This is a genomic window from Ancylomarina subtilis (assembly GCF_004217115.1).
Taxonomy (GTDB): Bacteria; Bacteroidota; Bacteroidia; order Bacteroidales; family Marinifilaceae; genus Ancylomarina; species Ancylomarina subtilis.
Map to the genome: position 1 here is coordinate 1826225 of NZ_SHKN01000001.1, position 57671 is coordinate 1883895.

37 protein-coding genes and 5 tRNA genes (2 of these 42 running past the window's edge) are annotated in these 57671 nt (G+C 37.1%); 17 read left to right on the plus strand and 25 right to left on the minus strand.

All coding sequences use genetic code 11. The features are described from left to right. The 5 genes from EV201_RS07405 to EV201_RS07425 form a co-directional block, all read left to right on the plus strand. Window positions 1-3 carry the final stretch of a PorP/SprF family type IX secretion system membrane protein gene (locus tag EV201_RS07405; protein ID WP_130306967.1) on the plus strand. 963 nt of this gene lie to the left of the window's left edge, so only the last 3 of its 966 coding nucleotides appear in the window; its start codon lies beyond the left edge, outside the window; its stop codon occupies window positions 1-3. Window positions 4-99: 96 nt separating this feature from the next. Beyond that, window positions 100-2172, plus strand: coding sequence for a carboxypeptidase regulatory-like domain-containing protein (locus EV201_RS07410; protein ID WP_130306968.1), 2073 nt, complete (start codon window positions 100-102; stop codon window positions 2170-2172). Between the two features lie 48 nt (window positions 2173-2220). Further along, complete coding sequence (locus EV201_RS07415; RefSeq protein ID WP_130306969.1) at window positions 2221-2817, plus strand: rhomboid family intramembrane serine protease; 597 nt, start codon at window positions 2221-2223, stop codon at window positions 2815-2817. A gap of 9 nt (window positions 2818-2826) precedes the next feature. Then, the gene (locus EV201_RS07420) at window positions 2827-3324 is read left to right on the plus strand and encodes a D-glycero-alpha-D-manno-heptose-1,7-bisphosphate 7-phosphatase (RefSeq protein WP_130306970.1); all 498 of its coding nucleotides are present in this window, start codon (window positions 2827-2829) and stop codon (window positions 3322-3324) included. Window positions 3325-3326: 2 nt separating this feature from the next. Continuing rightward, a complete protein-coding gene (locus tag EV201_RS07425; protein WP_130306971.1) occupies window positions 3327-4181 on the plus strand; it encodes an aminotransferase class IV in 855 nt (284 codons plus the stop codon). On the opposite strand, the gene EV201_RS07430 is transcribed toward EV201_RS07425, so the two are convergent. Then, window positions 4178-4768 (minus strand): YqgE/AlgH family protein, encoded by a 591-nt coding sequence (locus EV201_RS07430; RefSeq protein WP_130306972.1) that lies wholly within the window; start codon window positions 4766-4768, stop codon window positions 4178-4180. The genes EV201_RS07425 and EV201_RS07430 overlap by 4 nt on opposite strands. 270 nt (window positions 4769-5038) lie before the next feature. Here EV201_RS07430 and EV201_RS07435 point away from each other — a divergent pair, with 270 nt between their 5' ends. Together EV201_RS07435 and EV201_RS07440 are read left to right on the plus strand one after the other, a co-directional pair. After that, window positions 5039-5944: a phosphatidylserine decarboxylase gene (locus EV201_RS07435; RefSeq protein WP_130306973.1), complete on the plus strand. Its 906-nt coding sequence runs from the start codon at window positions 5039-5041 to the stop codon at window positions 5942-5944. Between the two features lie 116 nt (window positions 5945-6060). Continuing rightward, a complete protein-coding gene (locus EV201_RS07440; RefSeq protein WP_207224414.1) occupies window positions 6061-7983 on the plus strand; it encodes a Na+/H+ antiporter NhaC family protein in 1923 nt (640 codons plus the stop codon). A 494-nt stretch (window positions 7984-8477) separates the two neighbouring features. Here the strand turns inward: EV201_RS07440 and pruA are convergent, their stop codons facing one another. Then, window positions 8478-10109, minus strand: coding sequence for an L-glutamate gamma-semialdehyde dehydrogenase (gene pruA, locus EV201_RS07445; RefSeq protein ID WP_130306974.1), 1632 nt, complete (start codon window positions 10107-10109; stop codon window positions 8478-8480). A 397-nt stretch (window positions 10110-10506) separates the two neighbouring features. Between pruA and EV201_RS07450 the strand changes: the two genes are divergently transcribed. After that, window positions 10507-10701 (plus strand): DUF1289 domain-containing protein, encoded by a 195-nt coding sequence (locus EV201_RS07450; RefSeq protein WP_130306975.1) that lies wholly within the window; start codon window positions 10507-10509, stop codon window positions 10699-10701. A 96-nt stretch (window positions 10702-10797) separates the two neighbouring features. Here the strand turns inward: EV201_RS07450 and bioB are convergent, their stop codons facing one another. Together bioB and EV201_RS07460 are read right to left on the minus strand one after the other, a co-directional pair. Then, the gene (gene bioB / locus EV201_RS07455) at window positions 10798-11772 is read right to left on the minus strand and encodes a biotin synthase BioB (protein ID WP_130306976.1); all 975 of its coding nucleotides are present in this window, start codon (window positions 11770-11772) and stop codon (window positions 10798-10800) included. 3 nt (window positions 11773-11775) lie between these two features. Continuing rightward, window positions 11776-12153, minus strand: a complete 378-nt coding sequence (locus EV201_RS07460) for a hypothetical protein (RefSeq protein ID WP_130306977.1) — start codon at window positions 12151-12153, stop codon at window positions 11776-11778. A 262-nt stretch (window positions 12154-12415) separates the two neighbouring features. Between EV201_RS07460 and EV201_RS07465 the strand changes: the two genes are divergently transcribed. Then, window positions 12416-13882 carry a cobyric acid synthase gene (locus EV201_RS07465; protein ID WP_130306978.1) on the plus strand — a complete coding sequence of 489 codons (1467 nt, stop codon included), beginning with the start codon at window positions 12416-12418 and terminating at the stop codon, window positions 13880-13882. 63 nt (window positions 13883-13945) lie between these two features. Next, window positions 13946-14482 carry an AAA family ATPase gene (locus EV201_RS07470; protein ID WP_130306979.1) on the plus strand — a complete coding sequence of 179 codons (537 nt, stop codon included), beginning with the start codon at window positions 13946-13948 and terminating at the stop codon, window positions 14480-14482. 20 nt (window positions 14483-14502) lie between these two features. On the opposite strand, the gene EV201_RS07475 is transcribed toward EV201_RS07470, so the two are convergent. The 16 genes from EV201_RS07475 to bcp form a co-directional block, all read right to left on the minus strand. Then, window positions 14503-15165 carry an adenosylcobinamide amidohydrolase gene (locus EV201_RS07475; RefSeq protein WP_130306980.1) on the minus strand — a complete coding sequence of 221 codons (663 nt, stop codon included), beginning with the start codon at window positions 15163-15165 and terminating at the stop codon, window positions 14503-14505. Between the two features lie 8 nt (window positions 15166-15173). Then, window positions 15174-16112, minus strand: a complete 939-nt coding sequence (locus EV201_RS07480) for a tRNA-dihydrouridine synthase family protein (RefSeq protein WP_130306981.1) — start codon at window positions 16110-16112, stop codon at window positions 15174-15176. Window positions 16113-16224: 112 nt separating this feature from the next. Then, complete coding sequence (locus EV201_RS07485) at window positions 16225-16851, minus strand: hypothetical protein (protein WP_130306982.1); 627 nt, start codon at window positions 16849-16851, stop codon at window positions 16225-16227. Window positions 16852-17160: 309 nt separating this feature from the next. Then, window positions 17161-17685 carry a TlpA family protein disulfide reductase gene (locus EV201_RS07490; RefSeq protein ID WP_130306983.1) on the minus strand — a complete coding sequence of 175 codons (525 nt, stop codon included), beginning with the start codon at window positions 17683-17685 and terminating at the stop codon, window positions 17161-17163. A gap of 204 nt (window positions 17686-17889) precedes the next feature. Further along, a tRNA-Pro gene (locus EV201_RS07495) sits at window positions 17890-17964 on the minus strand. 82 nt (window positions 17965-18046) lie between these two features. Beyond that, window positions 18047-18121: transfer RNA gene (locus tag EV201_RS07500), tRNA-Pro, on the minus strand. Window positions 18122-18182: 61 nt separating this feature from the next. Next, window positions 18183-18257, minus strand: a tRNA-Pro gene (locus EV201_RS07505). Window positions 18258-18323: 66 nt separating this feature from the next. Continuing rightward, window positions 18324-18398 (minus strand) — tRNA-Pro (locus tag EV201_RS07510). Window positions 18399-18431: 33 nt separating this feature from the next. After that, a tRNA-Ser gene (locus EV201_RS07515) sits at window positions 18432-18520 on the minus strand. Between the two features lie 201 nt (window positions 18521-18721). Next, window positions 18722-19699: a flotillin-like protein FloA gene (gene floA / locus EV201_RS07520; RefSeq protein ID WP_129253168.1), complete on the minus strand. Its 978-nt coding sequence runs from the start codon at window positions 19697-19699 to the stop codon at window positions 18722-18724. 5 nt (window positions 19700-19704) lie between these two features. Beyond that, window positions 19705-20172: an NfeD family protein gene (locus EV201_RS07525; protein WP_130306984.1), complete on the minus strand. Its 468-nt coding sequence runs from the start codon at window positions 20170-20172 to the stop codon at window positions 19705-19707. Further along, window positions 20173-20421: an ATP-dependent Clp protease adaptor ClpS gene (locus tag EV201_RS07530; RefSeq protein WP_130306985.1), complete on the minus strand. Its 249-nt coding sequence runs from the start codon at window positions 20419-20421 to the stop codon at window positions 20173-20175. It abuts the gene before it with no gap. Window positions 20422-20427: 6 nt separating this feature from the next. After that, window positions 20428-22125: an SPOR domain-containing protein gene (locus EV201_RS07535; protein WP_130306986.1), complete on the minus strand. Its 1698-nt coding sequence runs from the start codon at window positions 22123-22125 to the stop codon at window positions 20428-20430. 261 nt (window positions 22126-22386) lie between these two features. Beyond that, the gene (dpp5, locus tag EV201_RS07540) at window positions 22387-24492 is read right to left on the minus strand and encodes a dipeptidyl-peptidase Dpp5 (protein ID WP_130306987.1); all 2106 of its coding nucleotides are present in this window, start codon (window positions 24490-24492) and stop codon (window positions 22387-22389) included. Window positions 24493-24672: 180 nt separating this feature from the next. After that, entirely contained in the window at window positions 24673-25695 is a 1023-nt protein-coding gene (recA, locus tag EV201_RS07545) for a recombinase RecA (RefSeq protein WP_130306988.1), read from the minus strand. 53 nt (window positions 25696-25748) lie between these two features. Next, a complete protein-coding gene (gene bcp, locus EV201_RS07550) occupies window positions 25749-26219 on the minus strand; it encodes a thioredoxin-dependent thiol peroxidase (protein ID WP_130306989.1) in 471 nt (156 codons plus the stop codon). Between the two features lie 338 nt (window positions 26220-26557). On the opposite strand from bcp, the gene gcvP reads away from it, so the two are divergent. The 3 genes from gcvP to pnp all read left to right on the plus strand — a co-directional run bounded on the left by gcvP (window position 26558) and on the right by pnp (window position 32161). Continuing rightward, complete coding sequence (gene gcvP / locus EV201_RS07555) at window positions 26558-29449, plus strand: aminomethyl-transferring glycine dehydrogenase (protein ID WP_130306990.1); 2892 nt, start codon at window positions 26558-26560, stop codon at window positions 29447-29449. A 210-nt stretch (window positions 29450-29659) separates the two neighbouring features. After that, window positions 29660-29929 (plus strand): 30S ribosomal protein S15, encoded by a 270-nt coding sequence (rpsO, locus tag EV201_RS07560; RefSeq protein WP_130306991.1) that lies wholly within the window; start codon window positions 29660-29662, stop codon window positions 29927-29929. Window positions 29930-30034: 105 nt separating this feature from the next. Beyond that, entirely contained in the window at window positions 30035-32161 is a 2127-nt protein-coding gene (pnp, locus tag EV201_RS07565; RefSeq protein WP_130306992.1) for a polyribonucleotide nucleotidyltransferase, read from the plus strand. Window positions 32162-32256: 95 nt separating this feature from the next. Here pnp and EV201_RS07570 read toward each other — a convergent pair whose 3' ends face one another. Further along, window positions 32257-34197 carry an ABC-F family ATP-binding cassette domain-containing protein gene (locus EV201_RS07570; protein ID WP_130306993.1) on the minus strand — a complete coding sequence of 647 codons (1941 nt, stop codon included), beginning with the start codon at window positions 34195-34197 and terminating at the stop codon, window positions 32257-32259. 155 nt (window positions 34198-34352) lie between these two features. Here EV201_RS07570 and rlmD point away from each other — a divergent pair, with 155 nt between their 5' ends. Beyond that, window positions 34353-35762: a 23S rRNA (uracil(1939)-C(5))-methyltransferase RlmD gene (gene rlmD / locus EV201_RS07575; RefSeq protein ID WP_130306994.1), complete on the plus strand. Its 1410-nt coding sequence runs from the start codon at window positions 34353-34355 to the stop codon at window positions 35760-35762. A 41-nt stretch (window positions 35763-35803) separates the two neighbouring features. Here rlmD and EV201_RS07580 read toward each other — a convergent pair whose 3' ends face one another. After that, on the minus strand, window positions 35804-38257 hold the full coding sequence (locus EV201_RS07580) for a sensor histidine kinase (protein ID WP_130306995.1): 2454 nt from the start codon (window positions 38255-38257) through the stop codon (window positions 35804-35806). A gap of 213 nt (window positions 38258-38470) precedes the next feature. On the opposite strand from EV201_RS07580, the gene EV201_RS07585 reads away from it, so the two are divergent. The 3 genes from EV201_RS07585 to EV201_RS07595 all read left to right on the plus strand — a co-directional run bounded on the left by EV201_RS07585 (window position 38471) and on the right by EV201_RS07595 (window position 42824). Further along, window positions 38471-41056 (plus strand): S9 family peptidase, encoded by a 2586-nt coding sequence (locus EV201_RS07585; RefSeq protein WP_130306996.1) that lies wholly within the window; start codon window positions 38471-38473, stop codon window positions 41054-41056. Window positions 41057-41225: 169 nt separating this feature from the next. Then, window positions 41226-41996, plus strand: coding sequence for a peroxide stress protein YaaA (gene yaaA / locus EV201_RS07590; RefSeq protein ID WP_130306997.1), 771 nt, complete (start codon window positions 41226-41228; stop codon window positions 41994-41996). 117 nt (window positions 41997-42113) lie between these two features. After that, the gene (locus tag EV201_RS07595) at window positions 42114-42824 is read left to right on the plus strand and encodes a hypothetical protein (protein WP_130306998.1); all 711 of its coding nucleotides are present in this window, start codon (window positions 42114-42116) and stop codon (window positions 42822-42824) included. 60 nt (window positions 42825-42884) lie between these two features. On the opposite strand, the gene EV201_RS07600 is transcribed toward EV201_RS07595, so the two are convergent. The 3 genes from EV201_RS07600 to EV201_RS07610 form a co-directional block, all read right to left on the minus strand. Beyond that, window positions 42885-43874, minus strand: a complete 990-nt coding sequence (locus EV201_RS07600) for a PorP/SprF family type IX secretion system membrane protein (RefSeq protein WP_130306999.1) — start codon at window positions 43872-43874, stop codon at window positions 42885-42887. A gap of 147 nt (window positions 43875-44021) precedes the next feature. Next, a complete protein-coding gene (locus EV201_RS07605; protein WP_130307000.1) occupies window positions 44022-53963 on the minus strand; it encodes a T9SS type B sorting domain-containing protein in 9942 nt (3313 codons plus the stop codon). Window positions 53964-54533: 570 nt separating this feature from the next. Beyond that, a protein-coding gene (locus EV201_RS07610; RefSeq protein WP_130307001.1) for a T9SS type B sorting domain-containing protein crosses the window boundary here: on the minus strand, window positions 54534-57671 show its 3' portion. It continues 6879 nt past the right edge of the window; 3138 of the gene's 10017 nt are visible here — the last part of the coding sequence; the start codon falls outside the window, past its right edge; its stop codon occupies window positions 54534-54536.

Sequence of the window (57671 nt, forward strand, 5' to 3'; positions counted from 1 at the left end):
TAAAGTTGTGTATTTTGCATTCTGTTCAGCTTAAAAACCTGTCTTATCCAGAATCATAGACACTTAAGCTTCAATTTTAATCGACTATATATTTAAGTTATGAATATAAAATTGCTAACAACAATTTTTGTTGCCATTGTATTTTCCTTATCCTCAAGCCTTGTTTCTGCCCAAAACAGAGATTTGTCAAGAGGTCAACATCTCTTTGCAAAGAAAGAATACAAGCTGGCCATCCCCTACCTAAAAAAATATACTCAAAATCATAATGATAAATCAGTCAAAAGAAATCTCATTTTTTGTTATATTGAAACCAATCAGGATAATAAAGCTTTGATTCTTGCCCAAAGAATGGCTAATGCGTCAAAAGCAGAGGCTGAAGACTTTTTAAACTATGCCAATCTACTGAAAAAAGTACATAAGTATGTCGAAGCTAAAGAATGGTATCTAAAATACAGCAAGCTTAAACCTTCTGATAATATTGTACTTCAACATATCCAGGCCTGTAATCTGATCAACGAAATTATCGACGACAGCCTGTATATTGCCAAACCAATAAATATTAATACGCAACAAACTGACTATTCAACTTCTTTGTATAACGATGGTTTAATTTTCGTTTCAGGTCGTCCCAATAAATATTCGAAACAAATTAATAAAGATAAAAAGGATCACTACTTCAACCTTTATTTCACAAAGAAAATAGGATCGAAATACGCAATTCCCAAGCTCTTATCTGAAGATTTAAGCACAAAATATAACGAAGGCTCTGCTTCATTTTCAGCCAATGAAAAATTTATCTATTTTACCAGAAACAAGGGGACAGTGGACATAAATGGACAAGCCCAACTGAATATCTATATGTCTCGATTTGCTAAAGGAAAGTGGGACAAACCCGAATTATTTCAATATGCAGGAGATGACTATTCGACCGGACACCCTTCCATTTCGAAAGATGGAAAACTATTGTTCTTTATCTCGAATATGCCAGGTGGATATGGTGGGACGGATATTTATTATTGTCGCAAACAAGGCTTTTCATGGGGACCTCCAATCAACTTAGGCCCCGCTATAAACACGACAAGTGACGAAATGTTTCCTTATATCTGCGAGGATGGTTATTTGTATTTTGCCTCAAGCGGACATATTGGTTTTGGTGGCTTAGACATATTCAAAACAACTTTTGAAAAAAACCATTGGAAATACCCTGTAAATATTGGTTTCCCATTTAATTCCTCAAAAGATGACTTTGCTTATATATTCGATTTCAAAAACAAAATCGGCTATTTTTCATCAAATAGAAATGGGAATGATGATATCTTCGAATTTGAGAAAAACATTGCCAAACTAAATACACTTAAAGGTGTCATTTCAAAAATTGGCTCCACGAATCCAATCGACAGTGTTGAGGTCTTTCTTGTCGATCGGAATATCATCTTAGACAGAACCTATAATAAGCCTGACGGAAGTTTTAAATTCAATGTTTTTAAAGATCAAAAATACAGTCTGATTATTCAGAAAAAAGGATTTAAAACCAAACGTGTTTTATATTTCCCACAAAATTTGTCAAAAAACAAAAACATCAAAATTCGACTAGAAGAATCGCCCTGGGCCAACATCAAAGCATTTGTTAAAAACCAGTTTTCTTCGAAACCAATAAAGAATGCAAACGTTGAGGTTGTAAATAAAACATATAGGCTCTCAACATATTGCAATACCGATTCAAATGGCAATTTTTCGGCAGACGTTGATCCTGGTAATTATTACGATCTGATTGTTTCGAAACCAGGTTATTATACGACCGTTTTAAGCAATTATACATATGATGAAATTCTGTCCGTAGACCTCATTAAAACAAAGGGAAATCAAACAATTGAATTACACACGTCTACATTTCACAATGGAGGTTGGCTATTGACTGAGATAACAAAAGGAGAACTAAATAATGTTATCGAAATACTAAACCATAACCCAGATATTCTTATCGAAGTTAGAGCAAGTACAAAGGTCGATAGTGGTAACCGAGAAAATAAAGAATTGTGTTTAAAAAGAGCAACAGAGGCTAAAAACTATATGATTTCTCAAGGCATTCCCGCAAATCGAATCAAAACAAAAGCGATTGGATTCAATACAAGGAGTTCGTGTATTGTTGTGAAGTTGGTTGAATCATTCTAAATCGCACAGGCCTTTTATCATTATTAATATCAATCTATTCTATCAAACATGACAACTTTAATTATAGCTATTACAGCAATTATTTCAATTACGGCTTTTAATAAAACTGAATGGCTTTACCGCTACCAGTTTAACGCCTATCAGATTTTAAAACGAGGCCAGTGGTACAGAATATTCACTCATGGATTTTTACACGCCAATTGGAATCACCTACTGGTGAATATGATTGTTCTATTTTTCTTTGGCAAAGCGCTGGAAAATTATTTTCAATACTATCTGGGAACAAGTACCTTTTATTTTATAGCCCTCTATATTTGCAGCATAATTTTCTCAAGTCTTTATGATTTAAAACGATATGCAAATGACTATAACTATAATGCCTTAGGTGCATCGGGTGCCACATCAGCCATCGTGTTTGCAACCATTTTCTTCGATCCATGGCAACTCCTATATTTCTTTTTTGTAATACCAATTCCAGGTATCGTATTTGGGGTTTTGTATCTCGCATATTCCTATTATATGAGTAAAAAACAAATAGATAACATTGGACATAATAGCCATTTTTACGGTGCTCTGTTTGGTTTTCTATTTCCTATTCTTGTAAAACCAGAATTATTCTCTTTATTTTTGCAGAAGTTATTTTAAAGATTCAAAATGCAAAAGGCTATTTTTCTTGATCGTGATGGGGTCATCAATTCTGATATTGGACACTATTATATTTACAAAGTTAAGGACTTTATTATCAATAAAGGTATTGTGAATTCCCTCAAACGCTTTCAGGAAGCGGGTTATATGCTTTTCATAGTCAGTAATCAGGGGGGTGTTGCAAAGGGGATTTATTCCAGCGACGATGTTGATCAGATTCATGCTCACCTTAAAGCAAAGTTGCTGGAGAATGATATTCGTCTTCAAGAAATCTACTACTGTCCTCATCATGAAAGTGTAGCGAGCTGTGAATGCAGAAAACCAAGCCCCTACATGATTAATCAGGCAATCAGAAAATACAATATTGATATTAAGACATCCTATCTTATTGGTGACAGCAAACGCGATATTGAGGCTGCTGAAGCCGTAGGGATTAAGGGAATAAAAATAGAAGCAAACGAAGATATTTCAATCTATTGCGACAAAATACTAAAGGGAGAAATATAATTATGAACTCACATCAACTTTGCTACAACGGGACATTCTATCCAGAAACTGCAGCTCTGTTCACAGCTGATAACAGAGCATTTCGTTATGGTGATTCATTGTTTGAAACCATCCATTGCAATGGCACACAGATTCAACTCTTCGGTGAACATATGGAACGTCTGCAACTGGGGATGTCGCATTTACGAATGGAAATACCCGATAATTTTTCGCAAACAATTGAAACGAATATCAAAAGTCTGATCACAAAAAATAAATCCTTTTTGGGCACGCGTATCCGCTTGAGTGTGTTTCGAAATTCAGGAGGTCTCTACACACCCAAAACCAATCGCATTTCATTTTTAATAGAGAGTTCAAAGTTAGATTCACCATACTATTATTTGAATAAAAAAGGATTGACAATTGGTCTATTCGATTCTTATAAAAAAGCATCCAATTCCATGTCTGGATTTAAAACGGGTAACTCACTCCCTTTTATTTTAGCAGGCTTGCACAAGGATGAGATGAAATGGGATGATTGCTTATTGCTAAATGAAAGACAAAATTTGGTCGAAAGCGTAAGCTCAAACCTGTTTATCGTTAAGGATGGAATTCTTTATACCCCCTCGCTTGAAAGTGGCGCCATGAATGGCATTATGAGGGAACAAATTATTCAGATAGCATTAAACCTGGGTATCACGGTCTATGATGACTGCATTATGAAACCCGATCAGTTAATGGACGCTGATGAAATTTTCTTAACCAATGCAATTGTCGGAATACGATGGGTCGTGGCCTATGAAGAAAGACGCTATTTTAATCGAAGTTCAAAAATATTAATTGAGGAATTGAATAAGAAGCTTTTTCCCAGTGACTAATTCATATTTTGATCTTTGGGAAAATTGGCCCAGACCTTATAATTCCCACCCAACTGAATCAAAGCCTTTTGCCAAATATCAACATTATCCAGAGCCATAATTTCTTTCATTTCGAGAGAGCTTACCAACCATGAATTTTCCTTGATCTCGTCTTCGAGTTGACCAGCGTTCCATCCTGAATAACCTGCAAAAAAACGAATTTGATCATGTTCAACTTTTTTATTGCTAATAAGTTCTTTTAAAATGGCGAAATCACCGCCCCAATAAAGATTATTGAAAATCTGAAATGAATTGGGAATAAGTTCAGGTATTGTATGCAAATAGTAAATCTGATTATTTTGAACGGGACCTCCCACAAACACTTCACTCTCGAAAACATCCAAATCAGTCAAAAGTTCGTTTATGTTCAAATGAATCGGTTTGTTTAACACAAAACCCACGGCCCCCTCTTTGGAAAATTCAGTTAATAAAACCACTGATCGCTTAAAGTACCGACCTTCTAAAAAAGGTTCAGCAATTAACACCTTCCCCTTCTCGGGTTTTATATTATTCGAACCCAATCGAAATATGTTCTCTAATCCATCCACACCACATCTGTTTTATAAATTCAAAATAAACAAATTCACTTAAGATTCAAAAAAAGAGACCTGCTCTTTGATACAAAATAATCCCCCAAAACAAAATTGCCTTGGGAATAAATGAAAAACCGTGTTTAAAATAGAATTTTAAGTGCTCTAAATCTAAGATTATGCTCAGAATGATCTTTTTTTTTCACTTATACATGTAAAAGTTGCATCTTTGTTGATTATTGTAATTAATATGATGCGTTAGTCTATCATCTTTCAGAAACGGAGGTGATGATGACAAATAGATTCGAATTTATGGAACCAATCTTTTTTAAAAATAGAAGAAATAACGAAATAGAGGAAGAGTATGTGCCTAGTGGTAAAATACTGAGTTGGTTCTACAATAAGCCGCTTGGTAAAGTATCTCTTCACCTATTGATGAAAAGAAAACTTGTTTCTTCTCTGGGTGGCTGGTACATGAACAGTCGCTTATCTAAAGGGCTAATCTCAAAATTCATTGAACGAAATAAAATCGATCTATCCATCTATCAAATAAAAGATAGCAGTGCATATAAAAACTTCAATGATTTCTTCTACAGAAAAATTGAAATATCAAAAAGACCTGTGGGAGATGCTTTCGTTTCCCCTGCCGATGGTAAGATTTTAGCATTTCAATCGATGAGCGATGTCGCTTCATTTTTTATAAAAGGCTCGCAATTTACGATCTCCAGCTTCTTAAAAAACGATCAATTGGCAAAAAGATATGCCGATGGTGCAATGATGATTGTCCGTTTGGCACCTGCCGATTATCACCGATTCCATTTTCCTGCTGATGGTGTCATCTCTGCATCTAAGCTGATTAAAGGCAAATACTTCTCTGTTTCACCACTGGCTTTAAGAAAGAGTTTACAGATTTTTTGTCAGAATACAAGGGTTTACAGCACATTACAAACGGAAGATTATGGCGATGTCATTATCTCTGAGGTTGGAGCGAGTATGGTTGGAAGTATCTTTCAAACCTATCAGCCCAACACGAATATTAAAAAAGGAAGTGAGAAAGGTTATTTTGCTTTTGGAGGCTCAACCATTGTTTTATTTTTCGAGAAAGACAAAATTAAAATCGATCAGGATTTACTGGATAATACCCGAAGTGGCTTAGAAACAACAGTTCATATGGGAGAAAATATTGCCGGTTAAGTTTTATATTCTTCAAAATAAAAGATGTTATCTCTTCGGATAAAACTGTAAAAATCATAAAATCAAACTGATTATAATTTATATATTTAGGGCTACTAACCTAAATATATCCCCGTATGATTCAATTTTTAAGAAAGATAGTTCTTCCCTTACTTCTTCTGATATCATTTAACAGTTTTGCTAATCAAACAAATCCCTTTTCAGTTGAATATCCTTCGATTATAATCTCAAAGGTTAAGCAAACCATTACGATTAAAACTCAAGGCGATTTAATTGAGCAAATAAAATCCGATTCAATTCAAGTTCTCATCAATGGGAAACAAACAGCATATACGATTGAAGGCTCAGATCTCAAACTTCAACATAAATTCACTCATAAAGAGATCGTTCAGGTTCAAATTCGAGAATTTAATGACACAAAAGAGATAACTCCAATTCCTCTTTGGCTCTCAATCCTCCCTCCTCTTATCGCCATTTTAATGGCCTTATTTTTTAAGGAAGTTTTATCAGCCCTGTTCATTGGCCTCTTTTCAGGAACTCTTATCATCTATTCGTATAAGGGAACCTCCATCTTCATCGCATTTTTCAAAGCCATATTTGCTATATCAGACACCTATATCATCAACTCGTTGCATGATTCCGGGCACATCTCAATTATTGTATTTTCCATGCTAATTGGCTCTATGGTCACTCTCATTTCGAAAAATGGTGGCATGCAGGGGATCGTCAATATTTTATCTCGTTTTGCAAACAATGCAAGGTCGGGACAGCTGGTCACCTGGCTGCTGGGCGTTCTAATATTTTTCGATGATTATGCCAATACTCTTGTTGTTGGAAATACCATGCGCCCTGTGACTGATAGGTTAAAAGTCTCCAGAGAGAAGCTTGCATATATTGTAGACTCAACGGCTGCTCCTGTGGCTTCTGTAGCTATGATAACAACCTGGATCGGGATCGAATTGAGTTATATTCAGTCAGCAACCGTACAGATTGGCGTAAGCGAAAGTCCTTACAGTATTTTCTTAAATTCGTTACCTAGTCGATTTTATCCTTTTTTCACCTTGGCATTTATGCTCTTTCTTATATTTAAAGGTAAAGACTTTGGCCCGATGTATAAAGCTGAGAAATTAGCCAGACAAAATCATATCAGCAGTCAGGACCCCAATATTCAAAGCTCTAATGGTGATAATGATTTAGAAATGGCAGCTCATATCACCCCCAAATGGTACAATGCTGGAATTCCGATTTTGATTGTCATATTCGGAACACTGGCTGGCTTATTATACACAGGCTGGGATGCCAGTGTATGGGCAGATACCAGTTTAAGTTTTAGTAAGAAACTTTCACACGTGATCGGTGCATCTGACTCCTACTCTGCTCTGCTTTGGTCGTCTTTATCAGCTGTACTGGCTTCAGTTGCCTTAACCGTTGGTCAGAAAATATTAAGTTTGCACGAAACCAGTGATAGCTTGCTTAAAGGGTTTAAAACCATGCTCACCGCTATTCTTATCTTGGTTCTAGCCTGGGCTTTAGCCGATATTACCAAAGACTTGCACACAGCCGATTTTATATCGAATGCCCTTATCTCTATTAATGTGGCTCCCCAGATTCTACCAGCATTAACCTTTATTCTTTCAGCATTAATCGCCTTTTCAACAGGCTCATCATGGGGAACGATGGCTATTCTCTATCCACTTATTTTACCTGCTTCCTGGTATTTAAGTCATAGTGCCGGAATGAATGATGGTGCATCGATGAATCTCTTTTATATTACAGTTTCCGCCATTCTTGCAGGTTCGGTTCTTGGTGATCATTGCTCCCCGATATCCGATACAACTATTCTCAGTTCTTTAGCCAGTTCCTGTAACCATATCGAGCACGTCAGAACTCAGTTACCCTATGCCTTAACCGTTGGTAGCATTTCCATATTTATTGGGCTAATTCCTGCGGCTTATGGTGTCCCCTATTGGATTATTTTCCCTGCTGGAATTCTAAGCCTCTATCTTATTGTCCATTTCTTTGGTAAAAAGGTTGAATGATATGGTGATTTGAGAATTAATAGATGTGGAGAGTTACACATCTACAGTTTTTATTATGCTGGATTTCTAAAATAAACAAGCTGGCAAGCTTTAAAGTAATCTATTGCTCAAAACGATATTATTGATTTTTCAAATTATTGTTTTCTGCTTTACCTAAATAGGTATTGAGTAAAAAACTAATTTTCCGTGCTTTGTACTTTATACATTGAGTAAAAAAACGATTTTCCGTGTTTTGTACTTTGTACATTGAGCAAAAAAACGATTTTTCGTGTTTTGTACTTTGTACATTGGGCAAAAAAATGATTTTTCGTGCTTTGTACTTTGTACATTGGGCAAAAAAATGATTTTTCGTGCTTTGTACTTTGTACATTGAGCAAAAACCATTTTTCAGCTTTCACTAAATAGTTAGTAAGCGAATATCAATTCGAGTAAATAAAAAAACGATCGAAGCAAAAGCTCCGATCGTTTTTTATATCTAACAATTATCCTAAGTTTTAGTCTTTCTGGAAATTTGGATACATATAATCTGTAGCCGGTACAAAAGTTTCCTTAATTGTACGTGGAGAAACCCAACGCAATAGGTTGATCATAGAACCCGCTTTATCATTGGTTCCTGAACCTCTACCACCACCGAATGGCTGCTGACCAACAACAGCACCAGTTGGTTTGTCGTTGATATAGAAGTTACCTGCAGTGTGAGTTAAACGCTTCACTAACTTCTCAATAGCATAACGACAGTCAGCAAAGATAGCACCTGTAAGCGCGTACATTGATCCTTTATCAAGGATATCAAGTGTTTCGTCTACCTTATCATCTTCGTAAACATAGATAGTCAAAACAGGACCGAATAGCTCTTCTTCCATGGTAATGTAATCTGGTTTCAATGCACGAATAATAGTCGGTGCAATAAAGTATCCAACAGATTTGTCATAAGTTCCACCAGCTACAATTTCAGCATCAGGAGAAACCTTGGCAGCCTCAATTGCTAAAGCCAACTTGTCGAATGATGTTTCGTCGATTACAGCATTTACGAAGTTTGTGAAATCTTCAGTTCCACCCATCTTAATTTTCTTAAGATCTTCGTGTACATAAGCCATCACCTCATCATATTTGCTTGCTGGAATAAAAGCACGTGAAGCAGCAGAACATTTCTGTCCCTGATATTCGAAAGCACCACGAGTAATAGCAGTTGCTACTTCTTTTGTTGATGCTGTTGGATGCATAAAGATATAGTCCTTACCACCTGTTTCACCTACGATACGTGGGTACGACTTGAATTTATGAATATTCTCACCAATGTTCTTCCAGATATCCTGGAATACGCCTGTTGATCCTGTAAAGTGGATACCTGCGAAATCAGGAGAAGAGAATAATACTTCAGAAGCTGCAGGACCTGATACATATACCAAGTTGATAACACCAGCAGGAACACCCGCTTTCTGGAAAACTTCCATAAGAACCTGAGCTGAATAAACAGCCGTTTTAGATGGCTTCCAAACGATACAGTTACCCATCATAGCAGGAGCTGTTGGTAAGTTACCAGCAATTGCAGTAAAGTTGAATGGCGTCAATGCGAATACAAATCCTTCTAGTGGACGTTGCTCTACACGATTCCAAATTCCTTTTGAAGATACAGGCTGTTGCTTGTAAATCTCAGTCATATATTGTACGTTGAAACGCAAGAAGTCAGCAATTTCACAAGCCGAATCAATCTCAGCCTGGAAGGCATTCTTCGATTGGCCCAACATAGTAGCCGCATTCAATTTCTGACGGTAAGGACCTGAAATCAATTCAGCAGCTTTCAAGAAAATAGAAGCACGATGCTCCCAAGCCATAGCTTCCCAAGCTGGTTTTGCAGCCAAAGCAGCATCTATAGCCATTTGGATATGCTCTTTACTACCTTGGTGATAGTGACCTAATACATGCTGATGATCGTGTGGAGGCGTCATCGCAAATAAGTTTCCTGTGCGAACCTCTTCGCCACCGATGTACATAGGCACATCAATTTGCTTCGAACGCATCTCTTTGATGGTTGCTTGCAATTCCGCTCTTTCTGGAGAACCTGGAGCATATGATAAAATGGGTTCGTTTACTGCGGTTGGAACGTTGTATATACCTTTTGGCATGATAATTTAATTTTAGGGTTATTGTCTAATCTTTTTCACTCTGAACAAATGTAAAAAAATTGATATGCGATTAATATGAGTTATGTCATGTAAATGTTATGCTTTTGGATACTTTGGCCCCAAAATTTCATTTCAAAACAGAATCACAGCATCCAATTTATAATTGAATCGTTAATCAACCATTTTCAATTTCGGATTAGAAGTTAAATTATTTTCATGACTTCCTAAAATTTAAATTTTAAAATGGAAAATTACACACAGGCTTGGCTCTCCTTCAAGAAGAATTCTATCAGCGTATAGAAAAGAATGAACACCTTTAAGCGCTTTCAATTTTGAGAAGCGAATCCTTTTTGTTTAATTTGATTATTATTTAAAATCAATCTAGTTAGAAAACAATATGGAAGACGTGAAATCACCTTGTATACAAATATGTCGTGCCGACTCGAATGGCGTTTGTTTTGGTTGCAGAAGAACCAATGAAGAAGTTGGCGATTGGTCCCTATATACCAATGAGCAAAAAAAAGAAGTTTTAGAAAAAGCAAGCAAACGAAGAAATGCGCCTGACACGCAATCAGGCGGGTTTTTCAGATAAATAAATGGAAACGAAATCCTTTTTTACAAAAAGTAAAGGCTACTCACTGATTGAGTAGCCTTTGTATTTCTATCAGATCTGATTGATCCAACCTATCTAATTTTCTAAAGTCGTGAGCTCGTGATATTTGGTCGATTGCATTCCCAAGCTTTCAAGTAATGCCTGATCTTTGTTTACCTTAACATTTCCCACAGTTAGAAGTTTGTCTCCAAAAAAGATTGAATTCGCTCCTGCCAAAAAACAAAGCGCTTGTCCTTCTCTACTATAATGGGTACGACCGGCAGCAAAGGCAACTACTGTTTTAGGCATTAAAATACGCGCTGTCGCAACAGCACGCACCATTTCGAAAATATCGATCACCTCTTTGCCATAGAATGGGGTTCCTTCAACAGGTACTAGTGAGTTTAGAGGGACATTATAAGGATGTTGATCCTGATTAGCAAGTGTTCTAAGCATCTCAATTCGATCCTCATCATCCTCTCCCATTCCAAGAATTCCACCTGAACAATACGAAATGCCGGCTTCTTGCAAGTTGGCAAGTGTTTCCAACCGCTCAGCATAAGTTCGGGTCGTCGTAATGCTTGGGTAATGGCGCTCCGAAGTATCTAAATTGTGATTCACGGCAGTGATACCCAAATCAGCTAATTTCTTGGCCTTTTCCTTATTGATCATCCCCATGGTACAACACACTTCCAAGCCTAGTTTTTTTACCTCAGTAATCATTTCAGCCATTTCATTAAATCGATCATCGCGATTTCCATCACGGCCTGCTGAACTTAGACACACGCGTTTTACACCATTAGCCTTAGCCACTTTTGCATCTGCTATCACTTGTTCCAAGCTCAGTTTCTCTGGCTTAACATGGGTATTATATCGAGCTGATTGTGCACAATACTTACAATCCTGAGAACAGGCTCCGGTGCGAACCGATATCAGGGTATTCATATTCATCTTTGATGAATCGTGGTATTTGCGGTGAATGTTAGAGGCACGGTTGACCAAATCTAACAAAGGAAGGTTGTAAATTTCTTTGACCTCTTCGTGGGTCCAATTATTTCTAATATCAGTCATGATTCAATTCTTTTTTCGGTTAGTAATTAAATTTATGGTGGGATTTACAGACGAAGAAAAGAACTGAACAGACTGTCTCTGATATTTCTTTCGTTCACCAATTGATTTGCTTTCCGTATTACAGATCAAATTCTGTAGTAATACCAAAGCGTCACCATCCGGATCATCTTCATCACATTTATCTCCACCTTTCTGAGGTTCATACATAAAACCCAAAACTCCGGCTTCCTGACTGGGAGTCATCAAATTGTAGCTTGCAGACAAACAGGCGATTTTAATCTCCTGATTCATACTTGCAAATGCTGCATACGATTTCCTGCTCCAGTGTTTAAAAACCTGTAGTTCCTGATTTCGACCTCGTTGTAGGTTGTCAGTAAACATGGATTAAAATTTATTTAGATGTAAAATTTATACTTAAACCTCTGAACAAACTCATTCAGAAGCTTTAGTAAGCAGCCAAAGGTATTATTTTTTCGATTCTTTTCCCAACTCAAAAAAACAGATAAAGACAAAAAACAAAATCATAAAAGACTCCTCTCCTATTTGTTATATTTTAAACACATATATTGCTATTTTTGCCAACTGAACTTGTGAGCTCAATAAGAACATTTACACTCAGCTCACATCATTATATCTCAAAGCAATGAAAAAGTTAAAGTCGATCATGTTTGTAGGTACCGGTTCCGATGTGGGTAAAAGCATCGTCAACACTGGTTTTTGTCGAATTTTCAAACAAGATGGTTACACGCCAGCTCCTTTTAAGGCTCAAAATATGTCTTTAAATAGCTTTGCTACACCTGAAGGTTTCGAAATAGGACGAGCACAAGCTGTACAAGCCGAGGCATGCCAACTGGCTTGTCACACCGACATGAATCCGATTTTACTAAAGCCTACAAATGACAAAAGCTCTCAGGTCGTTTTAAACGGAAAACCTGTCGGCACACAAACGGCTACAGAATATTTCATGGGCAATAACAAAGCCGCTTTATTTAACGAAGCCATTAGTGCATTCCGTCGCCTTGAACAGAAATATAACCCTATAGTCTTAGAAGGTGCGGGGAGTATTTCCGAATTGAATTTGAAATCGAGAGATATCACTAACATGCGCATGGCTGTTGAAACGGATGCGGTAACCTATCTGGTTTCTGATATCGATAGAGGTGGCGTCTTTGCAAGTGTATTTGGAAGCATTCACCTTTTGGATGAAGTCGAAAGAAAACAAATCAAAGGCGTTCTCATCAATAAGTTCAGAGGCGATATCAAACTTTTTGAAGAAGGACGTACTATTCTGGAGGAGCTAACCGGTGTTCCTGTAATTGGCGTTTTGCCTTACTTTAGAGATATTCATATCGAAGAAGAAGATTCTGTTAGTTTGGAAGATAAATTTAAAGAATCACATTCAAGCTTAATTAATATAGCTGTCATTCGTCTGCCACGCATGGCAAACTTTACCGATTTTAGCGTATTAGAACACGATCCTCGTGTGCATTTGTATTATACAGACAGACCTGGAGAGATTGAAAAGGCTGATATAGTTATCATCCCTGGCAGTAAAAATACCATTTCCGATTTAGCTCATATTAGAAAAATTGGCATTGCCAGCTCAATTGTAAAAGCTCAAAAGGATGGCAAAAAAGTCATTGGTATTTGCGGCGGCTACCAAATGATGGGCGAAACAATTAGCGATCCTCAGGGAATTGAAGGCGATATCCCACTTATTTCAGGTTTAGGTCTATTACCTATAAACACCATTATTGAAGATGACAAGGTAACTGAACAATGTCAGTTTAAATTTAAAGACTACGCTGAAATTTGTACCGGGTATGAAATTCACATGGGGCAAACAACATTAAAACATCCTGAGAATCATCTCAACAAACTAAGCAATGACAAAGAAGATGGTTATTTCTTAAGCAATAATTGTTGGGGTTCATACATTCATGGTATTCTTGATAATACAATTGTAATTCAAGATTTGCTCAAAGACTTTGAAATCGAAGACATTAATTTTGACTATAATCAATTCAAAGAAGAACAGTACGATAAACTAGCTGATGCCATTCGTGAGAATGTCAATATGGATTTGGTTTATCAACATCTTAGCGAATAAATCCAATATAGTTGTACACGTCTTTCTTTGCCGAAAGACATTTATACCCTTATCATCACGAAAATGCTTAATCATTCACACCGCTACATCATTACAGGCGGACCCGGTTCCGGCAAATCAAGTCTTCTGGCTGCTCTTATTAATAAATCCTATCAAGGGTTTGAAGAGATTTCAAGAATCATTATTCGCGAACAACATGAAGCTGGTGGTGATAAGGTGCCCTGGAAAAACTTAGCTGCTTTCGCCGAATTGTGTTATGAACGTATGAGTGCTCAACTGAATGAATGCCAATCTAATTGCACATGCTTTTATGATCGTGGACTACCCGATATCATCGCCTATGTGAGACGAGGAGGACTGAATGTACCTGATAAATACTTCGAAAAAGCCAAATCGTACAACAGAATCGTGTTTCTGGCTCCACCCTGGCAGGAAATTTTCGTTAATGACAACGAACGCCCGGAATCTTTCGAAGATTCAGTCGAAATTTACAAATTCTTAAAGTCGACCTACGAAGAATTAGGTTTTTCCATTGTTGAACTTCCAAAAGTTTCGATTGAAGAAAGAGTTTGTTTTATTGAAAATATCCTGAAAGCATAAGAAGGTAAAATACCCCTTAATTATGCTTCCAGCGATTCTTTCAGGGCTTTATAAACAGCTTTAGCTAATAATTCTCCAAAAAGGACATGCTTGCCACAATATTCAACTTTAGGACCTGTTCCACAAGCAATCGCACAAGAATCAGTTCCTGTGCCTGTGGCGATTTCACCACTGACCGGACTTTTAATACCCAAATCCTGCAAGCAAGCTGACTTCGCTTCTGTAGCCATCATAATACATTCAACCATACTATTCTCTGAAAGACTCGCATTGGTCAGAAGAATCATATTGATCGTCCCGACTTTTTCACAAGCTTCATTCATAAATTGGTAATCTGCTTTGTCGCCTGCACGTCGGGCATTTGAGACACCTGAAGTCAACAAAACCTCAATCCAAATCCCCTGCTCCTCCAATTTAACTCTTCTAAACGAGGTCATTAAAGCAGCTGTCATCATACCAACTGTGACACCTTGCCAATCATTATTCTGAGTGATTTTCAAAAGTGTTACATTGGGTTTTTCAAACTCCGTTTTTTCACCCAGAAAATTAGCATCAACCTTTGAATTGAAAAAATGATCAGCCCTGCAAAATCCACCATTTAAAACAGCTGAACTCAGCATGTTTACCGGCTCAGTAAATTCTAAATGAAAAAATTGATTGTTTATATCAAACGTGTAATTCATAAATTCAATTAATCCTTTGCACCCTGCTGAAAAGCAAAAGCCACGGCTGCGTTATACTTCTTAATGCTTCCTGCTTTCTTTATGGCCTTATAAACCTTTCTTTCATTATTAAAATTAGAAGCAAAATATTCCCAAATCGGTTTCAGTTTCGATAATATTTGTGTATCTCCACTTAAATACGAATCATAAGAATCATAAATTTCCCCATGAATTTTCTCTAACAAATCTTGGCGTTCCTGGCTGGAGGGGATATCCTCCCCCTTTATTTTTTTAGCTAAAAAAACATCTCTCAGAAGCCCTCTTCCAATCATGATTGACTCTAGATCTGGGAATTGTTCCAAACATCTCTGAAAATCTTCTAAACTGTTTATATCGCCATTATAAGTTATTGGGTGTTTAGACAAAGTCATAGCCTGCTGAAAAGCTTTCAAATCAACTTCTCCCTTATACAACTGTTTTCCCAATCGGGGATGAACGATAATTTCAGCAATTTTAAACTTATTCAAAACCGACAAAACTGCGCCCAATTCGTCGCTTGAGTCGTATCCAACACGCATCTTTACGGATAATTCGATACGATCATCCAAACCTTCTGCAAGCACCTCTTCAATCAAATCGGGGTAAGGTAATAATCCCGAACCTTTCTTCTTTTTCACAAGCATTGGAAAAGGACAGCCCAAATTCCAATTCATCTTTTTATAACCCAAATCAATCAAATAATCTCGAAAGAAAATAAACTCCTTAAGGCTATTCCCAATAAATTGGGGAACAAGATTCTCTTCAACATTGGGCTCAACTTCTCTACGATGCGACGTTCTTAATTCGTCTCCACTTTGTAAAACGAGAAAAGGGGTATAGAACTGATCTATTCCCCCTATATATTTTGCAAATGCTCTACGAAATACCAGATCGGTAAAGCCCTGTAGAGGTGCTAATGCTATTTTCATGTATTTATAATTTGATTATCATTTATCGGAAATCAGGCACACGAATAAGCATTTCTAAGAATACTCAATGCGTAAATCTGATCTGTTTGATAATGAAATACTAAAATTTAATTTAACGCCCGAAACTTAAAACGCTTAACAATTGTTTACGATGGCGATAATATGAAAGCCCATCTTCAGTTGCAATACTTTTCACAAAGCTATCAATCATGGTATCGTAAATGGTTCCAAATTTGAAACGATCGGGTGGGTAAAGTTCAGGGTTGTGCATATCTTCCAGACGAGAAAGATACATACGTCCTACAATCTCAGGACTCAAATCATCGCGATACATCCCTTGTGCAATCCCTTTTTGAACATTGATCTGTATTTTATCAAAAATAAAATTCATTCTCAGATCCATATGTTTTTTATAGATCTCAGGGAAATATTGCTCAAACTCCATTGTAACTGAAGGTGATACATTCACAAAACGCTCATTAATCTCCTGACTCACAATAAACAGAATATCAATCGCATTCTGACCTTCAAAATCATATTCCAAGAAAATCTGACTAAAACTATCCCTTTCAAATTCCAATACTTTCTCAACCAACTCTTCCTTAGTTTGGACAAATTTTACAAGCTCATCTTTGACAATACCAGCTGCTTCTAATTTTTCCAACGAAATATCCCCCATGCCTTCCTGCATAAGAAATTTTCTAACCTTTTCTATAATCTGAATAAAAGCCTTTTCCATAAAACTATGATATTAAAAATTTGAAGCTCAAGATCACAAATTACCAACAATACCCCACTTTTCAAACACAAATGAAATCTACACCTCTTGTAGGCATTAAAATTAATCCTTTTTCTTCAGTAAATATGAAAACAAGATTATATTTAGCATCAAATTATAAAATTAAAATCTATGGGGAAAATGTATAATCGCCGAGGAGATAGCGGAGAAACACACCCATTTCATATAACCAGTTTCCATATTTAAGATACAAAAAATGCGATTGTGTATCAATCGCATTTTTCAATTTAAGACCTTAAATCTTAATATTTATTTCTTCAATTCCGCCTCTATTACTTTTTTCATAGCTGAAAATTCCTCCGGATTAAATAGGCGAGTCAAGTAAATAATTTTCCCTTCGCGGTTGAGAATCACATTTCGTGTAATCCCACTATTTTTCATAGCATATTGCTCAAAAATTCTACCCCCTTCATCCAAAGCAATTGGATAAGTAATACCTGTTGCGTCAATCAACTTCTGAGCCTTTTCAATGGGTTCATCACGATCTAAGCCATAAAGAGCAAAATCCTTATTTTTATTTAACTGCCATATTTCCTTCTCAATAAAAGGCATTTCCTTACGACAAACACCACACCAGCTAGCCGTAAACTGAAGCATCACAACTTTCCCTTTTAAATCAGATAATTTAACCTTGGTTCCATCCATTAGGGTCATTTCGAAAGCTGGTGCCATATCCCCCACATTTACAATATAACCTCTATCCTCTGGCTCTTGGGCCATTCCGCTAATTACAATTCCCATAAGTAAGATAATTGCTAATACTAATTTTCGCATGTTTTTATATTCTTTAAATCAATCGATCGGTTTCATTAAGGATGCAAATTAATAAGATTATTGATTCGCCAATATGCTATAAGCAATTTTAACACGTTCTTAAGAAATAGCTCCGATTTAGATTCTGGCAACTTCGAAGGAAAATAATTTAATGCGATTTCAGGGCATAAAAAAAGAGAGAAGTAGAAACTTCTCTCTTTTCTGTCGGGGTGGCAGGATTCGAACCTGCGACCTCCTCGTCCCAAACGAGGCGCGATAACCGGGCTACGCTACACCCCGAAAATTTAATTCCGGTATTCTAATACTATTTACTCTTAAAAAAAGAATAAAAAAAGAGAAGCAATCACTTCTCTCTTCTTTGTCGGGGTGGCAGGATTCGAACCTGCGACCTCCTCGTCCCAAACGAGGCGCGATGACCGGGCTACGCTACACCCCGAAAATTTAATTCCGGTTTTCTCAATAAAATGAAGTTTCACAACTTCTCTGTTTTCTCGGTGTCGGGGTGGCAGGATTCGAACCTGCGACCTCCTCGTCCCAAACGAGGCGCGATGACCGGGCTACGCTACACCCCGAGAATTTAATTTCAATACTTGCGATAAAAAAAGAGAAGTTCTTCAACTTCTCTGGAATTTTCGGTGTCGGGGTGGCAGGATTCGAACCTGCGACCTCCTCGTCCCAAACGAGGCGCGATGACCGGGCTACGCTACACCCCGAAAATTAATTTTCCTTCAAGGGAAAAAAAAGAGCGGAGAGAGGGGGATTCGAACCCCCGGTACCGATTACTCAGTACGTCAGTTTAGCAAACTGGTGGTTTCAGCCACTCACCCACCTCTCCTGATTGCGGAAGCAAAAGTAGGCAAAATTTTCATCTGTGCAAATTTTATTTTCCCTCAAATTGAAATATTCTCACAGCACAAATTATAGTAAATTATAAATCAGTGAGATTCGTGAATAAAAAAAAATGCATTTTTTTCAAAAAAAAAGCTGGACCCGTTCTAATAACAGGCCCAGCTTGATCTTTAGTCTTAAAATAAGTTTATTTTTTCTTATCCTTTGGTGACGGTTTTGCAATATTTTCACGCATTGAAGTATCCGCTTCGATATTTTTCATGCGATAATAATCCATAACCCCCAGATGTCCGCTACGGAAAGCATCAGCCATCGCTTTAGGAACCTCAGCTTCCGCTTCGATTACTCTGGCACGCATCTCCTGTGCAAGGGCTTTATTTTCCTGCTCTGTTGCAACCGCCATAGCACGTCGCTCCTCAGCCTTAGCCTGAGCAATCTTTAAATCTGCTTCAGCTTGATCCGTTTGTAATACAGCTCCAATATTTTTTCCTATGTCGATGTCAGCAATATCAATTGATAGAATTTCAAAAGCTGTTCCTGCATCCAAACCTTTCTCTAATACAACTCTGGAAATAAAGTCAGGGTTTTCAAGTACTGTTTTATGCGATTCAGATGAACCAATTGAAGAGACGATCCCTTCACCCACACGAGCTAAAACCGTTTCTTCTCCAGCTCCACCAACCAGTTGGCGAATGTTTGCACGTAAAGTAACCCTTGCTTTTGCAATCAACTGAATTCCATCTTTCGATACAGCCGTTACGGGAGGTGTGTTGATAACCTTAGGAATAACACTCATCTGCACAGCTTCGTATACATCACGACCAGCAAGGTCAATCGCAGTCGCCATCTTAAAGGTCAAATCGATATTAGCCTTTGAAGCAGATACCAATGCATGAGTGACCTGCTCAACATGACCTCCAGCTAAAAAGTGAGCTTCCAGATCATTTCGACCAAGGTGCAAACCAGCCTTATGAGCCTCAATCATTGCACGTACAATAACATTAGGTGGCACACGACGCCAACGCATAAATACAAGCTGAATCAATGAAATTCGAACCCCTGACAAAAGGGCCGAAAACCAAAGAGCAACCGGAATAAAAAAGAACAGGATGTAGATACCTACTCCTATCGCAACGATTAATAATATTAATGCTCCAATTTCCATTTAATTTATTTTATAGGTTTTACAACAATAATTTTGTCTACTATTTTAATCACCTCAACAGGTGTTTTTTGATCAATATAAGCGCCCGTAGATTTAGCTTCGATAATAAGATTATTAATTCGGACTTGTCCCATCGGGGCCAATCGCGATAAACAAACTCCCTTATCGCCCACATGTACCACATCTTCTTCCAATTTTTCAACTTTTGAATCAATCTCTGTTTTCAACATGATTCGATTCCATGTTCCCGACTTTAAAGCAAGCCACAAAGCAAGTATATTAAACACAACTGCACCTAATACCGTTAGGTGCCCTATTGTACTGCCGTAATGATGATAGGACAAATAAATACCTCCTAACATCATGACAACCCCGCCAATACCTGCTACAGTGATTCCTGGCAGCACGAAAAATTCAAGTAATAAAAGAACAACTCCTAAAACAAGTAGGAGTATAATTATAAATATTGTCATTTAATATGCCGTTTTATTCGTTTCAACACTTATCGTTAATCCTTTTTTTTCCAATTGATCACGCAAGACTAAGAGATCAATTAAATTCCCAACTTTCACCTCTGTCTTCCCTTTATAGTGGGTGAGATATGCGCATTGTTCTGCCTGGTCCGATGTATGCCCGCAAACTTCCATCAAAGTCTCAACCACATAATCGAAACTATGTATGTTATCGTTGTGCAAACAAAGTATATGTTGAGAATCTTTCATCTTAATTTATTCAACTAAACGTATAGCATCTTGTATTGAGATTCGTTTATTTCCGGTATAAGCTACTGTAAAAACATCTGTAAATCCTGCTTTATACAGCTTTTTCTTTAGTACTCCGGCATCGGCAATGGAATCGAAATGACCAATTGTACAAACCGTTTTACCGTTCGCTTGTTTATCTGCTGAAGTTCCAAAAGCTCGGTATTTATCCATCAACAAACTTACCTTTTCAGGTACACCATTGGCAAACACGCCAATTTGAACACGGAAATTAATACCTCCCACTAAATCTTCTTTGCCAAGTGGTTTCTTTTCAATTTTCACCTCAGGTTCATCCTCAATTGCTGGTAAAGTTGACTTTTCGGTTTTATTTATACCCGCCTGAAGAGACACTCTTTTCTGATCACTATATGCGACCGTAAAAGCATCCTTATAGCCTGCTTCTTGCAATTTTTTCTTTAAACTACTAACCTCAGTAATTGATTTAAACCGACCAATTGTACATACGATTTTACCATCAGATCTCTTCTCATAGAATGACCCAAAGGCTTTATATTTCTCCATAGTAGTATTCAACTTTTCAGGAATCTCACCAGCAAAAACACCAATCTGAACACGATAAGAAACATCGCCTGAAAACTCATTGGCATATTGAGGTGCTGAACTCTTAGCTGGAGTCGTTGAAACCGCATCGGTAACAGCCATCGCATCTTTTAAATTGGTCCTGATTCCATTTTTATAAACCACGATAAAAGCGGCTGGAAAAACAGATTTTATTTGGGTTTTATATTGGCTTGCCTTGGCATAGGTTCGATATGATCCAGTTAAATATCTAAAGGATTTACCGCCATCTACAATTTCTTCCTTAATAAACCCCATCCCTTTATAAAAATCATTACTGGGTCTCTTATCGAAAACAGCTACCTGATAGCAATATTCATACTCATGATCCAAGTAGCCTCCTTCGTCTTCTTGTGCACTAAATTCAAGTTCACTCCCATCTGAATTATCAGACTTGTCGACTTTTACTGGCTCATTAACTTCAATCGCCTTTTCCTCAGTATTGGCACTCTGAGTATTTTCTTTTGCACCTTTATAATCAGGCACCGCCGTTTCATGAGTAGCAGCCAAAATAAGAGTTGGGGCTTCTCCCGAAGTTTGTTCTAAAACCAAAGCATGTTTGGCTTTTTGAACAGCATTCCTCTTTAACTCTTCAGCTCTTTGCTCTAAATCACGAACTCTACGATTAAATAAATCTTTATCGACCTCCGAATAGACAGCTTCCTTTGTATATAAAAGATTAACCTCTCGCGACAAACTATCGCTATTAAACTGATCATTTTTTGCTAAAACAAACAACTCTCTGGCCTGATCAGAATTAAATTCAGCTAATTTATGATACACCTTATTCTTGCTAATTCTAAAATTAAAAAAAGGAAAATTACTCTGAGTATATTTTCTTGTGTAACGTATTCCTGTTGAGTCTTTCTCAATAGAATGACGACGAATCAGTGAGGTCGAAGACTCTATATTCTCTTTGATAGTATCGCCAACTTGTGTCTTTATTTGTTCAATATTCACAAAAAACAAATCGGAATTATGCTTAGATTTTACATTTTCAAATTCATGCAGAATAGGTCTGGCATAAACAGAAAAGGAAGAAAACATCGATAGAATCAACAAATGAATACAAGCACGATTCATAGCATTAATTTAATTACATTATAATCAACAAAATACCTTTAAAATAAAAATTTCAAAGGCTCCAATTACCATTCTGTAAGGTAACAATAATTTTTAAAAGAAAAATAAATATGCTCATAAGGATAAGGCACTTATATTTTCCCTAACTCCACTTAAGGCATAGCGTAAAAAGATCTTTTTTTTCAAAAAAAACAAAACTCGCTGCTGGAATTGTGTTATTTCCACAAAACCAACAACGAGTTTAAATTAAATCTTTCTCTACTATTTCTTCAGCCACTTATCTAACCAGCCTGCAAATTCACGTTGCCACAAAATACCGTTCTGAACCCCAAGTACCCAATGATTTTCTTCAGGGAAATAAAGATATTTAGCAGGAATTCCTCTCAAACGTGCAGCATTAAATGCCTGCATGCCTTGTGAAGCTACAATACGGTAATCTTTTTCTCCATGAATAATCATGATTGGTGTATCCCACTTATCAACAAACTTGTGGGGAGAATTGGCATAAGAACGCTGAGCAATCTTATTCTTTTTATCCCAGTATGGACCGCCAAGATCCCAGTTTACAAACCACATCTCTTCGGTTTCAAGATACTGAGCCTCTAGATTGAACATACCATCGTGAGCGATAAATGCTTTGAAACGTTTTTGGTGATGACCTGCCAACCAGAAAGTTGAGAATCCACCATATGATGCTCCAACGCAACCCAAACGATCTTCGTCAACATACTTTTCAGCCTTCACATTGTCGATTGCCGATAGGTAATCTTTCATATTCTGTCCACCGTAATCACCTGAGATTTGCTCACACCATTCTTTCCCAAAACCTGGAAGACCTCTACGGTTTGGCGCAACAATCACATAGTCATTAGAAGCCATCATCTGGAAATTCCAACGGTAACTCCAAAACTGTGAAACAGTTCCCTGAGGACCACCCTGACAATAAAGAAGTGCTGGGTATTTCTTATTCTCATCAAAATGTGGTGGCTTGATAACCCATACTAACATCTGTTTTCCATCGGTGGTTTTCACCCATCTCTTTTCAACAGTACCCATGGTCAACTGATCAAGAATATGCTTATTAACGAATGAAATCTCTTCAGCATCACCCGTTTTAGCATCTACACGATACAATTCAGCAGGCTTACTCATAGACACACGCTTAGCAATTAGCTTATCACCAACTGGAAGTACTGACTGATAATTATGCACACCTTCAGTAATCTTATGGATCTTACCATCAGCCATATCCATTCGATAAATTTCGTCAGTTGCATGCCAGTCAGAAATAAAGTAAATCGACTTACTATCCTTTGTCCAGGTTAGGTGACCCGCATTTTGATCGAAACCTTTGGTCATATATTTCTTCTCGCCAGTTTTCAAATCCATTACAAATAAACGAATCTGATCTGCCTCATAACCTTCGCGTTCCATACTTTCCCAAGCCATATATTTACCGTCAGGTGAAAAAGTCAGGTTATTGTCATAACCCATCATACCTTCAGTCATATTCTTGGTTTTCCCACTTTCAAGGTTGTAGAAATAGATATCAGTATTTGTCGAAAGAGCATACTCTACACCATACTTTTTACGAGAAGAATAAGCAATATTTTCACCATCAACAGTCCAGTTTACTTGCTCGATACCACCCCAAGGACGAACAGGAGCTTCCCACTTTTCACCTTCCATAATATCTTTACCAGCTTTCAACATGGTACCTTTATTGAAGTCAGCAACAAAAATATGAGTGTAAGTTTCTACCCAATGATCCCAATGGCGGTAAAATTCGTCACCAATAACACGACCATTTGATTTTTGCAAATCAGGGTACTTATCCTGTACATTTTCTTCAAGTTTTACTTCTTTTGAGAAAAGTATTTTCGACTCGTCAGGAGAAAATTTAAAGTCATTGATTCCACCGTCGATATCAGTCAGCTGCTTACGACCTGTTCCATCAGCATTCATTTCCCAAACCTGAACCGAACCACTCTCAGCAGAAAGAAATGCGATCTGTCCATTTTTAGTCCAACGCTCTCCCCATTCTTTACCTTTAGTATTGGTTATTTGGGTTGCTTCGCCACCTGCTATCGGCAATGTATAAAGATCTCTATACGATTTATTCTCTTCTTTATTAAAATAGGTCACGCCATAAAGAACTGTTTTTTCGTCTGGCGAGATACTTTCTCCCCCCATACGTCCAAACGACCATAAAACCTCTGGAGTCATACGATCAGAAGCCAATTTGGTTTCCGGTGTACGGTAAGATTGATTGTCAGTTTCGCTTTTTTTATCACTCTTTGCCGCATCTTGACATGACGACATTCCAGTGATTAATGCTAAACCTAGTAATAAATGTTTATTTTTCATTATCAGCATTATTTGTTAGTGAGTTTTTTAATTGCCTCGTAAAATTAGAATAAAAAAAAGGATTAAATAATTAAGTCTGATAATTTTGCCCTTCCCCATTCCATCCTATAAAAAAAGGCTCTCATTATAATGAGAGCCTTTTAATATCATTTCAAACCTAAGTTTGATTAAAAATCAGAATTAATTTTCCTTAGGCGCATTAATTGCCTCAACAATTTTAGCTTCCAACTCCTCTGCTAATTCCGGATTGTCAACAATCAGACGCTTCACAGCTTCACGGCCTTGTCCCAATTTGGTTTCACCATACGAGAACCAAGAACCACTTTTCTTAATAATATTGTAGTCAACACCAAGATCAATGATCTCACCCGTTTTCGAAACACCTTCACCATACATGATATCGAACTCAGCCTTACGGAATGGAGGTGCAACTTTATTTTTCACAACCTTCACACGAGTGTGATTACCCAAAATCTCATCGCCATCCTTAATTTGTCCAACACGACGAATATCTAGACGTACAGAAGCATAAAACTTAAGTGCATTACCCCCTGTAGTTGTTTCAGGATTACCAAACATCACACCAATCTTCTCACGCAACTGGTTAATAAACATACATGTGGTGTTCGTTTTATTGATATTCGCAGTAAGCTTACGCAAAGCCTGCGACATCAAACGAGCCTGTAGTCCCATCTTCGACTCACCCATTTCACCTTCAATCTCAGCCTTTGGTGTCAATGCTGCTACCGAGTCAATCACAACCAAATCAATTGCTGAAGAACGAATTAACTGATCTGCAATTTCAAGTGCCTGCTCGCCATTATCTGGTTGAGAGATCAATAAATTCTCAGTATCAACACCTAATTTTTCAGCATAAAAGCGATCAAAAGCATGTTCTGCATCGATAAAAGCGGCTATACCACCAGCTTTCTGAACCTCAGCAATAGCATGAATTGCCAGTGTTGTTTTACCTGATGATTCCGGTCCGTAAATCTCTACAATACGTCCCTGAGGATAACCACCTATTCCCAAGGCCATATTCAATGATAAAGAGCCGGATGAAATAGCTGGCAAATCAATTACTGCTTCATCACCCATTCGCATGATAGCACCCTTTCCGTAGGTTTTATCAATTTTATCCATGGTTAACTGAAGCGCTTTCAGTTTCTCCTTATTAATCTCTGCAATATCTTTAGTTGCCATATTTATATGTATTATTAAATTTATATAAACGAATTAAACCTATCTGAGCTTCTTTAAAATTCAAGTCCAAGCTCAGTTAAAATCTGATTGGTATGATCTTTTGTTTTAACTTTCTTAAAAATCTTCTCAATCACACCATCAGGTGAAATAATAAAAGTTGTGCGTAAAACACCATCGTAAACTTTACCGTATAACTTTTTCTCTCCCCAAGCACCATAAGCCTGAAGCATTTCTCTTTCAGTATCGGCAATCAAGTTAAAAAACAAGTTGTATTTGGCAATAAATTTCTGATGCTTGCCCACCTCATCCGGACTCACACCCAACACTTCAAAACCATGCTTAGTCAACTCATCGTAATTCTCATTCAAATTACACGACTCTGCCGTACAGCCAGGTGTATTATCTTTAGGATAAAAGTAAAGGATTAATCGTTTCCCTTTAAAATCAGATAACTTAAGTGTTTTTCCATCCTGATTAACACCAGAAAAACTCGGAGCTTTATCTCCTTCTTTTAATTCTATCATATTGAAAATTTGAGTTACAAATATACCATTTAAAATAGATTAGCCTTGAGAATTTAAGGACAAGAATCTAAAAAATCAAGTCACAAAAACAAGTCAAGAAGCTATACTTTTGACATTAGAAGAACAAAAGCTGCATGAAGATAAAGAAAATCATCAGGAATCATCAAATAAATATTAACAAACATTATACTAATCTTCTTATTATCAGCCCGGAGAAATGTTGAAAAACAGAAAAGTTATTTCTAATTTGCAAACAATGTAATCCTAAATCTTTTGCTACATTTACGCTCGCAAATTAAGGTGAATCTTTTACACAAACACTAAATTTTTACAAGAATATGGCAACCGAAAAATTTGTTTCCCGTCACATTGGACCTCGCAATGGCGATATTAAAACAATGTTGGAAACTGTTGGCGCATCTTCACTTGATGCCCTAATTGAAGAAACAATTCCTTCTGATATTCGTTTGACTGAAGCACTAGATCTTCCTGAAGCTCTAACAGAAAATGAATACCTAGCGAAAATAAAAGGTATTGCTGCTAAAAATAAATTATTCAGAACCTTCATTGGTCAAGGATATTACGACACAATCACTCCTCCTGTTGTTCTTCGCAACGTATTGGAAAATCCAGGATGGTATACCCCTTACACTCCTTACCAGGCTGAGGTTTCTCAAGGTAGATTGGAAGCTCTACTAAACTTCCAAACTGTGGTATTGGATCTTACCAAAATGGAATTGGCAAACAGTTCTCTTCTTGATGAAGCGACTGCTGTTGGTGAAACTATGTACATGATGCATAGCCTACGCTCCAGAGCAAAGAAAAAAGCAGGAGCAAACACCCTTTTTGTTGACGAAAATATTTTTGCTCAAACCTTAGACGTACTTGTTACACGTTCAAAACCTCTTGGAATTGAACTTGTGGTAGGCGATTACAAGACATTTGAATTTACTGATGCTGTATTCGGCGCAATCATTCAATACCCTGCTGCCAATGGTAGTATTGAAGACTACACAGAATTCGTTGAAAGAGCACACGGAACTGATGCATTGGTTGCTGTAGCAGCTGATCTAATGAGTTTAGCATTGCTTACTGCTCCAGGTGAGTGGGGAGCTGATATTGTTGTCGGTTCTTCTCAACGTTTTGGTATCCCTATGGGATATGGTGGACCTCACGCAGCTTTCTTAGCTTGTCGTGAAGCCTACAAGCGTAACGTTCCTGGTCGTATCATTGGTGTAACCAAAGATGCTCAGGGAAATCAGGCTCTTCGTATGGCTCTTCAAACTCGCGAGCAGCATATTAAGCGTGAAAAAGCGACTTCGAACATTTGTACTGCACAAGCCCTATTGGCTACTATGGCTAGTTTCTATGCCGTTTATCACGGACAAAAAGGAATCAAGCGTATTGCAACACATATTCACGCTGCTGCAGGTTTCCTTTCAGAAGGATTAAAAGCATTAGGTTACACTCAAAATATCAAAAACTATTTCGATACACTTGAAGTTGTATTACCTGCTGGCGTTTCAATGGAAGCGATCCGTACTGCGGCTCTTGAACAAGAATTCAACTTCCGTTATATCAACGAAACAACGATTGGTATTTCTACCGATGAGAAAATTAGCGATGCTGAATTAAATGCGATTCTAAATATTTTCGCAAAAGCTGCCAACAAAGCAGAAGTGGCTGAAACAGCAATGGAAGATAAGCTATATTTCGATTCGAAATTTGCACGTACCAGCGAATACCTAACTTTGGATGTATTCAATCGCTACCATTCAGAAACAGCAATGATGCGTTACATCAAAAACCTTGAGAAAAAAGATATCGGATTGAATACTTCGATGATCTCTTTAGGTTCTTGTACCATGAAATTGAATGCTGCTGCTGAAATGTTACCAATCAGCTGGCCGGAATTTGGTGGACTTCACCCATTCATTCCAACAAATCAAGCTGAAGGTTATACTCAAATCATCACAGAACTTGAGCAGTGGTTATCTACAATTACTGGTTTTGCAGGCTGCACTCTACAACCTAATTCAGGTGCTGCAGGTGAATATACAGGTCTGATGGTTATTCGTGAATACCATATTTCACGTGGCGAAGGTCACAGAAATGTCGTATTAATTCCAGCGTCTGCACACGGAACAAACCCTGCGTCAGTTACAATGGCAGGTATGAAAGTTGTAGTTGTTGCTTGTGACGAAAAAGGTAATGTTCAATTCGAAGACCTTAAAGCTAAAGCTGAGAAACACAAGGATGATTTATGTGCATACATGATTACCTATCCTTCGACTCACGGTGTATTCGAAACCGGTATCAAAGAAATGATGAATTTGATCCACGAAAATGGTGGACAAGTTTATATGGATGGTGCCAATATGAATGCTCAGGTTGGATTAACAAATCCAGGTACAATTGGAGCTGACGTTTGTCACTTGAATCTACATAAAACATTTGCTATTCCTCACGGTGGTGGTGGTCCTGGAGTTGGTCCTATCGGTGTTGCGAAACACCTGGTTCAATTCTTACCTTCGCACAAACTTGTGAAAACAGGTGGTGAGAATGCAATTACTGCTGTTGCTGCTGCTCCTTTCGGATCGGCTAGTGTATTGCCAATTACATACGGTTATATTGCTATGTTAGGTACTGCAGGTCTTGAAGAAGTAACCAAAATGGCTATCTTAAATGCCAACTACCTTGCTTCATCATTCGAGAAACTTGGATTCAAGATTCTTTATAAAGGTGATAAAGGACGTGTTGGACACGAGATGATTTTCGACTGTAGAGAGTTTAATAAAACGGTTGGTATCACCGATGGTGACATTGCAAAACGTTTGATGGACTACGGTTTCCACGCACCAACTCTTTCTTTCCCGGTTCATGGAACACTGATGGTAGAACCTACCGAAAGTGAGCCTTTGGAAGAACTTGATCGTTTCGTTGAAGCATTGGCTAAGATCAATGAAGAAATGAAAGAGATTGAAGATGGTGTAGCTGATGCTCAGGATAACGTTCTTAAGCACGCTCCACATACACATATGGTATTAACAGCTGACGAGTGGAATCACTCATACTCTCGTAAGAAAGCGGCTTATCCACTAGAGTGGGTGGCTGACAATAAATTCTGGCCATCCGTATCGCGTGTAGACGATGCATATGGTGACAGAAACCTGATGTGTACTTGTGCACCTCTTGAAAACTATATCGATGAGCATGTTGAAGTAGAATAATTTCTATTCCAATACAATCAAATACCAAGAAGCCTCGAAGCGATATTTCGAGGCTTCTTTTTTTATTATAAAAAGGCTAAACGGTTCACTTTAGTGGAATGTTTAAGTTTCTCAACGAAAACAACAAAGCAAGCTTATTGATTTGTAAAAATAAATCCTTACTTTTGCCAAATTAATAGTTCAAACAAAAACAATTTAATTTTAAGTACTATGTATTTATCAGCAGAAAAAAAGCAAGAGCTTTTCGGAACATACGGAAAGTCTAATAAAGACACTGGGGCTGCAGAATCTCAGATCGCTTTATTTTCCTACCGTATCTCTCATTTAACTGAGCACCTTAAGAAAAATAGAAAAGATTACAGTACCCAACGTGCGCTGCAATTGCTAGTAGGTAAAAGAAGAAGCCTATTAGATTACTTAAAAGCAAAAGATATCGAAAGATACCGTGCTATCATTAAAGCTTTAAATATTCGTCGATAATATTTATAATATTGGCAATCCTGAGAAATCAGGATTGCTTTTTTATTTAAGCACGGCAACATTTCGCCTTATCCAAATTATAAGTTTGAATAAAACTACAGAAAGATGAACGTAATCGAAAAAACAATTGAATTAGGTGATGGAAGGTCCATCACAATTGAAACAGGTAAGTTAGCCAAACAAGCTGATGGAGCTGTTGTAGTAAAAATGGGTAAGACCATGTTGTTAGCTACCGTAGTATCTGCCAAAAGCGCAAAGCAAGATGTTGACTTTATGCCTTTGTCTGTTGACTACAAAGAAAAATTTAGTGCCCTAGGTCGTTTTCCTGGTGGATTTATGAAAAGAGAAGGTCGTCCTTCTGACTATGAGATTTTAGTATCCCGTCTTGTGGACCGTGCTCTACGTCCACTTTTCCCAGAAGATTATCACGCTGATACTTTTGTATCAATCAACCTAATCTCTGCGGATTCTGATATTTTACCAGACGCTCTTGCTGGTTTAGCTGCCTCTGCAGCTCTTGCAGTATCAGATATTCCATTTTTGGAACCTATCTCAGAAGTACGTGTAGGTCGTGTTGACGGTCAAATGATTATCAACCCAACTCGTACTGAATTAGAAGCTGCAGATCTAGATATGATCGTTGCTGCTACTATGGAAAATATTATGATGGTAGAAGGTGAGATGGATGAAGTTTCTGAGGCCGAAATGCTGGAAGCTATCAAATTCGCTCACGAAGCCATTAAGATTCAGTGTCAGGCTCAAATTGAGTTGACTGAAGCAGTTGGCAAAACTGTAAAAAGAGAATATTGTCACGAAGATAACGACGAAGAACTTCGTCAGTTAATCGTTGATAAGACATACGCTAAAGTATTAGCTGCAGCAAGATTACAAAACCCTAACAAGCACGAGAGATCAGATGCCTTTGCTGCTATTAAGGAAGAGTTTATTGCTGAATACTCAGAAGGAAAAGAAGATTCTGAAATCAACTTGGCATTAATTGGTCGTTACTACCACGATGTTGAGAAAGATGCTGTAAGAGAAATGGTATTGGAAGATCGTGTACGTCTTGACGGCCGTCAAACCGATCAAATTCGTCCAATCTGGTCAGAAATTGATTACCTTCCAGGTGCTCACGGATCTGCTGTATTTACTCGTGGAGAAACACAATCATTAACATCTGTTACTTTGGGAACTAAGTTAGATGAGAAGATTGTTGATGATGTATTGTACAGAGGAAAAGAGAAGTTTGTTCTTCACTACAATTTCCCTCCATTCTCAACAGGTGATGCACGTCCTTCACGTGGTATTAGCCGTAGAGAAGTAGGACATGGTAACCTAGCGTTCCGTGCTCTTAAAGGTATGATTCCTGAGGATTCTCCATATGCAATTCGTGTTGTTTCTGATATCCTTGAATCAAACGGTTCATCTTCAATGGCAACAGTATGTGCAGGTACATTAGCATTAATGGATGCAGGTATTCAAATTAAGAAGCCAGTAACAGGTATCGCAATGGGATTGATCTCAACTGAAGGAGCTAAAAAATATGCTGTTCTTTCGGATATCTTAGGTGATGAAGATCACTTGGGTGATATGGACTTTAAAGTAACAGGTACCAGAGATGGTATTACTGCGACTCAAATGGATATTAAAGTTGATGGACTTCCATACGAAGTATTGGCTCAAGCTTTGGATCAAGCTCGCGCAGGTCGTCTTCACATTTTAGATAAAATCAGCGAAACTATTGAAGCTCCTAGAGAAGATCTTAAACCTCACGCTCCTAGAATTGTATCACTATCTATTCCTAAGGATATGATTGGTGCAGTAATCGGACCAGGTGGAAAAATCATTCAAGAGATTCAGGAAACTTCAGGTGCTGTTATCGTTATCGAGGAAATTGACGGGAAAGGTATCGTTGATATCTCAGCTGACAACAAAGAAGCAATTGATATTGCATTAGGTCGTATCAAAGGTATTACCGCTGTTCCTGAAGTTGGAACGGTTTACAAAGGAAAAGTGAAATCGATAGTTGCCTTTGGTGCTTTCGTTGAAGTTCTTCCTGGTAAAGATGGTTTGCTTCACATTTCTGAAATAGAGCACCGTCGTCTGAATACAGTTGACGAAGTGTTGAAAGAAGGTGATATTATCGAAGTTAAACTAATCGGTATCGATCCTAAAACGGGTAAATTGAAACTTTCAAGAAAAGTTTTATTACCTAAAGAAGAGAAAAACTAGAACTAAACTCTAGTCTATTATATGAAAAAAGCTCGATTCACATCGAGCTTTTTTTATATCTAATTGCCAAAACTGACTATATATTCATCCTGAACTTATTCTCCTTTTTCAAGAATTAAAGCTTCCAGTTCTTCATTCCAGATCTCCCAATTGGTCATCTCATCTTCAAGATTCTTTTTAGCCTCATCGTAAGCCTTAAAAGTTTCCTGATCCTGATTCTTAGGATCGGTTAAAAGAGCCTCAATTTCTTCAATTTTTTCTTCGTATTCAGCAATCATCTCCTCGCACTTAGCCACAGTTCGTTCAAGCTTTGAAATTTGCTTGCTCATTTCTTTACGCTCAAGATAATTCATCTTATTTTCAGATGGAGCAATCTCTACTTTCTCTTCGCGAGCAGCCTGTTGTTTTCTGTCAAGCTCTCTCATGCTATCCATTTTCTTATTCTGAAGAAAAGAGTAAATACCGCCCAAATGCTCTTTTATGGTTTGATTAGCAAACTCATACACCTTTGACGATAGGCCATCAAGGAATTCTCTATCGTGAGAAACAACGATCACAGTTCCATCGAATTTCAACAACGCTTCCTTTAGCACATCCTTCGATTTCATGTCAAGATGATTCGTAGGCTCATCGAGAACAAGTAAATTAACGGGTTCAAGCAGCAGACGAATCATAGCCAAACGCGAACGCTCTCCTCCTGACAAAACCTTTACTTTTTTATCAATATCTTCTCCTCCAAACATGAAAGCGCCAAGAATATCACGAATCTTGGTTCTCACATCTCCAACCGCAACATCATCAATAGTATCGAAAACCGTTTTCTCACCATCAAGTAACATGGCTTGATTTTGGGCAAAATAACCGATCTTAACATTGTGCCCAATTTTACAAACACCCGTATGATCAAGCTCACCCATCAATACTTTTACTAAAGTCGACTTCCCTTCACCATTCTTACCAACAAAAGCCAATTTTTCCCCACGCTCAATTACAAATTCAAGATCCTTTAAAACCAAATGATCACCATAGGCTTTACTTAAATCTTTAACCTCGCAAACCAAATCACCAGAACGGGGTGCCGGAGGAAATTTTAAGTTCAACTTTGAATTATCAACCTCATCAATCTCAATACGATCAATCTTTTCAAGCTGTTTAATACGAGACTGAACCTGAACCGATTTTGTTGCTTTATAACGAAAACGCTCAATAAAATCCTCTGTATCCTTAATCATCTTCTGCTGATTGATATAGGCTTTCATCTGCTGTTCGCGACGCTCGGCATGTAAGGCAACATATTGAGAATAGGACACTTTATAATCGTATATTTTCCCAACAGAAATCTCTACCGTACGATTGGTAATATTATCAAGAAAAGCTCTATCGTGAGAGACTAAAACCACAGCTCCGGGATAAGTCTTCAGGAAATCTTCCAACCACTGAATGGATTCAATATCCAAATGATTCGTTGGCTCATCGAGAAGAAAAACATCAGGACGACGTAAAAGGATTTTAACCAGCTCGATACGCATACGCCAACCGCCACTAAACTCATTGGTTTGACGACTGAAATCACTACGCAAAAACCCAAGACCAAGAAGCGTTCGTTCCGCTTCAGCCTGAATATTCTCCCCTCCCATCATATGAAATCGATCATTCTTTTCAGTTAATCGATTAATCAACTTCATATAATCATCCGATTCGTAATCGGTACGCTCAGCAATTTCATTATTGATATTCGCAATTTCTTTTTCAAGCTCAATCACTTCCTCAAAGGCTGTTAGAGCTTCTTCTATCACAGTCCGTCCATCTTCATGCTTCATTTGCTGAGGCAAATAACCAACCTTAACCTCATTGGGAATACTAACCGTCCCTTTTGTGGCCTCTTGCTTTCCAGCAAAAATTTTCAAAAGAGTTGACTTACCTGCACCATTTTTCCCAACTAAACCAATACGGTCTCGGGAATTAACGATAAAAGTAACATCCTTAAAAAGTGTAAAACCACCAAATTCTACAATGAGATTATTTATTGATATCATAGACAATGAAATGTTTATATGTTTGGGCGACAAAGATAAAATAAATAGTACTCAAAGTTTATAAGTTGAAAGTACTTAAAAGACAAAAAGTCACTTTAAAATACTTTAGTCACTATTTTACTATCTTTGCAGCCAAATCTTAAAAGAAATACAAAGTGGGACGTAAAAGAAACAGAAAACCCTTACTGGAAAACATTGAAATTGTAAAGTTAGCAGCCGAAGGAAAGGCCATTGCTAAGGTTGATGAAAAAGTTGTGTTTGTAACCAACGTGATACCTGGTGATGTTGTGGATGTACAGGTGACAAAGAAACGTAAAAGTTATATGGAGGGTCATCCTGTTGTCTTTCACAAATATTCTGACTTAAGAGTGGATGCTTTTTGTGAACACTTTGGTGTTTGCGGGGGATGTAAATGGCAAAACTTACCTTACGAGGAACAATTGAATTTCAAACAACAAGAAGTTCTTGATAACCTGAGTCGAATTGGGAAAATTGACTTACCCGAGGCAAACCCTATTTTGCCTTCTGCCAAGACTGAATTCTACCGCAACAAACTGGAGTTCACATTCTCAAATAAGCGCTACCTAACCTTTGATGAGATCAACAGCGATGCAGATATTGCACGAACTCCTGCATTAGGTTTTCACGTGCCTCGTCTGTTTGACAAGGTTGTTGATATCAACAAATGTCATCTTCAGGCAGAGCCTTCGAATGCGATTCGTTTAGCTATAAAAGAATATGCTTTCGCGAATGATTTGAGGTTCTTCGATATTCGTGCTCAGGAGGGATTTCTCCGTACGCTTGTTATTCGTACATCAACAACAGGTGACATCATGGTTATCGTTGTCTTCTATCACGAAGATGTTGAAAAACGTGAAGGTCTTATGGCTCACCTGGCTGAAAAATTCCCGGAAATTAGCTCACTAATGTATATCATTAACGAAAAAGCCAACGATTCGATTACCGATCAGGAGGTTATTTTATACAAAGGTGAAGATCATATTTTCGAACAAATGGAGGATTTGAGATTCAAAATTGGTCCCAAGTCATTCTACCAAACCAATTCAGAACAAGCCTACGAGTTGTATAGCAAAACCAGAGAGTTTGCAAACATCCAAAAAGACGAAATTGTATATGATTTATATACAGGTACCGGAACCATTGCCAACTTTGTGGCTCGTCAAGCTAAAAAGGTTATTGGTATTGAATATGTACCTGAGGCCATTGAAGATGCCAAACTGAATTCAGAAATTAACGGCATTGACAACACTGTTTTCTTCGCTGGCGATATGAAAAATGTACTGAATGTCGATTTTATTGCAGAACATGGTCATCCGGATATGATGATTGTAGATCCTCCAAGAGCGGGTATGCATGCTGATGTTGTTGAAACCATATTACAAGCTGCACCTAATCGAATTGTATATGTTAGTTGTAATTCTGCAACTCAGGCACGCGATTTACAGATGATGGATCATGCTTATAAAGTTACAAAAGTTCAAGCGGTAGATATGTTCCCTCATACACATCATGTGGAGAATATTGTACTGATGGAAAAACGATAAACATTGAAAAGCCGAAACATTAACGTTTCGGCTTTTTTATTTTAGTTCAAATTTTCATCCTCATCTTTGTCGATATAGGGTATCGTGAATATAAACTTAGCTCCTTTTCCAACTTCCGATTCAATCCAGATCTCTCCCCCTAACAAAGTCACAATTTCTTTAGAAAGCGCTAAGCCCAACCCGGTTCCACCAAATACTCTTGTCGAATAATTGTCGACCTGACTAAAGCGCTCAAACACTTTAGTGTGATTATCAGCAGCGATTCCAATACCTGTATCCTCTACAGAAAAAATTAACATCTTATTTTTACATTCCGCCGCCAGTACAATGCTGCCTTTTTCGGTAAATTTTATCGCATTACAAATCAAAATATCAAAGACTTGACGAATACGTTTTTTATCACTACTTACAATGGTTTCGCAATCGCAAACCAAATGCAAGTTAAGGTTCTTATTTGCTATATCCCTTTCATAATAGTTAACGATTTCATTTAATAAATCGTTAACTCTAAAACTGGAATATTTGACACTCATATTCCCGGCCTCAATCATCGACAGCTTTAGGATTCCATCCATCATCGTCAACAATTGATTACCTGAAGATTCTACAAAAGCACCATACTCTTTTCGCTCTTCATCCGAAATATCATCTGCTAACATGAGATTTGTAAACCCCATTATGCCATTTAGGGGTGTTCGCAGTTCATGACTTAAATTTGCCAAAAATAAACTCTTAAGCTGATCACTTTCCTCAGCTTTCAATTTCGATTGCAATAACTGGTTCTCCAGACGTCTTCTCTCGGTAATATCCTCCCCCATCTTGATAAAATTGACGATTTCATTTTTATCATTTTTTATAGAAGCTATCGTTGCTGATTCCCAATATAAACTGCCATTCTTTTTCTTATTATAAAATTCCCCACTCCACTTTTCTCCGGATAAAATCGTACGCCATAATTTTGAATACATTTCCTTTGAAAATTTTCCGGACTTAAAGATCCTTGGATTTTGTCCAATCAACTCATTAACGGAGTAACCGGTATATTCACAAAGCTTGGCATTACAATACGTTATCTTCCCATTAATATCCGTCATCATAATAGCGACAGGGCTTTGCTCTACAACCATCGATAATCGATTCACTTTCTCTAATGCCAAACATCTATCCGTCACATCATGAATAACCGAATGCAATAACGTTTTACCTTCCGAAACAAATGTTCCTGTATAAACCTCTACATCCCGAATCTCACCCGATGCCAAGCGATGCTTCAATTGAAAATGATTCTTCTTTTCTCTTACGGCCAAATCAATTTCACGTTGAAGCGCTTCTTTTGTCATGGTATTGATATCACTCATCTTCATCGTCAATAAAACCCTCTTAGGAAACCCATAAAATTTTACTGCTGAAGCATTAACATCAACAATACCACTATCTTTAGGATCCACAAGCATCATTACAGTATTGCTGTGGTTAAATAATGTCTTGTATTTCTGCTCACTATCTATCAACTTCTGTTTTATATTAACAGACTCCGTGATATCATGAAATGAGAACGCAAAGACATTCTCTTCGATTAAAAAAGCACTCACAGAAAAGTACTTTCTCAATGGGGAATAATAGGCTTCAAAATTGATTGCTTTCTTTTTCTTAAAAACCTGATCAAAATTTGAAATCCAAATCGCATCCGTTTCCGGAAAAACTTCTAAAAGAGTCCTTCCTATTATTTCATTTTTTTTATGTCCAATCAGTTCCTCATTTCTGGCATTCATATCCAGATATCTTGCATCACACAAAGTTCCATGCTCATCGAAAACAGGTTCGTAAACAACTAAACCCGAATTCATAGATGAAAAAAGAGCCTTATACTTACTATCCTCCTCCATCAAGTCAACATTCACTTCTGCAAAGTCCTTTCTTGAATTTTCATACTGTGTTTTTTGTTTATTTAACTCAAAATCCACTAGTATTCGTTCGGCCTTGTTCAGCATGGTAAACTGATCACGCTCTGCATTAGTAAGTTTATTCCTTGTGCCTTCATAGGAATAATAGGCAGCAATATCTAATTCTACAATGCCCTTAAGTTTGAAAAGAAATTCCTCAATCCGTTTCGTAAAATGATTTTCTTTGCTATCAAGGGCACAGATTGTACCAAAAACATCACCATTAGGATATTTTAAAGGAAATCCCAAGTAAGCAATCATTCCAAATTTAAGATCAGGATTATGATCCCAATTTTCATCAATAAGTGCATTGGAGACTAACAACTTCTTCTCACTTTTGACTACTGTTTCACAATAAAGTCCGGCCATTTCTTCGACATGTCCAACACGATAAGGGTTGTCAGGACCAATACATCTGGCAAAAACTTCCATTGAATCTTCATTAGCATGCATAATGAGCGTGACTGGCAAATCAAAAGTTAAACTGAGTAAGTCTAATAATTCTTGCCATTTAGTAAAAATCGATTGAGGAAAAAAATGATCGTCACCCATTGCTTTTCAATATGAAAATTTAGTATTAGGATTTATCAATATCACTAAGGTAGTAAAATAAACAATCATAATAAAATACGATGTAAATTTCGGTTCTGCATTTACAACAAAAAAGTTATAACTAAAAAACAGATAAAGTCTGCAGTAAGTCCTTTTATATAGCTACTTAAATTTGTAATATTGAAGTCTCAACCATGTCAATAAAATATACATATGAACAAATTCCTTTCAATTCTGACACTCATTGTCTTCTTTAACTTAAGTGTTAAAGCTGAGAAAAAAACAGACAAAAAAACAATTATCTTGAGAGATTGGTTACAGACTGAAGCTATTTCAATTAATCTTCCGGCTTTTAATAACAGTCCGAATATCAATGGGCAGCTCTTCCATTTAAAGGAGTTACTTCAGGAAAATTATCTTAATAAAGAGAAATTAAGACCATCGGCCAATGAGATTTTAACCTGGAACAATACAAATTTGAAATGGAACAAAGCCAAACTCTCAAAGAAAGGCTATTTGAATGCTGATGGTACAGCTAATAGTCTGTCCTATTTTGTATCCTACATTAGTGTAGAACAATGGGCAAAAGCCAAGTTAATTATCAATGCATTTCCAATGCTTGAGTTGTATTTGGACGGAAAAAAAATTGCCTCACACTACAATCAGGAAAGTGAAAAAGCGAAAGAAATTTCTTCCAATATCACATTAGAACCGGGTAAGCATTACATCCTAATTAAAGTCTTATCTGAAAACAAAAAAAACAGTTTCAATTTAAAACTGCAGGCAGAAAAAGCATGGTCAGTTAAAGACTTTACTTTTTCAACAAATCCGGAACACTTCATCACAATTAACAACGTGCTTGACGGGACTAAAGTATCTTCAAGCCAACTTTCGGCAAATGGACAGCTTGCCCTAATTTCTTATTCAAGAACCCTCCCTCCATCAGACAAAACTGAACATTGGAAAGAGATCATAGACATCAGGAATCACCATATTTTTCACTCATTCCGAGGAACAAATCTGGCTGGCATCAAATGGCTACCTAAGGGAAATCAAATTTCTTACACAAAGAATTATAACGACAAAACGTCCATTTTCATATATGATCTGGATAAGGGAACCGAAAAAGAGCTCACAAACAATATTGAAGATTTTGAGGATTACTCCTGGACACCTGATGCAAAAAACATCATCTACTCCCAAGCAAAAGATCACTCTAAAGAATGGAAGATCAGAAAAATTCAGGGTATGGAAGATCGTTTACCCGGATTTAGATATCGTAGTTTTCTGTTTAAACTAAACGTGAATAGTGGCGTAAAGCAAAGATTAACATTTGGAAATCTTTCTACTCAATTAAACGATATCAGCTCAGACAACCGACATATTCTTTTTTCACAATCGAGACCTGATTATAATGAATACCCATACAGCAAACAGAATCTTTATCAAATGGATATCGAAACCTTTAAGGTTGATACCATCTGGAAAGACAAACTATTTGGGGGGACGGCGCTCTATTCTCCTGATGAAACTGAAATTCTGGTACAAGGAGGTCCATCGTGCTTTGGGAAATTAGGTGAGAATATTGGAAAACAAAAGTTAGCCAACAATTACGATGGACAACTATATATTATGGACTTAAAAACAAGTCAGGTTAAGCCCATCACATATCATTTCAACCCTGCAGTCGGAGCCACAGTGTGGAATAAGAAAGACGGGCACATCTATTTTACAGCAAATGATAAAGATTACGTTCGCTTGTTTAAATATAACTTAAATGATCAATCGTTTACCAAACTAAACATCAGTAGTGATGTGGTTAAAAATTTTGATATTTCAAGCGATGGCTCAACGCTATCCTATATTGCCTGCAGCATATCAAGTCCATACAAAGCTTACACTTATGATTTTGCGAAAGCTGAATCAACAAAACTATCTGACCCTGAAAAGAAAAAATTTGAACAGGTTAAATTCGGGAAAACAGAAGATTGGAATTTCACTAAGGAAGATGGAAAAACAATTATGGGTCGTGTTTATTATCCGCCAAATTTCGACGCAAATAAAAAGTACCCAATGATCGTCAACTATTATGCCGGTACCGTTCCTGTTGAACGCAGTTTTGGTGGACGTTATCCTTTAAACTTATATGCTGCAATGGGCTATGTTGTTTATTTACTACAACCCAGTGGTGCAACGGGTTTCGGGCAAGAGTTTTCAGCAGAACACCAAAACAACTGGGGTATTACTACTGCCGATGAAATTATCGAAGGAACCAAACAATTCATTGCATCTCACCCATTTGTAAACGCAGATAAAATTGGATGTATTGGTGCATCATATGGTGGATTTATGACCATGTTGCTACAAACCAGAACAGATATCTTTGCCGCAGCAATTTCTCATGCAGGTATTAGTGATATTACTTCGTATTGGGGAGAAGGCTATTGGGGATATACCTACAGTGTTAATGCCACAGGACAATCATTCCCATGGAGTCACCGTAAAATATTTGTTGATCAAAGCCCCTTGTTTAGCGCTGATAAAGTAACAACACCTATGCTACTTATTCACGGTAGTGTAGATACCAATGTGCCTCTTGGAGAAAGTATTCAGATGTACCAGGCTCTTAAACTTTTAGGAAAAGAAGTTGATTTTGTGCAAGTTAAAAATCAAAATCATCATATTTTAAACTATACGCAACGTATTTTATGGAACAATACCATTTTTGCATACTTTGCGAAACATCTAAAAGATCAAAGAGAGTGGTGGAATGCTCTATATCCCGATCAGAACCTCTAAACGAAACCTCTACGCGTATATATTTAAGCAGATGCCAGTCATCTGCTTTTTTTTTTGCAAACCTGTCAACTTGCTTATAAACAAGAACAATATAGAGATCAAAAAACTCAATTAGTTTATATCTGTCAAATCACATATCTTAGATTCATTATATCAAAAAAAGCAACATATGTTAATCCTTATATCGCCAGCAAAATCTCTGGACTTTGAGACCAAGAGCACAAGTCAAAACTTTACAGAAGCTGCATTTCTTAAAGAATCTCAAGCCTTAATTAAACTTCTTAGAAGACTTTCTACAGATGAAATTGCTGATTTTATGGGTATCAGTCCAAAATTGGCTCAGTTAAACTTCGAACGTTTTTTGAATTGGCAATTGCCATTTGATATGGAAAATGCGAAACAGGCTATTCTCGCTTTTAAGGGCGATGTATACACAGGCCTTGATGCTGAGAGTTTAAGCGAAACTGAACTGCAAACAGCTCAAAAGGATTTAAGAATCCTATCCGGACTTTATGGTGTCTTAAAACCACTTGATTTGATACAAGCCTATCGTCTTGAAATGGGCAAAAAACTTCAAACAAGTAAAGGGATTAATTTATATGAGTTTTGGGGTGATAAAATCACCAATGAAATCAACAAAACACTGAGTGAAAAAGGAGATCAGTACCTGATAAATTTAGCTTCAAACGAATATTTTAAATCCGTTGACAAGAAAAAGCTTAAGGCCGAAATTATAACCCCCATCTTTAAAGACCTAAAAAACGGGCAATACAAGGTCATTAGCTTCTTTGCCAAAAAGGCACGTGGCCTGATGACTCGTTTTATAATTCAAAATCAGATTACCGATCCCGAACACCTGAAAGCATTCGATTCCGAAGGTTATATTTTTAATCCGAATCTTTCGAAAAATAATGAATTAGTCTTCACAAGAGAACAATAAAAAAAGACTTTGAGTTCTTGTTTTTTCTTTGATTTTTTCATAAGTTTAGAGGAGTACAAGTAACAACCTGTAACAATTGTTTTCAACGAATAAAGTACCACTAAATCCCTCTTATATATGACTGAATCGACTGAAATTAAATATGGAAGCCTTATAAAAGAAGAGGCTTTTGAGCTTATAGAAGGTGCTGTTCTTCCCAATACTTTGGTGCTGGAATCTAAAAATCCTTTCCCTGGATTTTATGAATATTACGACAATTTACAAAAGGATATCACACCTCATTACATCTATCTGGTAACAGATAAAAAATACGATCTGGAGCAATTTACCCGCGTCACTCAGAAGATTATGGCAGATACAAACAAAAAGTATCATGCTGCATTGGGAACAATTACAATTTTCAATACTGTTTATGATGTGATTAGAGTTCGACATATAGAACAATATGCTGATATTAAGGAACTGCAAGCCTATTACGTATCTTTAGGTATTAACTTTAAGGATAAACCTTCGAAATTCGATCATGAAAACGGAATTACCCGCTTAAATAAATTTTTCTCCTTAGAAAAAGTAGAGGATGATTATTATTTCGATAGTGTAGAGGCTAACCATGGTTACTTTAAAATACCCAAATACCTTTCCTGGAGCGAATTTGAGCAACTTACAAAGCAAGTGAAGTATAATATGGACCTGCTTCATTTTGATGCCTCAATTGGCTTTATTTACGACCATTTTAAAGCAATTGACATCATTCGTATTTATGCTGAAAATTTAAGCCTGGATATGCTTAAACAAATCAGGAAGAAATATCTTGTACGAATCAAATAAATTGATTCTTACATGAAATAATAAAGGAGCAAATTCAATTGAATTTGCTCCTTTATTATTTTAGAATTGAGGATATCTAACCCGATTGGGTCTACGCCTTCTTTTTCTCTTTTCAAAAGCAAGAGGAAATGAGAATGATAACTCATGGGCTCCTGTATTTGTTTGCACCAATTTAGTTATTGTATAATCAAAGCTATAAGCGAGTTTAAATCGATCCGTAACAATACCTGCCATCAGAATAACAGCATCGTAATTCAGCTGAAAATTTTGATTAAACCAGAATCCAAAAACCAAGGAACTCTTACTCACATACATCCCATAGTTCATCTGGGTAAACTCACCTTGTTTCTGAAACAACAGGGCGGGTGATAAAACCAAGCCATTTCCACGCGTTTGTCCTGATAAAGCAAATTCAGCTCCTGCATGAAAGGTGTATTTGGCATTCAACTGATCATCCTCAAAATCATCAAAACTAAGGTTAGGCTGATTCACATGACTAGCTGCGGCTCCGAAATAATAGTTCTTATAATAGGCCATTATACCCACAGAAAAGTCCATCCCATTCCAGCTTCTGTTACTGGGATCACCCGATGTGTTATGTGGAAAAACATCCCCGTAAATAGGTGAAATCTGGTCGGGAAATCTTAAATCTTTAAAATTTAACTTTTTCTGTATCACAGATGCTTGAATGGCTGGTCGAAAAACCAACTCATTATTGATCCTCAAAAAGAATGAATAAGCCCCCGAAAATGATGTTGTTGTAATGGCACCATCCCCTTGGTCATCTTGCATCACTAAAAAACCTAAACCACCATTCAACCCTGAGAAAAAATTATCATATGAAACACTATAAGAGACATATGGATAATCCAGATTGGGCCACTGATTTCGATAATTTAAACTCAAATTAGCATGATCTGAAGAACCAGCCAAGGCAGGATTCAGATATAATTTATTTGCATAGAACTGAGAGAAGCGAATATCCTGAGCACGACCTATTAAGCTTATTCCAAAAACAAAGAAGATAATAGAAAGTATAAGCTTATTCATGTATTTATTAAATTATTTTGTGCTATCCTATTTGAATGATCAACGTTTACTGACCACAAAAAGAACAATTATTTCCTTTATATCTTTATAAATTAAATCAATTCTTTCTTACTGAAAGGTATTTCTTATTTTTCAGAAATCAAAAACTTACCTAACCAAGGTCATATAGCCTTTTTCCGTGGCTTTACCATCGAGAATTAAAATCCATACATAAACGCCCGTTGGACATTTTTCCCCGCGGTAAGTTCCATCCCAACCACCACCATATCCAGCTTCAGTCGATCGATGCATTAGCTCACCCCAACGATTATATACATAGAATTCGAATTTCTTATCGATATTAATTTCCTTTAAATAGAAACGATCATTTTCATTGCCGGAACCTGGAGTAAAGGCATTAGGTGATTCAATTCCAACGGGTTTAACTTCAACCACAACAGTATCAGTTGCAACACATCCAATTTTATCAACCACTTTCAAGCTATAAGTATCAGACTCACTCACCTCCAGTTGTGGCAATACACTACCATCACTCCACTCGTATACATACGGGCCAAAATCAGAATTGAGATCAGGGTCTAGCGTAACGGTCTGGCCTTCGAATATTATAATTCCAGGCTGAATTGTATTGTCCAATTCAAATTCAGGTAATGGATTCAATTTTATCTTTTGCACCTCTGTACAACCAAATTCATTACTAACACTTAACTCGTATTCGCCTGGCGTATCAATTGTTCGCTCCCAAGCTGTATACCCATCACTCCATACAGCATTCTCTAGATCTCGAGTGTTAATTTCAATAGATTCACCCTCACATAAAAATTGAGACTCACCTATTTCCGGATTCGCTCTCACATCAACTTTAACAGAAGCTTCTGCAACACAACCATACATGTCGCTAACATTGATCGTGAAATTATGAAGCCCAACCGATAAGTCTTCCAATTGAGGATCCCGAACAGTTGATTTACTCAATTGTTCTTTATCTGAAGTCCAATTAATTTCAGAAACTGCACCAACAATATCCGTTGTTAGAACCAATGGTTTACATTGTCCAATAATGGTATCATTTATCGTTGTAATTACCGGTAGCGGTGCCACATTTACATTAACAATATCATTCCCCACACAGCCATGTTTATCAACAACAAAAGCAACATATCTTTCAGATTCTCCTGAAGTAAATACGGGTGTTTTTGATGTTGGATCATCCAAATAACGACTTGGTGACCATTTGATATTATCAAGTTCAGTTTCAGCCCAAAGTTGTTTGCTCTTGCAGGCACCAACAGTGACATCTTCTATCAGTTTAACAACTGGCAATGAATCGATCATCATCACTTTTTCTTCTGTTGTATTTGAACACCCATTCTCATCAGTATACGAATATCGAATAGGGTACTCTCCTTTACCGGTACCCGGACTAAAAGAGCGTTCACGCACACCATTGACCCAATAAATACCTCCCTCAGGCAAACCTCCTGTCAATTGAAATTCAGGTTCGCACAAACCATGAGAATCAAGATTTGACAAACTCACATCAGGCAGAGGATGTAGTTTCACCAATGAATCAATCTGAGAATAACATCCGGTTTCTTCATCAACAATTCTGATACTGATATTCCCATTCTCCAATGTTCCCCAGGTAATCTTCGTTTTTTCACCCTCATTAGGAGTCGTAAACTCACCTCCTTCAACTTGCCACAAATAATTAATTTCCGGCTGAACTGAAGTGGTATAAGTGACACGGTCCTCCAATACACAAAGCTCCATTCGACCATAGATTTGTGAGTTTGGTAAGGCATTAACATCCAATCGTTTTGAATCAGAATAGCGCTTTGAGGTACATTCATCTGACAATTCACAGGTATAATAACCACGATTTGCTAACGAACTTTTATCAATTTGATAAGTTGGGTTTGTTGCGCCATCAATAGCGTCTCCGTTAAATAGCCACTGATACTGAACATTGCGTCCTTCTGCCTCAACAGCGAACTCTGCAGATTCTCCATCACAAACCTCAAGGTTACCACTCTCATTTAAAACCTTTAAACCCGGGATAACTGACAAAACCATATCGGGACTAATGAGCTCCTGACCACATGATGAATTTACAGCACAAATATAGGTTCCCGCTTTGCTTTGAGTTATATTTTGAATTGTTAATAACGAACTTGTCTCACCAAAAAGATCAAGTCCATCTTTTTTCCATTGATATCTTATATTGTCTCCGCCATAATTCACTCTGAAATTGACCACGTCGGTATTCTCACAAACTTCAACACTTTCGCTATGGCTGATATAATATGGTAGTTTGTAAACTTTAAGTTGAGCTTCACTATCAACATACCCACATTTACCAGATACGTCTAGTCGATACTCTCCTGCTTGTCCCAATTGTAAATTTTCAATATTCAAAATTGCCTCTGTCGAAATCGTCTCTCCTTTATATTGCCAGTTGTAGGTCAAATTTGAACCATTAACATCAGCACTCCAGAGAAGCGTTTCATTCTCACACAGGTTCTTATCTTTCAGATTTGAATTCAACACGGTTAATTTATTTACAATAATATCTACCTTTTCAGAAAATTTATCCCCTTCACCATTGATCTCACAACGATATTGACCAGCATCACTATAATCAAGTTCAGAAATAAAAAGACTTAATTTATGCTGATCCAAACTGATATCATCTTTAAACCAATTGATATCATAAACTTCACCCGTCACTTCAATATTTAATGATAAAGGGTCTCCAAAACATTTTTCAATTTGAACGAATTTGTTCAAACCATTAACAACTTTTATTGGATCTTTTATTGTCAGAAATCCGGAAGTATATCTATTACCACAAGTTCCGCCAATATAACAAGCATATTCACCACCATCAGCAAGTGTCAAATTATTCAGCACGAGTCTTGAACTTGTCTCTGTTAATAGCTTATCAACACCATCCTTATTTATATGATGCCATTCGTAAGTCAGATTACTTCCTTTGACATCCAAATCAAATTCATAATCACTATCAACATAAACCACTTCACTCTTAATTGAAGACTGAAGAATTGTATTCGGATTTACAATCAGTTCCGCGTTCTTAATTTGTTCTATTCCACAAGAATTTAAACTACTAACGCGACATTCAATATCGTAAATACGTAAGGTATTTGCATCTAATGCCTTTACATTTTCAAGGATTAATTCCGGTTTACCGGAATATTTTAGATCTTCAACACCATCAACAAACCATTTATAATCCAAATTCTCTCCTGTCGTTTGGGCTCTAAACACAACATCTTCCCCCTCACAAACATTCTGATTAGGAATAGCAGCCAGAGTTGGTAATAAAACAACCTCCTGGAAACCAAGACTAAAGTCTTTACCACAAGCATTGCTCACTTCAACTTTATAATTTCCTTCTTTACTAACATCAGCTTTACCCAGATTCAGAATATTGGTATGATTGGAACTTACACTTCCATCATTTAAAATCCAATTCATTGACAAAACATCACCAGCAACAGCAACAGTAACAGGACCAAGATCCAAGTCCTCGCCATCACATACTGCACTCAAATTATCAATCCCATTCGTAATTTCAGGAGCTTTATTCACAACAAGTTCTGTAACAAATTCAATATCGCCATCAGAACAAGAACTGTTCACAACACATTTGTAGATACCAGCATCCGCAACAGTTAAAGCATCGATTTTTAATTTTGACACATTGCCAACAACTCTTCCATTAGGTGTAGTCCAGGTATAAACAGGATTATCACCACTCACCTGAGCATCTATTATAAATTCATCACCAACACAATGCTCATATTTAACTTCCCAAGTTGTAACGACTTTAATTTTATCCAATAAATTAATGAGCTTGGTTTTAGCTTGGGTCATACAACCATCGCTAACCTCGACTTTATATAAACCATCCTCAGACTTGTCGAGGCCAGCAACAGTATAGGTATTTGACCTACTTAACACAGTAGGATCTTCATCCTTAAACCACTGGTAATTAATACCCAATGCATCATCCTTACTAACTGTAACCACTAAATTTTCTGCAATATTCTCACAAACTGAATTTGATCCTTCGATATCGTTTAGAACCAGTTCGTCGTAATGTGATATTTTAAAATTTTCTTTATGAGATGGACAAACTCCGTTTGTTACTTCTACTGAATAATCACCATCAATCGCGTCACCACCATCCAAATTCAGATCTGAAGTTTTCCAGGTACGTGCCCCTTCTTTCCACTCATATGAATATGTATATGTTCCAGCTAAATTTTCCAATTCAAAATGAACACCAGCATCCTTACAAATTTCCACATCCTGAATCGCATTAAAGCTCACAGCTTGATATACTTTAACCTTAACTTCATTAGAAACATCATCGGTTACCCCTTCAGCAACAGCTCTAAATGAATAAGAATTGTAATCTATTTTTGCATTTTGAATAGTCAGAATACTTTGATTGGCACTTTCACTAACACTATAATCTGCCAATCCACTAACTGGCTGGAATCCACTTCCATCATTATACTCCCAATAACAGGTTTTGCCAGCTGCCAACGACTTGTGCTCTATTACAAACTGGAATGTGCCCCCCTCACACACCTTTGTACTTTCGGGTTGAGTTGTAATTTTCACATTCGGATCAATCAATAACACTGCTTCAGCACTTGTAGCACCTACACAAGCATTACTCACTACACAATAATACTTATAGGAATTCAAATCTATTGTAGCCGGGTCAATAGTCAAAACAGATGTAGTTGCACCTACAATTATTCCTGTAGGATTACAATACCACTGATAAGTCAAAGGATCATTCCCTTCGGCTTCAACGGTAAAAATAGCAACACCATTCTCTGCGATTCTGACATCAACTGGGTCAGTGGTAATTGTCACATTCTTCTTAACTTCCAGCTGAGCTTTTAATGATACTGCCGGATCACAGTAATCGCCACTCACCTCACAATAATAGATCTGACTATTGTATAACTCTGGATTTGCAATAACAAGATTTGCTGAAGTCTCCCCAGACAAGGCATTATTATCTTTATCATACCATTGATAATGTAATGTTCCTTCTCCACTTGCTGCTACCACATAACTGGCTGATCCTGCACCTTCACAAATTGAAACATCAACCGGATCTAAAGTTATTTTTGCATGTTCACGCACATCAACATTAAACTCAACCACCTCGTTTCCACAACCATTAGGCGATATCAATTCACATCGATAAGTCCCCTCATCAGTTAAATCAGCAGATCCAAGATCCAGTGTTGTTGTATTCGACAAACTCACTGAAGGCGCATCTGTTTTATACCAATTATAAATCAAACCTGTTCCGGAACCGTTAACTATCAGACTTAAAGGTTCTCCCACACATGGTGTTGGATTAAGATTAGAATGAGAATCAACAGTAATTGGCTTGTAAATATTTACCTGAGCTGTCGCTCTTAAATCACCACAATAAAGAGTACTAACCTTAGCAATATAATTTCCTGATTCTGTTAGATATTTGGCATTACTTATTGTATAAGAAAGACCATCTTTCAATTTCAAGCTTTCATCAGCATTCCACCAGGCAGCACCAGAATAATCACTTCCTGTAATGCTCATACTTAGATCGATATCTCCTTCACAAGAATTGATATCAGCAATAGGATTCAGCACAGGTTTATCATGTACAATAACCTCAAAATCACCCTCTTTTGTATCACAATAACCAACGACTTTATATTTATAAATAAAACTTCCCGCAGTATTATGCACCGCTGTTTGTATACTTGTTTTATTATTTGCTTCAGGCATAATGTTTCCAGAAGCATCGTACCATTCTATTTGTTTAATATCACCAGAAACTGATATTTTTAACTCAACCTGTTCCCCTTCACAAATATGAGAAACTGAAGGACTTTCTTCAACAAGTGTTGTTGTCTGATTTACAATCAACTGACGTTGGTAAGTAACCACATCACCACACGCAAGGGTAACCTGACAATAGTAAACACCCTCATTCTCAGGCTTAACTTCTGTTATCTCAAAATAACTATCAGTTCCAATTTCTGGCGAACTTAAACTATTAAAGTGCCATGAGAATGTCGGATTTCCATCATAAGTGATTTCCAAACGATAATTAAGCGTTCCTGCACAGGCTTCAAGAGCCGAACCTGTTAATGAAGTATTCACCTTATCTGCAGACAAAGATGCGCTAACCGACTGTGAATAACCACATTTATTCGTAACCTCACACGTATAAACACCCAAATCGCTTACCTGAACAGCTGTTATATCTAAAGTTGATTTGTCATTTACAATCACACTTCCATCGGGAGCAGTCCATTGATAGGTTAAATCTGATCCGGCTGGAATATTAAAAATCTGAACTTTAAATTGGGCATCCTCATCAATACAAGTTGAAATATCAGACATTTGAGGTGTTGAAAATTCATCCAATAAATAGATATCAAATTCTTGCTCGACACGAGTTCCACATTCAGCTTCCGCTGTAATTTTCCAACGTCCTTGTTTTAATTCAGTAACTGTTAAACTAAAAGGACTGATTATTGGATTGATGATCTCGCCAGTTGTAAGATTTTCTGCGAAATAGTATTTCGCTTCCCCATTATCTTTCATTGTAAATGTAACCACATCATTTAAACAATATGGCCCCGTTTTATCAATTGCTATTTCATCAACAAGCAATTTTGGATTCACGGTTAAAGTTCCTGTAGAAGATTGACTGTTACAACGATTTGATACGGTCACTTTATAATTGCCCGCCATTGCACTTGTTACCGAACTAATCACAAAATCAGAATTTGTTTTATTAGCGTTGCTCACAAACGGAACTTCCCAAAGGTAAGTGTAGTAATCGCCTGAATTAATCGGTTCTGCTTTATAGGTATACGAATCTCCTTCACAAAGAGTCACATTAGCCAAATCCTTCAATTCAACTTCAGGATAAATAGCATCAGGAACAATAGACTTAACTATTTGATTACCTACACAAGTATGCTCATCAGCTAAGCCCACATTATAAACAGCACTCACAGCTACCTTATAATAAGAATCATTCAGATTTGGTGTCAACGAATAGTTTGGATCACTGGTAGTTGCTAATAGATTGTCTCCTTGATACCATTTGTATGACAGACTGGCTCCTGCTGGAACATTAGTCACAACAGCAGTTAATTCAGCTGGAATATTTTCACATAAACCTGTAGGTAATTGCAAATCATTCAACACCGGACGACCATATACAAACAAATCCCGACTATCAGATGGTGAGCTACAAGCATTCCCCACTTCACATTTCACAGTATATTCTCCTGCAGGATAATCAAAAAGGAATTCTCTTCCAACATATTTTTGTTCGTCATTTACAAACCATTTAATATCAGAATATGTTCCTGTAACAACTGCTTCCAATGTCGTCTGTTCACCTTCACATAATCTTGTATTATCAACATTTATCGCAACAGTTGCTGGTTTGTCTACAACTAATTCAACCTCAACTGAGGCGGTGCCCAGACTTTCACCACACTGCTGAAAATTTTCCTTGAAACTAATACTGCATCGATATATTCCTGCATCATTTTCTTTTATTTCAGTAAAATGAATTTTATGGGTATCCAAACCTGTGATTGTAGGATCAGTAATTGGCACAAAAAGATCTCCTTCCTTTTTCTCCCACTTATAATCGTACCAACTGACATCCCCATTCGAAATATCCAATTCTCCTTCAAGTCCAAAACAAAAATGCTGAGGCTCATTAAAATTCTTATAGCTATAATTGGGTACAACCAAAGCGTTAAATTCTGCCTGATCTTCTACGGCCACTACAAATGATATACTGTCTAAGGCAAAAATCCCATCTTGCCCTGCCGGATTAGAATTAACCACAGAAATACGAGCACTTTCAGAATTACCTGAAGACCAGAATGCTTTTACTGATTGCCAAGCATTTACATCATCTAAGGGAAAATTATCATATATCTTTTCATCATTCACATAAATATCAAGAAGCTGAGAATGTCCTTCCTGGGCCATTCTTCCATGTAATTTTAAAATAAAGCCCTGATCTTTAATATTTTCATTAATTGTTTTACTCCAAATAACATCCTCGATTCCAAAATTATTTGAGTGAGTCAACAACATCAGACCTCCCCCATCTTTATCATTAAAACTTTGAAAAGAAGTATTGATATCTTTAGGATTATAACACAGAACTGATTTTCCAAGATCTGCTAAATTCCCAACTGAGAAAAAATCATAATCCGAATCAAAATTCCCTCGTCCAATTGAAAAGTTCCCATTATAAATAATATCTAAATTTGGATCTCTGAAATAAGCTTTTATAATGTACTTTGTCTCTACATCAGGAGCATCAACAAGTAAGTTTGAGTTTTCAAATATTAAGTTTTCAGGCTTGACTTCATTCTTATACCATTCATAAAAATCCGCATCAGGTGTACTGTTGATTGATAATTCAATTTTATCATTATAACTTTCACAGATGTACCCCAAGTCATGCTCCAAACCAATTCCTGTTTCAGGTTTAATTGGCGAAATCGCTTTAGTAAAACCAGAGAAATAACCTGCAGCACCTACCGCATCATCTTCAACCGATAAAGCCACATAAATCGCTTTACTCGACATCACCGATACATTCTCATCTGATGTGTAATATTTATATACAACCCACTCGTCGTTACCTGAAACGGGTATAGCAGAAGCCTGACTTAAAGGAGTTGTTGATTTGTTAACAAAAACATTGGCCCCTTTTTGAGAATAAATCGCGACAATACCTGTACCTACCTGATTTACAAATGGAATATCAACCTGCCGAAAACCCAACGAACTAATCGCCGGAATAAAATTCATTCCCACTGTAGCGTAAGCATAATCGGTATAATAGTTCTTCCTATCAGAAGCCGAAGTCGTTTGATACAGATAAACATTTTTATCACACTTAATTAACATGGTTCCGTCTGCAGTGTAATAATTAGCTCCAATAGCATAAGAATCTCCGGCATTTAGAGGCGTAGGATTAATTTTTGTTGTCCCTCCATTGACATAGATATTGGTATTATCCTGAGTTGCAACAACAATAGGGCGTTCTGTATCATCATTCCCTTTACCTTTTAAAAGAATATATTCACTTCCGACTAGCTCTTCGGGAACAATCTGATCAACACCAATATCCTGAGAAGACTTAGCAGATGCACCACCGGTCCATGATCCGGTATTAACCGCAATCGGTTTATCTGAAGTAATATGTGTCCCATTAAATTGATTCACATCATCAGTAGTTAAATACTTATGATCGGCCCCAAGTACATATGACTGTCCGGCGTTAAGCGTAACTGTTATATCTCCTGTTACCGGCAGAGCAGTCTTAGTATCCGACGTCAGGTTACCAACTTTAATGTCCGAAAATGTCACCTGTGTATTATCTTCAGTGGCCATAACAGAAATAAAATGGCTTCGATGACCAACTATATCTTCATTATAGGCTACCCAACTTCCATAATAATCATAGCCACCTCCCCAGCCTTGTTTATTTTCGGGTCTGATACTATAAAGGTGTCCCGAACGGAATGATGTTCCCAAACCAGCCCGACCTTTGGCCGTTAAAAACAAGCCATGAATCTCCGATTTGTGCCTGATATTAACATAGAAAGCTTCCGTGGAAGTAAAGATTAATCCCTGATCACTTATAACTTTATTTAGACTCGAGTAATTCACAACACCTAATGGCGGATTAGTGAGAGTACCACTACCCAATGATATTGACTTTGGTGTATCCATTGAAACCCCATCTACAACTTGAAAAATAGTACCATCCCCTTTCTTAATAGTAACTGTAATAGGTGTTTCGGATGGCGTCGTTAATACAACCCAATGATCCTCTATATCGTATTCGCTATCTGTTCCTGCATATAAGGGGGGAACGTAATGTATCAGGTCTAACTGAGCCTTACTCGTAAGTGGCAAAGCATACAAAAGGAATAGAATAGCTATTTTAATACAAGCCTCTATTTTTACTGAACGGAATGAGTAATTCATCACTAGAATTTTGATTAGCTGATAAAAATAAAAACCATAAACATAATAAACTTATGAATACCGTTAATTTTTCTTAACAAATGTAAAAATATAACTTAACGGCGACATTTCAATGATTAAAAGCTTATTTTCTTACACAAGAATGTAGAAACAAATTTACACAACAAACTAATCATCTTCTAAATAATTATCATATTCAATCCTCAACAAAAACTTTTTATTAACAAAATGCCACAAAAGAAATCTTCTGACATTCTATAAATCAAAACATTAAGAAAACAACCTCATCGTATTAAAAACAATTATGAATTATAATACTATACTACCTGAGGTTGTTTATTCAAAAATCAATGACCAAAGGATATAAAATAATGATTAAAGACTGTTTTACTATGCTAAACAATATATCCATCAAAGACCAATTCATGCTATTTATTCCTAAAACCCAACTCAATTTTCAACAAACACATCATTACAGTCACCTTAAACAACTACTAATCATCAACTACAAAAAAAAAGGAGTTGACCATTAAGGTCAACTCCTCTATTCAATCATTATATCTACGACTCTTAACGCACTAAGATCACATTACCTTTCTCTTTCACTTTTCCATCCAACATCAACACCCATACATAAGCTCCAACAGGGCAATCCTCACCTTTGTAAGTACCATCCCACCCATTGGCGTAACCAGCCTCATTCGTTTTGTACAAGAGCTCTCCCCAACGGTTATATATGTACATTTCAAACCTATCTGTAACATTGATATCTTTCAAATAAAAACGATCATTTTCATTCTTCGATAATGGCGTAAAGGCATTAGGCGATTCAATTCCAATTGGCTTAACATCAACCACAACTGTATCCGTTGCAACACAACCAATATTATCCTCAACTTTAAGCTTATAAGTTCCGGACTCGACTACCACTAATTCAGGCAACACACTACTATCACTCCAAGTATATGTGTATGGGCCGTAATCAGGATCCAGATCTGGAGCAAGAGTATATGTTTCTCCCTCAAAAATGACTATCCCTGGATACACATCATTATTATCCAACTCAAATTTTGGTGAAGGATTCATCACAATTTTTTGCTTAAGTTCACAATCATTTTCCTCAACACTTAATTCATATTCTCCTGGTTTATCAATGATTCTTTCCCAAGCAGTATAGCCATCCTTCCAGATAGGATTCGAAAGATCCTTGATATCAACAACAAGCGTTTCGCCTTCACATAAGAATTGATTTTCTCCTATTTCAGGATTTGGCAATACTTCTACTTTAATTGAAGCTGAACCAAGACATCCATATTTATCGGTCACACTAATTTGATAATCATTCACCCCAACATGAGGTTTTATCAACTTAGGGTTAGAACTCTTAGAGTTATCCAAATCACCAGCATTAGACCAGGTGATTTCATCAATGTCACCGGAAATATGTGTGGTCAACTCAATCTCCTTACATTCTCCGATGATTGTATCATTTATAGTTGTGATAAGAGGTAATGGTGCAACTGTCACATTTACAATATCATTCCCGACGCACCCATGTTTATCAACAACTGTAGCGACATAAAGGGTCGTTTCACCAGATGTGAAGGTTGGTGTTAAAGAATTGGGATCATCCAAATAACGACTTGGGGACCATTTTATATTATTTTCCTCTGTCACTGCACTCAGTTCCTTACTACCACAAGATCCAACAACAACATCTTCGATAAGCTTCACAACTGGTAAGGAATCAATTGTCATGAGTGTTTCATCCGTTGTGTTTGAGCAACCCAGATCATCTGTATATGAATAACGAACCTGATACTCACCATTTCCCTGTGAAGGATCAAATGTATTTTGAGCAACGCCATTCACCCAATAAATTCCCCCAACTGGCAAACCACCACCTAATTCAAATTCAGAGTCACAAATACCTCTGGATTCCTGAGATGCTAACGTGACAACTGGCAAAGGATGAAGAGTGACCAAAGAGTCCACCTCAGAATAACAACCTGTTGCTTCATTCAAAATCTTCAACTTCACTTTACCGTCTTCTATTACATCCCCCCAGGTGATCTTTGTTTTAAAACCTTCAGAAGGACTGGTAAATTCACCTCCTTCAACCAACCAACCATAATTGATATCAGGCTGAATGGCAGTATTATATGCAACTCTATCTTCTAATACACAAAGGGTCATACGTCCAAATATCTGAGAATTTGGCAATTCATTAACTGTCAACTTCTTAGAATTAGAATACCGCCTAGCTGTACATTTATCAGAAACTTCACAACTATAATACCCCTCTTCATTAAGACTGGCAGAACCAATAGCAAGTTGAGGTGCATTTTCGCCTGGTATAGCAATACCATTCTTTTGCCACTGATAAACCTCATCGGTCCCTTCTACCTCAACAATAAACTGAGCTTCTTCTCCATCACAAATTTCCATACCAGGACTTTCACTCAAGATCTTAAGTTGAGGAATGACAACAAGATTTTGCACAGGGGCTTCCGGAGCAAAACCACAGCCAGAACTCACAACACATTTATAAACTCCAGCATCACTGGTTCTTAGATTCTGTATCTTAAGTTCTGAACTATTTGCACCTTCTATATCAACATTATCTTTTTGCCATTGATAGAGTAAGTTATCACCACCATAATTCACCGAGAATATTGCTTCTGCATCATTCTCACACTTCTCAAGATCATCGCTCTTACTTATAAAATATGGCAATTTCTTTAATGTAAGATTAGCCTCCGTAGAAACAACGCCACACTTACCCGTTATATCAACAGAGTAGATCCCTGCTGAATCCATTGGTGTATTTAAAATATTTAATGTAGGATCTGTGGATACCGTTTTTCCATTATGTTTCCAATCATAAGTTAAAAACGAACCCGAAACAGCAAGAGTCCACAGTAAATCATCATTCTCACATAAAACCTCATCCTTTAAGTCAGAATTCAATACGGTTGTTTGATATACAACAACATTCACTGTATCTTTAATATTAGCTCCTTCACCAACAATTTCACAACGATAAAATCCGGCATCAGAAACATCAAGGGCTGGTATTGAAAAATTCAACTCATGATGATTAAGATCATCTGCCCCTTTAAACCAATTAATTGAAAACACTTCACCTTCAACACTAATATTCAAGTTTAATGGTTCTCCAAAACACTTTTCAATAGCATCTCCACCCAAGTCTTCAACAATCCTCATAGGATCTTTAACTGTTAGATATCCTGAAGTAAATCGAACACCACATTCTCCAGTAATTTTACAGGAATATTCACCTGCATCTGTCAGACTTAAATAATCAATTGTTAAAGTCTTTGTCGTTTCCTCCAATGTTTCATCTGTACCATCAGTATGTATATGGTGCCATTCAAACGTTAGATCACTACCTGTAACATCCAAATCAAACACATGAGGAATTCCTACATATACAACCTCTCCTTTAATAGAAGTGTTAAGTATCGTATTAGGATTCACAAGAACATAGGCTGTTTCATCTAAATCTGTATTACAAGAATTCACTTGACATTCTACCTTATAATTTTTGGGTGTATTAACATCAAAAGGTTGAATGTTTGGAATTTCAATTTCAGACTGGTCATCATATTCAGGTCGAGCTACATCATCAATAAACCAACGATAAGTTAGATTCTCGCCCGTTGTAACAGCTCTAAATATAACATT

Coding starts and splice junctions, on each gene's coding strand:
- EV201_RS07410 (WP_130306968.1), top strand. CDS start 100: ATGAATATAAAATTGCTAACAACAATTTTTGTTGCCATTGTATTTTCC.
- EV201_RS07415 (WP_130306969.1), top strand. CDS start 2,221: ATGACAACTTTAATTATAGCTATTACAGCAATTATTTCAATTACGGCT.
- EV201_RS07420 (WP_130306970.1), top strand. CDS start 2,827: ATGCAAAAGGCTATTTTTCTTGATCGTGATGGGGTCATCAATTCTGAT.
- EV201_RS07425 (WP_130306971.1), top strand. CDS start 3,327: ATGAACTCACATCAACTTTGCTACAACGGGACATTCTATCCAGAAACT.
- EV201_RS07435 (WP_130306973.1), top strand. CDS start 5,039: ATGATGACAAATAGATTCGAATTTATGGAACCAATCTTTTTTAAAAAT.
- EV201_RS07440 (WP_207224414.1), top strand. CDS start 6,061: ATGATTCAATTTTTAAGAAAGATAGTTCTTCCCTTACTTCTTCTGATA.
- pruA (WP_130306974.1), bottom strand. CDS start 10,109: ATGCCAAAAGGTATATACAACGTTCCAACCGCAGTAAACGAACCCATT.
- EV201_RS07450 (WP_130306975.1), top strand. CDS start 10,507: ATGGAAGACGTGAAATCACCTTGTATACAAATATGTCGTGCCGACTCG.
- bioB (WP_130306976.1), bottom strand. CDS start 11,772: ATGACTGATATTAGAAATAATTGGACCCACGAAGAGGTCAAAGAAATT.
- EV201_RS07460 (WP_130306977.1), bottom strand. CDS start 12,153: ATGTTTACTGACAACCTACAACGAGGTCGAAATCAGGAACTACAGGTT.
- EV201_RS07465 (WP_130306978.1), top strand. CDS start 12,416: ATGAAAAAGTTAAAGTCGATCATGTTTGTAGGTACCGGTTCCGATGTG.
- EV201_RS07470 (WP_130306979.1), top strand. CDS start 13,946: ATGCTTAATCATTCACACCGCTACATCATTACAGGCGGACCCGGTTCC.
- EV201_RS07475 (WP_130306980.1), bottom strand. CDS start 15,165: ATGAATTACACGTTTGATATAAACAATCAATTTTTTCATTTAGAATTT.
- EV201_RS07480 (WP_130306981.1), bottom strand. CDS start 16,112: ATGAAAATAGCATTAGCACCTCTACAGGGCTTTACCGATCTGGTATTT.
- EV201_RS07485 (WP_130306982.1), bottom strand. CDS start 16,851: ATGGAAAAGGCTTTTATTCAGATTATAGAAAAGGTTAGAAAATTTCTT.
- EV201_RS07490 (WP_130306983.1), bottom strand. CDS start 17,685: ATGCGAAAATTAGTATTAGCAATTATCTTACTTATGGGAATTGTAATT.
- floA (WP_129253168.1), bottom strand. CDS start 19,699: ATGGAAATTGGAGCATTAATATTATTAATCGTTGCGATAGGAGTAGGT.
- EV201_RS07525 (WP_130306984.1), bottom strand. CDS start 20,172: ATGACAATATTTATAATTATACTCCTACTTGTTTTAGGAGTTGTTCTT.
- EV201_RS07530 (WP_130306985.1), bottom strand. CDS start 20,421: ATGAAAGATTCTCAACATATACTTTGTTTGCACAACGATAACATACAT.
- EV201_RS07535 (WP_130306986.1), bottom strand. CDS start 22,125: ATGAATCGTGCTTGTATTCATTTGTTGATTCTATCGATGTTTTCTTCC.
- dpp5 (WP_130306987.1), bottom strand. CDS start 24,492: ATGAAAAATAAACATTTATTACTAGGTTTAGCATTAATCACTGGAATG.
- recA (WP_130306988.1), bottom strand. CDS start 25,695: ATGGCAACTAAAGATATTGCAGAGATTAATAAGGAGAAACTGAAAGCG.
- bcp (WP_130306989.1), bottom strand. CDS start 26,219: ATGATAGAATTAAAAGAAGGAGATAAAGCTCCGAGTTTTTCTGGTGTT.
- gcvP (WP_130306990.1), top strand. CDS start 26,558: ATGGCAACCGAAAAATTTGTTTCCCGTCACATTGGACCTCGCAATGGC.
- rpsO (WP_130306991.1), top strand. CDS start 29,660: ATGTATTTATCAGCAGAAAAAAAGCAAGAGCTTTTCGGAACATACGGA.
- pnp (WP_130306992.1), top strand. CDS start 30,035: ATGAACGTAATCGAAAAAACAATTGAATTAGGTGATGGAAGGTCCATC.
- EV201_RS07570 (WP_130306993.1), bottom strand. CDS start 34,197: ATGATATCAATAAATAATCTCATTGTAGAATTTGGTGGTTTTACACTT.
- EV201_RS07580 (WP_130306995.1), bottom strand. CDS start 38,257: ATGGGTGACGATCATTTTTTTCCTCAATCGATTTTTACTAAATGGCAA.
- EV201_RS07585 (WP_130306996.1), top strand. CDS start 38,471: ATGAACAAATTCCTTTCAATTCTGACACTCATTGTCTTCTTTAACTTA.
- yaaA (WP_130306997.1), top strand. CDS start 41,226: ATGTTAATCCTTATATCGCCAGCAAAATCTCTGGACTTTGAGACCAAG.
- EV201_RS07595 (WP_130306998.1), top strand. CDS start 42,114: ATGACTGAATCGACTGAAATTAAATATGGAAGCCTTATAAAAGAAGAG.
- EV201_RS07600 (WP_130306999.1), bottom strand. CDS start 43,874: ATGAATAAGCTTATACTTTCTATTATCTTCTTTGTTTTTGGAATAAGC.
- EV201_RS07605 (WP_130307000.1), bottom strand. CDS start 53,963: ATGAATTACTCATTCCGTTCAGTAAAAATAGAGGCTTGTATTAAAATA.